General features: G+C 57.6%; 44 protein-coding genes and 1 tRNA gene (1 of these 45 only partly in view). 18 read left to right on the top strand and 27 right to left on the bottom strand.

Translation table 11 applies throughout. The features are described 5' to 3' along the window. Nucleotides 1–379: 379 nt before the first annotated feature. Nucleotides 380–1,513, bottom strand: a complete 1,134-nt coding sequence (locus RDK48_RS11950) for a DUF362 domain-containing protein (RefSeq protein ID WP_298993923.1) — start codon at nucleotides 1,511–1,513, stop codon at nucleotides 380–382. 518 nt (nucleotides 1,514–2,031) lie between these two features. On the opposite strand from RDK48_RS11950, the gene RDK48_RS11945 reads away from it, so the two are divergent. Both RDK48_RS11945 and RDK48_RS11940 read left to right on the top strand, forming a co-directional pair. Then, a complete protein-coding gene (locus tag RDK48_RS11945; protein ID WP_298993924.1) occupies nucleotides 2,032–2,571 on the top strand; it encodes a flavin reductase family protein in 540 nt (179 codons plus the stop codon). Between the two features lie 35 nt (nucleotides 2,572–2,606). Then, complete coding sequence (locus tag RDK48_RS11940) at nucleotides 2,607–3,104, top strand: nitroreductase family protein (protein ID WP_298993926.1); 498 nt, start codon at nucleotides 2,607–2,609, stop codon at nucleotides 3,102–3,104. Between the two features lie 112 nt (nucleotides 3,105–3,216). On the opposite strand, the gene RDK48_RS11935 is transcribed toward RDK48_RS11940, so the two are convergent. From RDK48_RS11935 to RDK48_RS11920, 4 genes are all read right to left on the bottom strand, one after another. After that, nucleotides 3,217–3,882, bottom strand: a complete 666-nt coding sequence (locus RDK48_RS11935; RefSeq protein ID WP_298993927.1) for a type 1 glutamine amidotransferase domain-containing protein — start codon at nucleotides 3,880–3,882, stop codon at nucleotides 3,217–3,219. A 129-nt stretch (nucleotides 3,883–4,011) separates the two neighbouring features. After that, nucleotides 4,012–4,596 (bottom strand): TetR/AcrR family transcriptional regulator, encoded by a 585-nt coding sequence (locus RDK48_RS11930; protein ID WP_298993929.1) that lies wholly within the window; start codon nucleotides 4,594–4,596, stop codon nucleotides 4,012–4,014. A gap of 296 nt (nucleotides 4,597–4,892) precedes the next feature. Then, on the bottom strand, nucleotides 4,893–5,714 hold the full coding sequence (locus RDK48_RS11925) for a phosphodiesterase (RefSeq protein ID WP_298993931.1): 822 nt from the start codon (nucleotides 5,712–5,714) through the stop codon (nucleotides 4,893–4,895). 4 nt (nucleotides 5,715–5,718) lie between these two features. Next, a complete protein-coding gene (locus RDK48_RS11920) occupies nucleotides 5,719–7,062 on the bottom strand; it encodes an MFS transporter (protein ID WP_298993933.1) in 1,344 nt (447 codons plus the stop codon). Between the two features lie 288 nt (nucleotides 7,063–7,350). Between RDK48_RS11920 and RDK48_RS11915 the strand changes: the two genes are divergently transcribed. The 3 genes from RDK48_RS11915 (at nucleotide 7,351) to RDK48_RS11905 (ending at nucleotide 12,965) form a co-directional block, all read left to right on the top strand. Continuing rightward, nucleotides 7,351–8,478: a LacI family DNA-binding transcriptional regulator gene (locus RDK48_RS11915; RefSeq protein WP_298993935.1), complete on the top strand. Its 1,128-nt coding sequence runs from the start codon at nucleotides 7,351–7,353 to the stop codon at nucleotides 8,476–8,478. Nucleotides 8,479–8,691: 213 nt separating this feature from the next. Continuing rightward, nucleotides 8,692–9,051, top strand: coding sequence for a helix-turn-helix transcriptional regulator (locus RDK48_RS11910; RefSeq protein WP_298993937.1), 360 nt, complete (start codon nucleotides 8,692–8,694; stop codon nucleotides 9,049–9,051). After that, entirely contained in the window at nucleotides 9,048–12,965 is a 3,918-nt protein-coding gene (locus RDK48_RS11905) for an MFS transporter (RefSeq protein WP_298993939.1), read from the top strand. Before RDK48_RS11910 ends, RDK48_RS11905 begins: the two co-directional genes overlap by 4 nt. Before the next feature lie 134 nt (nucleotides 12,966–13,099). Here RDK48_RS11905 and RDK48_RS11900 read toward each other — a convergent pair whose 3' ends face one another. The 4 genes from RDK48_RS11900 to RDK48_RS11885 all read right to left on the bottom strand — a co-directional run bounded on the left by RDK48_RS11900 (nucleotide 13,100) and on the right by RDK48_RS11885 (nucleotide 15,902). Further along, the gene (locus RDK48_RS11900) at nucleotides 13,100–13,741 is read right to left on the bottom strand and encodes a LysE family translocator (RefSeq protein ID WP_298993941.1); all 642 of its coding nucleotides are present in this window, start codon (nucleotides 13,739–13,741) and stop codon (nucleotides 13,100–13,102) included. 69 nt (nucleotides 13,742–13,810) lie between these two features. Next, on the bottom strand, nucleotides 13,811–14,296 hold the full coding sequence (locus RDK48_RS11895) for a hypothetical protein (protein ID WP_298993943.1): 486 nt from the start codon (nucleotides 14,294–14,296) through the stop codon (nucleotides 13,811–13,813). 311 nt (nucleotides 14,297–14,607) lie between these two features. Then, the gene (locus tag RDK48_RS11890) at nucleotides 14,608–15,141 is read right to left on the bottom strand and encodes a lysozyme inhibitor LprI family protein (protein ID WP_298993945.1); all 534 of its coding nucleotides are present in this window, start codon (nucleotides 15,139–15,141) and stop codon (nucleotides 14,608–14,610) included. Nucleotides 15,142–15,212: 71 nt separating this feature from the next. Next, nucleotides 15,213–15,902: a helix-turn-helix transcriptional regulator gene (locus RDK48_RS11885; RefSeq protein ID WP_298993947.1), complete on the bottom strand. Its 690-nt coding sequence runs from the start codon at nucleotides 15,900–15,902 to the stop codon at nucleotides 15,213–15,215. A 210-nt stretch (nucleotides 15,903–16,112) separates the two neighbouring features. Here RDK48_RS11885 and RDK48_RS11880 point away from each other — a divergent pair, with 210 nt between their 5' ends. The 5 genes from RDK48_RS11880 (at nucleotide 16,113) to RDK48_RS11860 (ending at nucleotide 21,244) form a co-directional block, all read left to right on the top strand. Next, the gene (locus RDK48_RS11880) at nucleotides 16,113–16,559 is read left to right on the top strand and encodes a LexA family transcriptional regulator (RefSeq protein WP_298993949.1); all 447 of its coding nucleotides are present in this window, start codon (nucleotides 16,113–16,115) and stop codon (nucleotides 16,557–16,559) included. Next, on the top strand, nucleotides 16,540–17,868 hold the full coding sequence (locus tag RDK48_RS11875; protein ID WP_298993950.1) for a Y-family DNA polymerase: 1,329 nt from the start codon (nucleotides 16,540–16,542) through the stop codon (nucleotides 17,866–17,868). The genes RDK48_RS11880 and RDK48_RS11875 overlap by 20 nt, the downstream gene beginning before the upstream one ends. A gap of 458 nt (nucleotides 17,869–18,326) precedes the next feature. Next, nucleotides 18,327–19,535 (top strand): glycine betaine/L-proline ABC transporter ATP-binding protein, encoded by a 1,209-nt coding sequence (locus RDK48_RS11870; protein WP_298993952.1) that lies wholly within the window; start codon nucleotides 18,327–18,329, stop codon nucleotides 19,533–19,535. After that, nucleotides 19,525–20,364, top strand: a complete 840-nt coding sequence (locus RDK48_RS11865; protein ID WP_298993953.1) for a proline/glycine betaine ABC transporter permease — start codon at nucleotides 19,525–19,527, stop codon at nucleotides 20,362–20,364. Before RDK48_RS11870 ends, RDK48_RS11865 begins: the two co-directional genes overlap by 11 nt. A 13-nt stretch (nucleotides 20,365–20,377) precedes the next feature. Then, entirely contained in the window at nucleotides 20,378–21,244 is an 867-nt protein-coding gene (locus tag RDK48_RS11860; RefSeq protein WP_298993955.1) for a glycine betaine ABC transporter substrate-binding protein, read from the top strand. Nucleotides 21,245–21,320: 76 nt separating this feature from the next. Here RDK48_RS11860 and RDK48_RS11855 read toward each other — a convergent pair whose 3' ends face one another. The 12 genes from RDK48_RS11855 to RDK48_RS11800 form a co-directional block, all read right to left on the bottom strand. Continuing rightward, nucleotides 21,321–24,008, bottom strand: a complete 2,688-nt coding sequence (locus RDK48_RS11855) for a ComEC/Rec2 family competence protein (RefSeq protein WP_298993957.1) — start codon at nucleotides 24,006–24,008, stop codon at nucleotides 21,321–21,323. Nucleotides 24,009–24,111: 103 nt separating this feature from the next. Then, nucleotides 24,112–24,567, bottom strand: coding sequence for an SsrA-binding protein SmpB (gene smpB / locus RDK48_RS11850; RefSeq protein WP_298993959.1), 456 nt, complete (start codon nucleotides 24,565–24,567; stop codon nucleotides 24,112–24,114). After that, nucleotides 24,564–26,336 carry a phosphoenolpyruvate--protein phosphotransferase gene (ptsP, locus tag RDK48_RS11845; protein WP_298993961.1) on the bottom strand — a complete coding sequence of 591 codons (1,773 nt, stop codon included), beginning with the start codon at nucleotides 26,334–26,336 and terminating at the stop codon, nucleotides 24,564–24,566. Before ptsP ends, smpB begins: the two co-directional genes overlap by 4 nt. 1 nt (nucleotide 26,337) lies before the next feature. Then, nucleotides 26,338–26,628 (bottom strand): HPr family phosphocarrier protein, encoded by a 291-nt coding sequence (locus tag RDK48_RS11840; RefSeq protein WP_027180722.1) that lies wholly within the window; start codon nucleotides 26,626–26,628, stop codon nucleotides 26,338–26,340. Nucleotides 26,629–26,701: 73 nt separating this feature from the next. Continuing rightward, a complete protein-coding gene (locus RDK48_RS11835; RefSeq protein ID WP_027180723.1) occupies nucleotides 26,702–27,451 on the bottom strand; it encodes a PTS system mannose/fructose/sorbose family transporter subunit IID in 750 nt (249 codons plus the stop codon). Between the two features lie 181 nt (nucleotides 27,452–27,632). Then, a complete protein-coding gene (gene rsmI / locus RDK48_RS11830) occupies nucleotides 27,633–28,484 on the bottom strand; it encodes a 16S rRNA (cytidine(1402)-2'-O)-methyltransferase (RefSeq protein WP_298993964.1) in 852 nt (283 codons plus the stop codon). Further along, the gene (locus tag RDK48_RS11825) at nucleotides 28,426–28,815 is read right to left on the bottom strand and encodes a YraN family protein (protein ID WP_298994078.1); all 390 of its coding nucleotides are present in this window, start codon (nucleotides 28,813–28,815) and stop codon (nucleotides 28,426–28,428) included. The genes rsmI and RDK48_RS11825 overlap by 59 nt, the downstream gene beginning before the upstream one ends. 62 nt (nucleotides 28,816–28,877) lie before the next feature. Then, nucleotides 28,878–29,651, bottom strand: coding sequence for a ribonuclease HII (locus RDK48_RS11820; protein WP_298993966.1), 774 nt, complete (start codon nucleotides 29,649–29,651; stop codon nucleotides 28,878–28,880). Between the two features lie 287 nt (nucleotides 29,652–29,938). Next, nucleotides 29,939–30,286, bottom strand: a complete 348-nt coding sequence (rplS, locus tag RDK48_RS11815; RefSeq protein ID WP_022658201.1) for a 50S ribosomal protein L19 — start codon at nucleotides 30,284–30,286, stop codon at nucleotides 29,939–29,941. 78 nt (nucleotides 30,287–30,364) lie between these two features. Beyond that, on the bottom strand, nucleotides 30,365–31,672 hold the full coding sequence (trmD, locus tag RDK48_RS11810) for a tRNA (guanosine(37)-N1)-methyltransferase TrmD (RefSeq protein ID WP_298993968.1): 1,308 nt from the start codon (nucleotides 31,670–31,672) through the stop codon (nucleotides 30,365–30,367). A gap of 56 nt (nucleotides 31,673–31,728) precedes the next feature. Then, nucleotides 31,729–32,559 (bottom strand): 4'-phosphopantetheinyl transferase superfamily protein, encoded by an 831-nt coding sequence (locus RDK48_RS11805; RefSeq protein WP_298993969.1) that lies wholly within the window; start codon nucleotides 32,557–32,559, stop codon nucleotides 31,729–31,731. Nucleotides 32,560–32,660: 101 nt separating this feature from the next. Continuing rightward, a complete protein-coding gene (locus RDK48_RS11800; RefSeq protein ID WP_298993971.1) occupies nucleotides 32,661–34,724 on the bottom strand; it encodes an elongation factor G in 2,064 nt (687 codons plus the stop codon). A gap of 221 nt (nucleotides 34,725–34,945) precedes the next feature. Between RDK48_RS11800 and RDK48_RS11795 the strand changes: the two genes are divergently transcribed. Then, nucleotides 34,946–35,677 (top strand): hypothetical protein, encoded by a 732-nt coding sequence (locus RDK48_RS11795; protein WP_298993973.1) that lies wholly within the window; start codon nucleotides 34,946–34,948, stop codon nucleotides 35,675–35,677. 114 nt (nucleotides 35,678–35,791) lie between these two features. Here the strand turns inward: RDK48_RS11795 and RDK48_RS11790 are convergent, their stop codons facing one another. Beyond that, nucleotides 35,792–36,178: a thioesterase family protein gene (locus RDK48_RS11790; protein ID WP_298994080.1), complete on the bottom strand. Its 387-nt coding sequence runs from the start codon at nucleotides 36,176–36,178 to the stop codon at nucleotides 35,792–35,794. 99 nt (nucleotides 36,179–36,277) lie between these two features. Here RDK48_RS11790 and RDK48_RS11785 point away from each other — a divergent pair, with 99 nt between their 5' ends. The 3 genes from RDK48_RS11785 to RDK48_RS11775 all read left to right on the top strand — a co-directional run bounded on the left by RDK48_RS11785 (nucleotide 36,278) and on the right by RDK48_RS11775 (nucleotide 39,398). After that, on the top strand, nucleotides 36,278–37,381 hold the full coding sequence (locus tag RDK48_RS11785; RefSeq protein ID WP_298993975.1) for an MltA domain-containing protein: 1,104 nt from the start codon (nucleotides 36,278–36,280) through the stop codon (nucleotides 37,379–37,381). 777 nt (nucleotides 37,382–38,158) lie between these two features. Next, complete coding sequence (locus RDK48_RS11780) at nucleotides 38,159–38,494, top strand: helix-turn-helix domain-containing protein (RefSeq protein ID WP_298993977.1); 336 nt, start codon at nucleotides 38,159–38,161, stop codon at nucleotides 38,492–38,494. Between the two features lie 145 nt (nucleotides 38,495–38,639). Continuing rightward, complete coding sequence (locus tag RDK48_RS11775; RefSeq protein ID WP_298993979.1) at nucleotides 38,640–39,398, top strand: DNA alkylation repair protein; 759 nt, start codon at nucleotides 38,640–38,642, stop codon at nucleotides 39,396–39,398. A gap of 152 nt (nucleotides 39,399–39,550) precedes the next feature. On the opposite strand, the gene RDK48_RS11770 is transcribed toward RDK48_RS11775, so the two are convergent. The 3 genes from RDK48_RS11770 to RDK48_RS11760 all read right to left on the bottom strand — a co-directional run bounded on the left by RDK48_RS11770 (nucleotide 39,551) and on the right by RDK48_RS11760 (nucleotide 43,820). Beyond that, a complete protein-coding gene (locus RDK48_RS11770) occupies nucleotides 39,551–40,936 on the bottom strand; it encodes an aminopeptidase (protein ID WP_298993981.1) in 1,386 nt (461 codons plus the stop codon). A 39-nt stretch (nucleotides 40,937–40,975) separates the two neighbouring features. After that, complete coding sequence (gene selA / locus RDK48_RS11765; protein ID WP_298993983.1) at nucleotides 40,976–42,412, bottom strand: L-seryl-tRNA(Sec) selenium transferase; 1,437 nt, start codon at nucleotides 42,410–42,412, stop codon at nucleotides 40,976–40,978. 115 nt (nucleotides 42,413–42,527) lie between these two features. Next, nucleotides 42,528–43,820, bottom strand: coding sequence for a folylpolyglutamate synthase/dihydrofolate synthase family protein (locus RDK48_RS11760; protein WP_298993984.1), 1,293 nt, complete (start codon nucleotides 43,818–43,820; stop codon nucleotides 42,528–42,530). 213 nt (nucleotides 43,821–44,033) lie between these two features. On the opposite strand from RDK48_RS11760, the gene RDK48_RS11755 reads away from it, so the two are divergent. Continuing rightward, nucleotides 44,034–44,110: transfer RNA gene (locus tag RDK48_RS11755), tRNA-Arg, on the top strand. A gap of 207 nt (nucleotides 44,111–44,317) precedes the next feature. On the opposite strand, the gene RDK48_RS11750 is transcribed toward RDK48_RS11755, so the two are convergent. After that, entirely contained in the window at nucleotides 44,318–44,752 is a 435-nt protein-coding gene (locus RDK48_RS11750; protein WP_298993986.1) for a YqaA family protein, read from the bottom strand. A 480-nt stretch (nucleotides 44,753–45,232) separates the two neighbouring features. Here RDK48_RS11750 and RDK48_RS11745 point away from each other — a divergent pair, with 480 nt between their 5' ends. The 3 genes from RDK48_RS11745 (at nucleotide 45,233) to RDK48_RS11735 (ending at nucleotide 51,286) form a co-directional block, all read left to right on the top strand. Beyond that, nucleotides 45,233–47,248, top strand: coding sequence for a methyl-accepting chemotaxis protein (locus RDK48_RS11745; RefSeq protein WP_298993987.1), 2,016 nt, complete (start codon nucleotides 45,233–45,235; stop codon nucleotides 47,246–47,248). A 600-nt stretch (nucleotides 47,249–47,848) separates the two neighbouring features. Then, the gene (locus RDK48_RS11740; RefSeq protein WP_298993989.1) at nucleotides 47,849–49,588 is read left to right on the top strand and encodes a methyl-accepting chemotaxis protein; all 1,740 of its coding nucleotides are present in this window, start codon (nucleotides 47,849–47,851) and stop codon (nucleotides 49,586–49,588) included. A gap of 270 nt (nucleotides 49,589–49,858) precedes the next feature. After that, nucleotides 49,859–51,286: a sodium:proton antiporter gene (locus tag RDK48_RS11735; RefSeq protein WP_298993991.1), complete on the top strand. Its 1,428-nt coding sequence runs from the start codon at nucleotides 49,859–49,861 to the stop codon at nucleotides 51,284–51,286. A 438-nt stretch (nucleotides 51,287–51,724) separates the two neighbouring features. Here the strand turns inward: RDK48_RS11735 and RDK48_RS11730 are convergent, their stop codons facing one another. After that, nucleotides 51,725–51,734: the final stretch of a DUF169 domain-containing protein gene (locus tag RDK48_RS11730; protein ID WP_298993993.1), read on the bottom strand. The gene runs 770 nt beyond the window's last position; 10 of the gene's 780 nt are visible here — the last part of the coding sequence; its start codon lies beyond the right edge, outside the window — the gene reads right to left on this strand; its stop codon occupies nucleotides 51,725–51,727.

The raw sequence follows: 51,734 nt of genomic DNA, 5'->3' as shown, positions 1-51,734 counted from the left end.
TCGCCCAACACCAGCACATCGCCTCCGCCTACGCTCCGGCGAGTCTAAGGAAGGCGACGCCACAACCATCTCCTGGTCACGACCTGCAAAAGGTAAGGCGGCAGGCTACGTCACAATAATCACACACCACGTCCTGCGAAAGGCGGGGGGAAAGGTAACGCTATAGCTGTCCCTCACCATGACCCTTTAAAGGCCAGGATGTTAGCGACTCGTGGAAAGCAACATCTCGCCCGAATGCGCTGAACGTGACTCCGCTAATGCTGGTTCCCTAGTGTTTGCATGTACTTTGGCGCTTGAGAGTTAGAGTCTTTGCTTCATGCGGCATTACGCAAAAAGGCCGGGTTGCCCCGGCCAGTATTGCGCTTGCAATAATTGCTGCTTACTTTACCACAATCAGATTATATTCGCGCGTACCCAAGCCGATTTTTTCAGCATGCTCCAGACAGGCACGCCACTCGGATTCAGGGCCAGAATTTTTAAAGTGGTCGTGGTGATCCACAAATCCCTTTTTCGCAATATTTTCCGCAAGCTGGCTGCCGGGCAGGGGCTTTGCCTTCATGCAGGCATCCACGCAGGCCTGATCAAGCGCCAGCGGGTCAAACGATGCAAACATGCCGATGTTGGGCAGAATAGGCGCGTCATTTTCGCCATGGCAATCGCAGTTGGGTGAAACATCCACAATCAGCGAAATATGGAAATGCGGGCGACCGTCCAGCACTGCCTTGGTGTATTCCGCCATTTTGTAGTTGAGCATTTCAATGGCGGCATCATGCGCGAAAGAAATGGCGTCAAAATTACACGCACCCAGGCAGCGTCCACAGCCCACGCAGTTATTGTGATCGACCGTGGTTTTCTTGGTTTCAGCAGAGTAGTGCAGGGCGTCATTGGCGCATTGCTTGATGCAGGCCTTACAGCCAACGCACAGTGCTTCGTTGATGTTGGCCTGGCCGTTGCTGTGCTGCTCAGTTTTACCAGCGCGCGATCCGCAACCCATGCCGATGTTCTTGATGGCTCCGCCAAAGCCGGTCATTTCATGCCCCTTGAAGTGGGTGAGGCTGATGAAAATATCGGCGTCCATAACTGCGCGGCCAATCTTGGCTTCCTTGACATATTCGCCGCCCACAACAGGTACCAGTGCTTCGTCCGTGCCCTTGAGTCCGTCGCCAATGATGATAGGGCAATTCACCGTAAGGGGCGTAAAACCGTTCTGCCAGGCGCATTCCAGATGTTCCAGGGCATTTTTGCGGCTACCGGGATACATGGTGTTGCAGTCGGTCAAGAACGGTTTACCGCCAAAATCCTTGACCGTGTCAACAACAGCGCGCGCATAGTTGGGGCGCAGGTAACTTATGTTGCCAAGTTCTCCAAAGTGCAGTTTGATGGCAACAAAGCGACCCTTCATATCAATATGGCCGATGCCTGCTTTTTTGATCATTTTTTTCAGCTTGGTGGGCAAGCCATCGCCAAAAGCCTTGGTGCGAAAATCTGTAAAGTACACCTTTGCTTTTTCCATAAGTATTCACCTTTGCGTTTAGCTGTATGAACCGGAAGGATTGTATTGCATAATTGAGCGTGAGCCAAAAAGTGCAGCAACTTGTGCGCGGTTACAAAATTTTTATTTCTCGCTTTCATGGGCACGGGCTGCCATGAGGAGAATACCGCCTGCGGCAGGGGGCTGCCAAGAGCGGGCAGGCCTTAATCCCGATATTTTCATACTCCTGCCAAGGGGCTGGTCGCTAGCACGATTCTCCTGTTTATTTGCCTTATTCTCCAAAATTATAATATGGGCAGATGGTTATGCTGCCGAGTATGCCCCGCATGCTGCGAACAAATAAATCTGCTTGACTTATTATACGACCGGTCTAATAATCGATTCGCAACACGGGAAACAGGCAATTTTTTTCAAGGGAATGCAAGGCCCTATTCGTGGGAATCATCAATGCCCCACCAAACCCGTTCTGGCTGCACCCACAAATCTGCAGAGTGGCTTTTAAGCCCGCACTATATTACCACCCAAATGAGGATTGAATTATGGAAAGAAAAAAAATTATCGTTGCCGAATATGCCAAGAATATTCTTGAAGCTCTGCCCAAGGGCATATTGCTTACTTCCAAGGCGGATGGCCGGGTAAACAGCATGACCATTGGCTGGGGAACACTCGGCATTGATTGGTCCAGCCCGGTATTTGTGGCCTATGTGCGCGAGCACCGTTTTACACGCGAATTGCTGGATAAAAACCCAGAATTCACCGTTAACGTGCCTTTTGGCGAATACTCCAAAAAAATTATTGGTATTTGCGGCTCAAAATGCGGGCGAAATCTGGATAAAATTTCTGAAGCTGGCCTGACCCTTGTGGATCCAGAACTTATTTCTGTCCCCGCCATCAAGGAACTGCCTCTCACCCTTGAGTGCAAGATCGTGTACAAGCAGAAGCAGGATCTCCCCAGCCTGATCACCGAATACCAGTCAAAGTTTTATCCTCAGGATGTTGACGGTTCAGCAGTTGGAGCAAACCGCGATGCGCACATCGCCTATTATGGCCAAATTGTAAGCGCATATATTCTGCAATAATTTAAACTGGCAGCACACTAGCCAAGGGGGTCCCCATGAAAGAAATTTTCCACAGGGTCAGCGTGCGGAAGTTTGAAGACCGCGCCGTTGAAAGTGACAAGGTCGAGCAGGTGTTGCGCGCCGCCATGGCCGCACCCTCTGCGGGCAATCAGCAACCGTGGGATTTTTATGTGGTGACATCCAGAGAAAAGTTGCATGCGCTCGCCAAGGTCAGCCCATATGCTGGGTGCGCGGCAGACGCCCCTCTGGCCATTGTGGCCGCCTATCGGCAGGAGGGCTGCCGTTTTCCCCAATATGCGCAGATTGATCTTGCCATAGCCATGCAAAACCTCTGGCTGGCGGTGGATTCACTGGGCTTGGGCGGCGTATGGCTTGGTGTGGCCCCTGACGAAGACCGGATGGAAAAGGTGGAAAAAATTCTGCCTGTGACAGCGGGGCAGAGGGCCTTTGCCATTTTCCCACTGGGCTATCCTGCGGAGAAAAAAACGCAGCAGGACAGGTTTAATGCGGAGCGCATCCACTACGTGAAATAACTTTTGGCTGGACTTCCGACCGTGTGCTAACGCCTGGCCAAGGCCAACGGAAAACGCCCGGTTCCCCAGAGTAATGGGGAACCGGGCGTTGCCGCTTTTTATACGAGATAACTTACCGCAGCCGTTCAAGAACCGCCTGGGCAATGGGTTCGCTGGAGGCCGGGTTTTGCCCGGTTATGAGCTTGCCGTCCACTTCCACATGCGGCACCCACATGGGGCCGACCACAAAGTTAGCGCCTTCGCCGCGCAGTGTTGTCTCCAGCATAAAGGGAACGGCCTTTTCCAGCTGCATGGCAATTTCTTCATCATCGGTAAAGGCCGTTATGGTTTTGCCCGCCACAAGGGGGGAGCCGTCAGGCTTTTTGGCACCGACCAGCCCAGCCGGGCCGTGGCACACTGCCGCAATAATCTTGTCTGCTTTGGCAAAATCGTTGAGCAGGCGTTTCAGCTCGGCATCGGTGGCAAAATCCATCATGGTGCCGTGCCCGCCAGGCAGAAAGATGGCGTCAAAGCCTTCAGCCTGAATCTCCTTGAGGGGTGCAGAATTTTTCAGCAGTTCAAGGATGTCGGGCCATTTGGCAACGGACGCATCATCAAGGCTGTGGGGATCAACTGGCACCGCCCCGCCCTTTGGGCTGGCAACGGTTATGGAGAGGCCAGCCTTTGACAAAGCAAGATAGGGAACTGCGATTTCTTCAAGCCACACGCCTGTTTTTCTGCCGTTGGTCAGGGCATCGGCGCTGGTCGTAACCATAAGTATTTTTTTCTGCGCGTTCATAATAATGCTCGCTGTTATATGTGTGGTGTGGGTTGGGATGCCGCAGATTTTGGCTGACAGCGACCCAGGCATGCGCGGGCTTGCCCCGCTCTGCCTCAGGATTGCCGATTTCTTGTTGCGGCATAACAATTACCCTGCTGTTAAAACCCTTGTGAACAGCACGTTCACAAATTGTTTCAGTGGCTCGGGCGAGCGCATGACCTTTGCCCGCAAAATGGCTCCTTCCCAGCCAGAGAGGAGAAAGCCTGCAAGCGGCTGGGGATCAAGCCCCGGGTTCAGCTCGCCAGCCTGTTGCGCTTCGTGCAGGCACTTGGCAAACAGTCCGAGCCAGTCGTGGAAGACTTCTTCCAGGCGGCATCTGAATCGTTCGCTCTGAGCGGCCAACTCCTGCCCCAGATTCCCGATGAGGCAACCCTTGCTGAAGTTGTCCTGCACTGTACGTTCAATGCTTTCTTCCAGATACCTGCGGATGCGCTGGAGCGGGGCCAGCGCTTCGTCATCAAGGTAGCCGTGCAATTTTTTTGTATAGTTTTCAGCAAAGAGGTTGATGACCTCGATGCCGAAGTTTTCCTTGGTGCCAAAATGGTGGTAGAACGAGCCTTTCGGCACGCCCGCCGCCTTGAGTATGGCGTCTATGCCTGTGGCGTTGAAGCCGGAAACAGCGACTATTTCAACACCTACTGCAATGATTTTTTCTCGTGCGCTTTCTTTCATATCTAAAAATTAGACCGGTCTGATAGTGATGTCAATATCTGCTGCGTTCAGTTTTTTATCAACTTGGTGTGGGCAATGTGAAGAGGAGTGTGCACTTGGATTGCAAGTGGCGACTAGAGGCTGGGGCTCGCTCTCAAATGCGAAAAGCTATCTCAAAATGAGTGGATTTGGCACAAGTGGGGCAGAAAAAAAGAGGGGAAGGCAGATAGCGGCGTGATTTCTGGAGGGTGCCGGGGCTGCCGACCCGATGTCGGCAGCCCCGGCCCGCTTGCGCGGGTGTTTCATGTCGGGAAACACTATTGGGTAGGATTCACCGAGCCAGCAAAGGGATACGGCCCGGCAAACGTAGCCTGCACTGCAATCTGGCAAATGTGGGAATTCCACACGCCGTTGTCAAAGTGGTGGAGCAGATAGCCCGGCGTTTCCATGCGGAAGGTGTCGCCGCCCTCGGCGGAGAGATCAAGGTCTATCTGCATGGAAACCGCAGGCGCTGTCATGGCGATCCGTCCATGCCACTCGGTGACGATGGGGCGGTGCATGTGGCCGAAACTCAGCCGCATCTGCGGATTGCGCTCTACAATTGCTGCGAAGCGCTCCACATTTTCAAAAGGTTCGTCCATGGCCCCCATGCCCGTAACAAACGGGGGGTGGTGCATGAAAAACATGGTTGGCGTATCCGGGCGCTTTGCCAGTTCACGTTCCAGCCAGTCGCCGGTTTCGGCGGGGAAGTGACCGGAATGGGAGCCGGGGCTCATGCTGTCCATCATGATCAGCCGCAGGTTTTCCTCTTCCACCGTATAGCAGAGGTAGGGCGCAATATCTTCCTTGGCCGGGCACCAGTGGGACATTACCTCTCGCAGGCGGTCGCGCCTGTCGTGGTTGCCGGGCACGGCGTACACGGGCACCCCAATGGGTGAGAGTTCGTCGTGCAGGATGTGATATGCGTTAAGGTCTCCGCTGTCGGCAAGATCGCCTGTGATGACAATAATATCGGGCTGTTGCGTCAGGTTTTTCACGTGAGCCACGGCTTCGTCCAGGCAACGCCGGGTATCTACCACCCTGAAAGACAGGCTGTGGTCGCCCCGCAGGTGCGTGTCTGAAAGTTGCAATATACGCATGATGCTAACCCTGTGCGGTTCCCGCAGCCTGCGCAGCCAATCTGTTATGTCGCGCCTGGATGGTAAAGGCCGAGAACGCGCTGGTTGCTGCCGCTACGAGTACGAAGATGCAGATGTAGAAGGGATCGCCGTCGTTCCACTGGATCAGGGCGGTGCACACGCCGGGCACTATGCCCGCAACCAGAAAGCCCGGGAACTGGTACACGATGGAAATACCCGTGTAGCGCACTTCAGCAGGGAAGAGGTCAGAGAACAACGCGGCTTCGGGCCCAAAAACACCAGCGTAAAAGATGCTCAGCGGGATGGCGATGGCAAGGCCAACCAGAAACATGTTGCCGCCGCTGTTCTGCATAAGCCAGAACGAGGGGAAGACGGAAATGCCGCAGGCAAGGCTGGCAAGGCCGTAAATGCGGCCCCGGCCAAAGCGGTCGGCCAGGTGGCCGGCGATCAGAATAAAGGGGCACATGAGCAGGGCTGCAAACATGACCGCCGTAAGGGCCTCGGTGCGCGTGGTGTGGATCTGCTGCACAAGGTAGGTGATGGAAAATACGGCCAGCACGTTGAAGAACACGCCGTCAATCCACCGCGCGCCAACACCCAGGGCAATGTTGCCGGGGTAGTTTTTGCACACGGTCACGATGGGCAGGGCCTTTTTGCTGGTATCGCCCTTGGCTTCGGCTTTGCGGAATTCGGGGGTTTCCAAAATATGCGTGCGCACGTAGAGGGCAATGGCGATGAGCACCACGCTCACAAGGAAGGCAAAGCGCCAGCCCCACTCCAGGAACTGCTCGTTGTCCAGCAGCCAGGAGAGCAGGGCGACCATGCCGGAAGAAAGGCACAGGCCAGTGGCAAGGCCCATCTGGGGGATACTGGCGTAAAAGGCCTTTTGGCGATCGCTGGCGTACTCATAGGTCATGAGCACCGCGCCGCCCCACTCGCCGCCAAGGCCAAGGCCCTGACACAGGCGCAGCGTTTGCAGAAGGATGGGTGCGGCAATGCCAATGGAGGCATAGGTGGGCACAAGGCCGATGCCCATTGTGGCAATGCCCATGATGAGCATGGTGAGAATGAGCATGCGCTTGCGGCCCAGCTTGTCGCCGTAATGGCCGAATATAAAGCCGCCAAGGGGGCGTGCCAGATAGCCGATGGCAAAGGTGCTGTAGGCCATGATGGTGCCGATGAAGGGGTCGGCGGTGGGGAAGTAGAGCTTGTTGAACACAATGCCCGCTACCACGCCGTAGAGGAAAAAGTCGTACCATTCAATGGTGGCGCCAAGCAGGCTGGCAATTACGACCTTGCGCATTTCTTTTTTGGAAGGAACGTATTTTTGCTGTGAACTGTCGTCCATACAGACACCCTCCGTGTGGGCTGTCAGCACCGCAATTTTTTTGCGGGTGCAATTAAAATTTTAATTGAATTTTAATCGTGCGGTGAAATAAAATTTTAATATAAAATTTTTTAATTGCCTCCACTTCAAAAATAATGTTGAATATGGCTAAATTTAGGGTTTGATATCACGCTGAAAAAAATTGTGTCAATTGAATATTTATTAAATAAAAAATAATTCTTTTGATACATAAAAATCTGAATAAAGCCTTAGGCCTGGTTGCCATGCGTCTGCCGTGTGGAATCGCCCATGACTGAACAGGAGGCTGCCATGACGGCAGAAGCAAGCAGCAAGAGTCGCGTCAGGCATACCGCCGCAAAAAAAGTTACGCTTGCCCATGTGGCAAAGGCAGCCGGAGTTTCTCAGGCAACGGTTTCGATGGTGCTCAACGGGCGCGAAGGTGTGTCGTTTGCTGACGAAACCATTGCCGCAGTTTTTGCGGCGGCGGAGAGTCTGGGCTATCGGAATGCAAGGAGAGCCGTTGGGTGTGCAAACGTTCCCTCAGTGCTTGTGGTGGCCCCCAACGTCACCAATCCATATTATTCCACAGTTATTCAGGCCATGCAGCAGGCCGCCGCGCTCAAGGGCTATGCCACCAGCATCTATACCACCTACCGCAGCCTTGAGAGCGAGCTGTCGGCCCTGCGCCTTGCGCGCAATATGGGCATGGCAGGTATTATTTTTGCCCTGCTGGCCCATCCGGAAGAAGTGCTTGAAAAGGCTGACCGCAAGTTGCCCATGGTTGTTATTGGCGACAGGCGGCAGAATCTTAATGTGGATACGGTGGAATTGAACAATTACGATGCAGGCAGCCTCATTGCCCGGCATATGCACGATCTGGGGCATCAGCATCTGGCCTACATTTCCACTACGCTGGATCAGGCCAACCCCATCCGCATGCAGCGATTGCAGGGCCTGCGCGACACCTTTGCCCAACTGTGCCCCCAAGGCACGGTGCTGGTAAAAAGCCGGGATATCAGCCCCGAGACAGAGCTGGAGAATTTGCAGATCGAACACATTGTGGGCCTTGAGCTGACGCGCAAATGCCTTGATGACAAAAAAATCACCGCCTTTGTGGCGGTGAACGACATGGTGGCTTACGGCGTGATAGATGCCGTGCGCGGAGCAGGCTTTACCATTCCCGGCGACTACAGTGTTTGCGGCTTTGACAATATATTTCCCTCAGGCTTTGCGGGCGTGGCACTGACCACGGTTGAGCATTATATGCGCGATAAGGGACGCAACGCACTGGAAATTTTGCACAATAAAATCAGCGGAGCGGCCTCTGATCGAAATATCACCCGCGTGGAATACAGTCATAAGCTCATCACGCGTACTTCTACTGCTGCGCCGCGCGCTGGTAGTGCAGTGGCGTAGCGGCCAGCAGGCCACGAGTCCTGAGGATGTTCTGGCGGCGTAGATCGGAGAGCAGGGGCATTTCAATCTGAGGAAGTGTCGCCCTGGCCAGAGGTGGCATGCCGCCAGCCCAGGGTATGATATACAATTCGCTGTTATCCTAAATTATTATCACGAATTATTGATGAAAATTTTTATTTGACTTATTATAACTAAAAAACTAGTTATATAGTTATGAGAACGACGTATCTGAATACCCTCCCTGACCATTGGCAGCCCGTAGCCGCAGTATTCGCAGCCATGGGGGATACCACACGCCAGCGCATCCTGCTTTTGTTTGAGCCTGGCGAGGAGCTTTCCATCAAGGATATTGCCGCAGAATTTGATTTTGGCCGTTCCACCATTGTGCATCACCTTACCGTGCTGGAAAAAGCCGGAATCCTCGCAGTGCGGCGCGAGGGCAGGCAGGCACTGTATTCTGTATGCCACCATATTGTGCTGGATTCTCTGGAAAAACTTCGCCTTTTTATTGAAGAAGATCTGCAAGAAGGGGCCGCAGCGCAGCCCCAAGCAGAAAAGGGAACAAACGCATGAACCAGCCGCCCGAATCACTCCCGGCAGCCAGTGGGAAAAAAATACTGCTGAGCATGGGCACCACCTACGCCATGGGCACATTCAACGACAATTTTTTCAAACAGGCCGCGCTGCTGCTTGCCGCCAGTGCGGGGCTTGAGTCCATTCAGGGCATTGCCTCCGCCATGTTCGCCCTGCCATTTGTGGTTTTTTCTGCCTGGGCGGGCTGGCTGGCCGACCGCATGCCCAAAAATAGAATGGTCATCTGGTCCAAATTCATGGAACTGGCTGCCATGCTCTATGGTGTGTGGGCGCTCGTGAACATGAGCTGGACGGGCATGGTGGCGGTGGTCTCTTTGATGGGCCTGCAATCCACAATCTTCAGCCCGGCCCTTAACGGAGCCATACCGGAAAACTTCCCTCCGCTGGAAGTGCCACGGGTTAATGCACTGCTCAAGCTGGCAACCACGGCAACTATTCTGCTGGGTATCGCCGCTGGGGGCATGGTGCTGGATCTGCCGGAATTTTCAGCCTTTGCCGCATTCATCCCACAGGGAGGGTACGGTTTTGGCCGATTGGCAGTGGGTGCGGTGGCTGTATTTATCGCTGTTATCGGGCTGGCGTCCGCCTTCGGTATTGGCAAGAGCGTTGTTTCTGCGGGGGCAAACGCTCCTTTTCCCCTGTTGGGGCCAATGCATTCCGTACTCCATGCGCTGGAGTGCCGCAGACGCGACCCGCATCTTTTTCTGACGCTAGCGGGAGAGGCATTTTTTTATTGCCTGTCGTCCTTTGCCCTGTTGTGCATCAACAATCTCGGCATCATCCAGCTGGGCTTTTCGCTTACTGTTACGAGCCTGCTTTCCGTAGCCATGATGATTGGCATATGCATAGGCTCTGTTCTGGCCGGGCGGTACGAGGCCACAAGCTGGCGGCGTATTATGGTTCCGGCTGGCGCAGGGCTTGGCCTTGGCCTCGTGCTTTCCGGCCTTGCCCCGTTGCTGCCGGAGGCGTTGCAATTCCCCTGGCTTTTTCTGCTGCTGACGTTTTCCGGCGTTTGCGGCGGCCTGTACCTCATACCGCTTGTGAGCTTTATTCAGGTAAAGCCAGCGTCCACGGAAAAAGGCAAAACCCTGGGGATTTCCAACTTTTCGTGCTTCAGCGGCATCCTTCTTTCCGGGCTGCTGTTCGCATGGCTGGGCAAGGTGCCGCCGGCCTGGCTTCTGGCTGGCAGTGGCCTTGTAACGCTGGTTTTCATCGGCTGGGCCGCCGTGTGCATTACTCGCATGTTTTCTTGCGGCAAGCGCTTCAGCCTCATGGGCCTGTGCCTGCGCCTGCTGCTGGGCCTGCGCTACCGCGTGACCGCGACCGGGCTTGAAGCCATATCCGGCCCCGGCCCTATCCTGTTCATGCCCAACCATCCCGCGCTGATTGACCCTATTATTGTATATTCACTGCTGGCAGATCATGCGCCGCGCCCCCTGGCAGACGAGCGCCAGATGGAAGGCCCGTTTGGGCGGCTGGCAGCAAAGGCCCTGCGCGCAGTGCTTATTCCTGACGCCATGAAGGATGGGGCCAAGGCCCGGCAGGGCGTTGAAGCTGGCATGCAGGCCGTGCTGAATGCCTTGCAGGCCGGGGACAACGTATTGCTGTATCCCGCAGGGAGGATTTATCGCTCAGCCAGGGAGAGCCTTGGCGGCAACTCCGGGGCAGCGCTTGTTCTGCAAAAAATGCCCGGCCTGCGGGTGGTGCTGGTGCGCACAACGGGATTGTGGGGCAGTGCTTTCGGCTATGGGGCCACAGGCAAGGCGCCGCATTTTGGCAAGGTGCTGCTGCGTGGCGCGCTGGCGGTAGTTGCCAATCTGGTGTTCTTCACACCGCGCCGCCCCGTGGCGGTGGAGTTTGTGGAAGCCGCTGATCTGCCCCGCACGGGCGACAAGCGTGTGCTCAACCTCTGGCTGGAGCAGTTTTATAATCAGGCGGAGCGCCCGGCGCAGGGGATTCCCCGCTTTTTATGGCAGGGCAGCGAGGCGCGGATTCTGGATGCCGTGCCGCAAAACCATGTGCCGGAGGAGACGGATATTCCAGCGGGAGTGCGCGCCGCCGTGTATGCGGCCCTGCGTGAGGCGGCTGGCCTGCCGGAAGATCAGCCGCTCTCGGACGATATGACCTTGGGCGGCGATCTGGGGTTGGACAGCCTGGCACTCATGGATCTGGCCCTCAGTCTGGAAGGGGCGCACGGCACCAATATCGCAAATCTGGAACTTCTGGTTACTGTGCGTGATTGCCTGCTGGCGGCGAGTGGGCAGCTTGGCGAGGCCAATGCGGACGCTCCCGCCCCTGCTGGCTGGTTTGCGCCTGCCGCCGACAATAAATTTGCCATACCCGAACACGCCGCAACCATTGCAGATGCCTTTCTGACCCAGGTGCGTTCCGACCCTGTCCAGCCATTGCTGGCTGACCGCGCAAGCCTGCGCAGCCGGAGGGACATCCTCATGGGCGCATTGATTCTGGCTCCCCGTTTACGGACGCTGCCCGGCGAGCGCCTTGGCATCATGCTGCCCGCCACGCCCGCAGTGGTTACGGTGTGGCTTGCCGCACTGCTGGCAGGCAAGACGCCTGTGCTGTTCAACTGGACAGTGGGCGAAGCCAATCTCCGCCACTGCATCAGTATAACCGGGGTCAGCTATATTCTCAGCGCAACGGCCCTGCAGGAGCGGCTGGAGCGTCAGGGGTTGGGCCTTGCATCCCTGCCTGTGCAGTGGGTGCTGTTGGACAAACTGGCCGCGTCGCTGACTATCAGGGAAAAAATTTGCGGCGTACTCAAAGCCCGTTTGCTGCGTAATTTGAAAAAATACGCGGTGCCGGAAACTGCGGCGGTGCTTTTTACATCCGGCTCGGAATCCTTGCCCAAGGCCGTGCCCTTGAGTCACGCCAATCTGCTCGCCAATGCCCGCGATATTGTGGAGGTACTGCACCTTGAGCCGGACGATAGCGTCCTTGCCATGCTGCCGCCGTTCCATTCCTTCGGCCTCATGGTGAATATTGTGTTGCCCCTGTCGCTGGGCATCCGGGCCGCCTTCCACCCCAACCCCACAGAACCCGGCCCGCTGGCGGCTTTGGTGCGCGATTACAGACTCTCGCTTATGGCCGCGCCACCAACCTTTCTTGGGGCAGTGCTTGATCGGGCAGCAGGGACAGAAAATCTGGCAAGCCTGCGCTGTGCCTTCGTGGGGGCGGAGAAATGCCAGGATCACGTCTACCGCGCTTTTGCCGCGCAATGCCCGCAAGCGGCGCTTTGTGAGGGCTATGGCGTTACGGAATGCTCCCCGGTGGTTTCCGTCAACAGGCCGGGCGACATTGTGTGCGGAACCATAGGCCACGCAATGCCCTCGGTAACGCTGGCCCTGGTGCGCGAAGAAGACGGCAATATTTGCGGGCGCGTGGAGGCGGGGCAAACCGGCATGCTTCTGGTGCGCGGCCCCAGCATTTTTGGCGGCTACCTGAGTGATGCACCCTCGCCCTTTGTGGAGTTTGAAGGCCATACCTGGTACCGCACCGGCGACCTTGTGCGAATGGATGAAACTGGCCGCCTGACATTTCAGGGGCGGCTCAAGCGCTTTGTGAAGATTGGCGGAGAAATGATTTCTCTGCCGCAGATCGAATCAGTGTTGCTTGAAATATTCGGCAAGCGGGGCGATGCGCCGGAGCAAGGCCCAGCGCTGGCAGTGGAAGCCGCAGAGGAAGAAAGCGGTTCGGCAATTATGCTCTTCACCCCGCTGGTGCTCTCCTTGCCGGAAGTAAACGCAGCCCTGCGCGGGGCGGGGCTTTCATCCCTGTACGCCATAAAGCGCATTGTGAAGGTGGAGGCGATCCCCCTGCTGGGCAGCGGCAAAACGGACTACAGGGCATTGAAAGGGAGTGTTGCAGCGGGTTAGCTGTAATCAGCATGCTGTTATGCAAAGGGCCGCAGGAATGATACATGTTCCTGCGGCCCTTTTTTTTTGATTTTTCTATCGCCAATGGAGAGGTGAAGCTGTGGAGGAGAAATTTTCAGTTACGAGGCTACATCTCAAGATTGCCAGATTGTCATATAAAGCAGAGACCCGAGCGCATAAAAGCCGAAACCCATGAGGATTATCCCGGACATTCGTGATGCGCAAAGGGAAAATTCTTCGGGCAAGCGCCGCTGAGCCAGAGCAACGCCGCCGCTCAACAAGAACCACCACAATAGCGACCCCAGAAAGACTCCAGCAACAACGGCAACGGCATTGATCGCCCCTGGTGTGTCGGTCAAGCCGAGGCCAGCGAATATTGCTGCAAAGGAGAAGATGGTCACCGGGTTGGTGAGCGTAAGAAGGAAGGTCGCGGCGATAGTTCCGGAGAGTCCCCTGAATTCAGTGGTGGGGGCAGGCGTAGCCGCCCGCCGGGGATTTGGCCGCAGGCTTTTACAGGCAAGCCAAAGCATGAACAAACCGCCTGGAAGTTTGAGCCACGGGGCAAGCACGGCCAGTGTTGCCGTTAAGGTTGAAAAGCCGATCGCCGCAAGGCTCGCGTAGATGGCATCGGCCAGGGCCGTTCCCAGCCCTCCGGCTACTCCAGCCCAAAAGCCGCGTTCAAGCGCGCGGTTTATGCACAATACGCCGATTGGCCCAAGCGGAGCTGCCACCGCTAGGCCGAGAAGCATGCTTTTACAGAATAGCAGGAGTTCCATCAGGCGTTCATTTTGGTGCGTTGACAGTATATTATTGATGATCGGGCGTCTTGATTGCTGAGTCTCGATCTACGGGGTTAGCCAATCGTCCGTGCCGTGGTCCCTGTGGTAGCCGCCGGAATATCTGGCCCACGTGCAGCCATAAATTTTACCGTTTCTGTCCGTGTACAGATTGAAAACAGTCATGCGTTTAACTGTAACAGAGTCCATTCTGCTTGGTGCAGCAGGGGAATCGTAGTAATAGTAATATGCCCAGATTTTGTCCCCATCATCATTATATTTTTTATATATTGATCTTTGGAATGAAGATAGCTCATGAATATACTTCCCCAGATAGTCACCATCTGAACACATTCGCTCCTCGGCTCTGGCGATATATTTCCACGTTTCAACCCGCCGCATTTCTTTTGGAATCCACATGGTAAGGACTTTCCCGGTATTGACATCTATGACAGGCTTGCTGGGAGGTGGGTCAGTCGAAATAGCAGCCAAATCTGGAAGGCACCCGGAAAGAATGATTATAATGGAGGCAAGCATCAGTATGTTGCGCAGCATGTTAGACTTCCCCCATATTTTGCATTGCGGGAGTATACTGGTAACTGATAATAGGCGCAACGATATGTGATTACTAGCTTGTTGGTCTGTTTTGCGTAGCCTGTGAAAGGTAAAATGTGCTAACTTGCTAAACCAATAATGTGAAATTATTGAATTACTTCTGGGTATAAACGTGGCAATGCGCCATTTGCGCATAGAGCGCCGCTGTTTTGCCTGTTACGCGAGAGGCCGGGTACAAGAAAAGCGCACCCCCAAGGATGCGCCTTTACCTGTCATTGATTTGTACCAGCCGTGATGCCGGACCTTGTTCGCTACTGTTCGGCGCTTTCCTGCAAGACGTCAACCCAGCGCGCCATGCGGGCAGTTTGTTCCAGATACCAGAGCGAAGCCATAAGCGGCGAAAGAGTGCCGCCGTTGGGGTCAAACATGGCAAGGGAACCGCTCTTGCGCAGGGCATCCCACGCACTCAGGGCGTCATTAAAAGCCTTGGCGCGTTCCGGGTTAAGGGCGGCTGCAATGCGCGCGCGTTGCGCGTTCAGGCGGGTTTCAAGGCGTTCCTGTTCCGCATTCATGCAGTCCTGCATGCCGGTTGTCACCCCCGCAGCTTCGTCCATGCAGGCCTGATAGGTCTGGCTGAACAGATTCTCCACCGGAAGGGCGGAATCCTGCTGGTCAGGGCTGTCGGCGGTGGTAGCTGCGCTGGCATCCTGCTGAGCTGGCGGCGCAGCCTGCGGCATGGCCTCTGCGGCAAGGGCGGGGTGGGCAACAAGCAGCACGGCACAGAGCGCACTGAATGCCGCAAGATTGGCAAAGAACGTTGCAAAGGATTGACGAGCAGACGACATCCCAGACTCCTTGGCGAAAAAACCTTATATGTTGAAAGTGTACGCGCGCCGGGTGCCGTGCGCAAGCATTCTTACCTGTATTCCCTTCCAGACCACAGCACGCGGCCAATAACCCTGAACTGGTCGGCGCAGTCGCCGCGCAGATCAAGGCTCACAGGCGGATAGGCCGGGTTGACGCTGTTCAGCACAATCTTGCCGGGCAGCTTGTCGATGCGTTTTATATAGATGGCGTCTTCAAAGCCAACGGCATAAAGCCGCCCAGGGCTGATTTCCGTCTGGCCCCGATCCAGCAGCACCAGATCGTTGTCAAAAATTTCCGGCACCATGCTGTCGCCAGAAACACGCATGAGCACCATGCGCCGGGGGTTGCCCTTGCGGCGTAAAAAATCGCCCCTGAAGGCATAGCTGCCCTGGCTGTGATTATTGACCTCAAGGCTGCCCGTTCCGGCAGAGAGCCGCGCTTCTGCAAGCGGCACGCTGATGAGATCCGTTTCGCAATCCGCCTGAATGCTGGGCAGTTCGCCATCCGCCGCTTCCGGCAGCCGCATGGGCCCGCTGCCAAAAAAAAGCCAGTGGGCGTTTACGCCTGTCTGGGCGGCGCAGGTCTGAATCCACGCAGGCGGCACCTCGCCGCGTTTGCGCGCTCCACTCACGGATTGCGGGGTGATGCCCAGCGATCTTGCCAGTTCCGCATCGCTGACCACGCTGAGGGCCTGCATAAGCCTTTGCAATGTTTCTTTGAAGTCTGATTTCTCGGGCATGGCGTTCCTCGCTTCCGCGCGAATGGGTGATTGCCGCACACGCTTTCGGCGGGGTTGTTTCAACTTTTCATTCAGGATATCAACCTCAGGCGTTGCTTGCAAGGATAAAATAAGCTAAAAACTGATGGCCGCGTGGCTTTGCCCCGCATTTTTGCAGATTTTGCCACCCGTACCCATTGGGCTGCGGTGAACCGATCCACAGGAGGCGGTATGGCTTTCATTTCGTCTTCGCTGGAACTGCTGGCTCCGGCAGCGGCCATTTCTGACCACAGGGCGGGGCTGCCCCTGTATCTTACGCCTGTGGAGGCGGGTTTTCCTTCTCCAGCGGAGGATTACCTCGACTGCAAGCTGGATCTGCACCGGCATATGGTGCGCAATGAGGCTGCCACCTTCTTTTTGCGGGCGCATGGGGAATCCATGCTGGGCGCAGGTATCCATGACGGAGACCTGCTGGTGGTTGACCGCTCGGTAGAGGCTGGGCACCGCAAGGTGGTTATCGCCGCGCTGGAAGGGGAACTGACCGTCAAGCGCCTGCTGCGCCGCGATGGGCGCGTCTTGCTTGCCCCCGAGAATCCCCGGTTTGACCCCATCGACATTACAGAAAGCGAATTCGTGCACATTTGGGGCGTTGTCACCTATGTCGTCCACAAGCTCTGATTCGCCAGCGTCCCTGTGGGCGCTCGTGGACTGCAACAATTTTTACGCCTCGTGTGAAAAACTGTTCCGGCCCGATCTTGCCGATCGCCCTGTGGTGGTGCTCTCCAACAACGATGGCTGCATTGTGTCGCGCTCGGCAGAGGCCAAGGCTCTGGGCATCCCCATGGGCGCGCCGGAATTCAAGCTGCGTTCCCAGTTGCGCGCGCTGAACGTGGCGGTATTTTCCTCCAATTACGCGCTGTACGGCGATATCTCCGCACGGGTGGTCGATATTCTGGAGCAATGCTGCTCGCAGGTGGAGCCGTACTCCATTGATGAATCCTTTTTGCGGCTTGAGGCCCCCCAGCGGGCCAATCTGCCTGAATTCTGCCGCGATGTGCGGCAACGCATCCAGCGCTGGACGGGAATCACAGTTTCCGTTGGGGTTGGAGCAACGCGCACCCTTGCCAAGATTGCCACACATGTGGCCAAAAAGCATCCGTCCTACGGGGGCGTGTTTTCCCTGGCACGGCAAAAACGCGACATCGACCGCGTGCTTGCGGGTACGCCCGTTGAGGATGTTTGGGGTGTGGGGCGGCGGCAGGCGCGGCGCTTGTGGGCCGAGGGCATCTGCACGGCCCTGCATATGAAAAACGCTGACGACATCATGCTGCGCCGTCTGCTTACCGTGACGGGCTGGCGCACGGCTCTGGAGTTGCGCGGTGTCCCCTGCCTTGGCAACGAGACCGCTCCTGTGGCGCGTAAAACACTCATGTCCACACGTTCGTTTGCGCAGCGCATCCACGACAAGGCCATGCTGGCGCAGGCGCTCTCAACCTTTGCCGTGCGCGCGGCCACGCGGCTGCGGCGCGAGGGCCTTGTGGCCAGCGGGCTTGGCGTTCATATCCGCACGGCTCGCCCCGGTCAGGCGGCAGCGGGGGAGCGGCTTTACGACCAGACGGCCCAGTGCCCCCTACCCATGCCTACGGCTGACAGCCAGATGTTCATCCGCACGGCGCTGGAGGGGCTGGAGCGTATGTTTTTGCCCGGTTTTGCCTACGCAAAGGCTGGGGTGATGCTCTACGGCCTTGAGCGGGCTGATGCCGTGCAGGGCAGTTTGCTGGCCCTTGCGGCCGGGCTTGAATCCGGCGGTGATGGACGGCGGCAGAGCCTCATGCGCTCGCTGGACAATATCAATAACCGTTTTGGCCGCGATACGGTTATCTTTGGCGCGCAAGGCATGGGCGAGGCTCCCTGGCATATGCGGCAGGAACACCGCTCCCCCCGCCTCACAACCAGCTGGGATGAACTCCCGCTTGCCCGCTGCTGAAAAAGTTTTTCCCCATTTTCTGTTGCCTCCCCACCTTTGAGCTATGTGCTTTACATCGCGAGAGTGCTGTTTTGTGTTTTGCATATATTGCGTAATTTTATGATGCAGCACATTACTTATAATGTATTATAGCGAAGCAAATTTCCATATTTGCACAAAATTTTGTTTTATAGTAATGTGGCAATGTCGGTGCAGAAACTACAAAAATCATATGGACGTAGTATAACCTGCTGCGTGTATAGTTATGATTTTTTTCTGCCTTGGTTGTTTAACGATTTTGTTATAACATTATGGAAGTTCGGTAATAACCGAGGAGGCGTTCAAAAGCTGGTGCTGTCTGCGCTGATGACTCCAGCCCGTTCGTTTTGACGGCCACATTGGGGCCGTGCTTCCATATACTCGTCCCTCCTCAGGGGCTACACCCGCAGCGGTTTTCTGCTGTGGCAGAAGGAGAGTATATGGCGAAGATTTCCGTCAAGAATCTGTTCAAGGTCTTTGGGCCAAACCCGGAGCATGCCCTTCAACTGGCATCCAAGGGGCGTTCCCGCGAAGATATTTTGCGGCAGACACGCTCCACCGTGGCATTGCGTGATGTCTCCCTCAATATTGCAGAGAGCGAGCTGCTCGTGGTCATGGGACTTTCCGGCAGCGGCAAGTCCACACTGCTGCGCTGCCTCAACGGTCTTATCATGCCCACGGCTGGTTCCGTGCTGGTGGATGATCAGGACATCATGCAGATGAAGCCGCGCGAGCTGCGTCGTGTGCGGCAGCGCTGTTTTGGCATGGTTTTTCAGAATTTTGCCCTTTTCCCACACCGCACAGTGCTGCAAAACGCGGCGTTTGGCCTTGAGGCCATGGGCATGGGCGAGGCCCTGCGGCTGAAAAAAAGCGGTGAAATACTCGAACGCGTTGGCCTCTCCCAATGGGCCAATGCCTATCCCCGGCAGCTTTCCGGCGGCATGAAGCAGCGTGTGGGCCTTGCCCGCGCCCTGGCAATGGAGCCGGAAGTGCTGCTGATGGACGAGGCCTTCAGCGCGCTTGATCCGCTTATCCGGCAGGAAATGCAGGAAGAACTCCTGACGCTCCAGCAGGATATCCGCAAGACAATCATCTTTATTACCCATGATCTGAACGAGGCCTTCCGGCTTGGCGACCGCATTGTGCTGCTGCAGGACGGCGCGGTGGTGCAGACCGGCACGCCGGAGCAGATACTGCAATCGCCAGCCAACAGTCACGTGGCCCGCTTTGTGGCCTCTGCCGACGTGACCCATGTGCTCACGGCTGGCGGCATCATGAAACGGTCAGAAGACTGGGCCGTGCTGGGCCTTGACGGGCCGCATTCCGTTTTGCGCAAGATGGCCGCGCATTCCATAAGTTCACTGTTTGTCATTGATGCGCAGCGGCGCTTTGCGGGCATTCTGTATGCCGCCGACGCCGAACGCATGGTGGCCCAAGGCAAGACGGACATTGCCGCCATCACCCAGCGCGACATAACAACAGTTTCGCCCTCGACCCCCATTGCAGAAGTGATGCCCATCATGGCTGAGCTTCCTTATCCGCTGGCCGTTGTTGACGAGCGACAGCGGCTTCAGGGCGTCATCGTGCGCGGCCTGCTGCTGGCGGCAATGGTGGAGGGCATGGAATCGGGAGGTCAAAATGCTGCCTAGAATCCCCTTAGCCCAGAGCATTGACGCCTCCGTAGATTTTCTGGTGGAAACCTGCTCGGATTTTACCCGTGCTGGCTCTGCCGCAATGGGCAAGCTGCTGGACGGATTTGAAAACCTGCTCATGCTGCCCCAACCCTGGCTGTTCATCATCCTGCTGGGTCTTGTGTGCTGGTGGGCCACGCGCAGCATCAAGTTACCCGCCTTCTCCATGCTCGGCTTTGCCCTGCTGTGGAACCTTGGCTTGTGGGAACCGACCATGAGCACGCTTGCCCTGGTGCTTTCCGCAACCTTGCTTTCCGTGCTGCTGGGAGTTCCCTGCGGCATCCTGGCGGCTGTGTCGCGCTGGGGCAGGCAGATCATCATGCCCGTACTGGACGTTATGCAGACCATGCCCGCATTTGTGTATCTTATCCCCGCCATTCCCTTTTTCGGTATCGGCAAGGTAAGCGCAGTGGTGGCAACGGTGGTCTTTTCCGTGCCGCCCGCCATTCGTCTTACCTGCCTGGGCATCCGGCAGATTCCCGCAGACCTTGTGGAATGCGCCGAGGCCTTTGGCCTCACGCGAATGCAGCGCCTGCGCAAGCTGGAGCTGCCCCTCGCCATGCCCACCATTGTGGCGGGCGTGAACCAGACAATCATGCTGGCGCTTTCCATGGCGGTCATTGCTGCCATGATCGGTGCGCGCGGCCTTGGCGGCGAAGTCTGGAAAGCAATCCAGAGATTGCAGATAGGAAATGGCTTTGAAGCCGGGCTTGGAATTGTTATCGTGGCAATCACACTTGATCGCCTCTTTCGTGCGTTGGCGCAAAAATGCGCCGGACAAAACTAGACGGGAGGACGCAATGACACGCAGACTTTTTATAATGGTTCTTGCCATCATGGTTTTGTGGGCGTGGCCTGCTCAGGCCGCTGCCGACAGTAAACAGAACAAAACCCTTAAAATCGTCTATGTCGAGTGGGATTGCGCCACCGCCTCCAGCAATCTTGCCAAGGCCGTGCTGGAAGACAAGCTCGGTTATAAGGTGGAATTGCTGCCTGTTACCCAGCCAATATTATGGACGAGCATTGCTACCGGCGATGCCGATGCCATGGTCACGGCCTGGTTGCCCGATACCCACGCCGCCATGTACGGCAAGGTGAAAAGTCAGGTGGAAATGCTGGGCAAGCTTGTGGGCGGTGCGCGCCTTGGGCTGGCCGTGCCGGACTATGTGCCGCTCAAGTCCATTGATGAACTGGACGCAAACGCGGACAAGTTCCAGGGGCGCATTGTGGGCATTGATCCGGGCTCCGGCCTGATGCAGCTTACGGAAAAAGCCATGAAGGATTATGGCATCAAGAAGTTGCAGCTTGTGGAGGGCAGTGGAACCATCATGACCTCCAGCCTGGCCGAGGCCATCCGCAAGCAGGAATGGATTGTAGTGACGGCCTGGTCGCCGCACTGGATGTTTGGCCGCTGGCAAATGCATTATCTGGATGACCCGCTGGGCAGCCTGGGCAAGGAAGAAGGCATTTTCAAGGTTGGCCGCAAGGGTCTGAAAAAGGACCACCCCGATGCCTGGGCCTTTTTGACCAACTTTCGGTACGAAGATCCAAGCCAGCTCCAGAGGCTCATGAACAGGAATCAGGAAAAGGGCGCAGATCCTCTGGAAAACGCCCGCCGCTTCATGAAGGAAAATCCCCAGATGGTAGAAGCCTGGCTTAAAAAATAGGTAAGACCTGCAAGAGGCGTTATTGTTCCTCCTGATGCACCCCGGTTGCCCGCAAAGGCCGCCGGGGTGTACGCGTTCAGGGCCGCGCGGAATGAATGGCTGGCTGGCCAAGGCTGTCGCCGCGCGCGGGCCAGATAATCCGCACAGCGCCGTCGCGCCCTGTGTAGTGCAGCGGTGCGCCTGTGGCATCACACCACGCCCGCAGCGGTTGAGAAGGGTAGCCGTAGCGGTTTTCAAACCCGCACGAGGCGACCACAATGCCGGGCTGCACCGCCGCATAAAATTCCGGCAGAAACCCTGTGGCAGAGCCATGGTGTGGCGCTACAATCACCTCGGCCCGCAGGTCATCTCCGTTATCCAGCAGGCGGCGCAGCACAGGGCGTTCCGCATCGCCCAAAAACAGGGCCAGCCCACGGCCATGCTGGGTCAGCCGGGCCACCACAGAGGCATCGTTGCCTTGCCATGCGTCCCACTCGTTCATTGGAGGGTGCAGAATTTCCAGGCGCAGACCCAGAGACGGTTTGCCCAGCGTCAGAACATCCCCACGCACAAGGGCGCGGCTGTGGTGGGCCGTGCGCGCCGCCCGCCACTGTTCGCCCCAGCTGCCCTTGCCTTCGCGCCCATTGTCCAGCAGGTGATCCACACGAAAAACGCGCAGTATGTGCAGCAAGCCGCCCATGTGGTCAAGGTCGGGGTGGGTGTTGAGTATGCCGGTCAGGTGCGGCGTGTCATTATAGGTCAGGGCCGGGGCCACCAGCGCCTGCCCCGGATCAAAACGCGGCGAGGCGCTGCCCCCGCCGTCCAGCAGCAGGCGCACATGCCCCGGCAGACGCAGCAGCAGGGCCTGACTCTGCCCCACATCCAGCACATCAAGGCGAATGTGGTCTGACAGGCGCTCAGCGGTGCGCAGGGCCGGGCCAACGCATAACAGCAGCGCCCCGGCCAGCAGCAGACGTTGCGCCGCGCGGGGCAGGTCTGCGCGCCCCGCCTTCAGCGCCAGGGCCCCAAGCAAAGCCGCAAAAGCAGGCAGGGCTGTCCAGTGCGGGCGCAGCAGGGCCGGGGGCTGCAACAGGTTCGCGCCAGCCAGCCACGCAAGGCAGTCTGTAAGCCATTGGCAGGGCAGAGCCGCCGTGTCCAGCACTGCCCGCGCCGCAAGGTCAAGGCCCAGAGCGGACAGGAACAGGCCGAGCACAGAGGCGGGCAACACCAGCATGTCGGCCACGGGCAGCCAGAGCACATTGAGCCAGAACCAGTGCCCCATATTGTTGAACAGCATCATGTTCAGAGGCAGAAGGGCAATCTGGATGCCCAGGGAAACCAGAAATATCCGCGTTAAGGCCCACGTTCCCCGTTTAAGCTGCTGATTCATACGTCTGCCAAAGCCTCCGCTCCGCCGCATCTGCACAGCCGGGTCCGGCTCCGGGGCCAGTATCCGCAGCCAGGGCAGGCTCATGCCGATGACCGCCACGCACAGTACGGAAAGTTGCAGGCCTGTATCCAGCATGCTCAGGGGGGAAGCCACGCTGATGCAGAGCAGGGCGGCGCAGAGCACATCAAGTGTTGTGTGGGGCCGTCCGCGCAAGAAATAGACGGCAAGAAGCAGCAGCATGACAGCAGCCCGCAGCAATGACGCCGGGGCATCGCCCAGCCACAGGTAGGCCAGTGCTGGCGGCAGTGTTGCCAGCAGCGTCCAGACTGCTCGGGGGCGGCGCAGGTAGATGCCGGGGCGAACGCGCGCGGCGGCAAGCACGCAGAGCAGGCCCACAAGGCCCGCCACGGTGAGATGCTGGCCGGAAAGGGCGAGACTGTGCACCAGCGTGGCCGAGGCAAAATTGTTCAGTGTCTGCTGGTTCAGGTATTGCCTGTCGCCAAAGAGCAGCGCCAGCAGGATGGCCTTGCCCTGCGAAAGTTTGTATTGCGTGGGTTTGTTATGGGATGCCGGAGGGGAAGCGCCAGCCGCTGTGGTTTCGTCTGGCTTGTCTGCGTGGGACTGTGCCGCCTCCTGGGCCGGAAACAGCACGCCCACAAAATCCTGCCGTAATGATTCGCGCCAGCGGGCGGAGATGGTTGGCTGGCCGGAAATGCGCGGGTCTCCCTGATTGCCCAGAGTCCACATGCGCCACCGCACGCCTTGAGCCGCCAGCCACAGGCCCCAGTCGGTCTGGCCTTCATTGGCAAAGCCCTGCGCGGGCATGGGCCGCCGCGTCAGGCAGACTGTCTGGCCGGGGAGCGGAGGAGAAAGGGCAATGGCGGCTGTGGGGGCTTCCCATGTCCAGGCCAGTTTGCCGGTCAGGGGGCGAACAGTTGAATTTGTGGCGTCTGGCGGTATTGCGGCAGCATCAGAGGCAGAGGACAAGCCGTCTCTGCCGTCTGCACAGGCGGGGCGCACATCGCCCAGCAGCAGGCGCAGGCGGTTGTCGGGCAGGCCCTGCAGATCGCGCACAATGCCGCACACTCGCGGCGGCTGGGCAGACTCGTGCAGCCATTGGGGCAGCTGGCCCATTTGCCTTGTCTGCTCTTCTGTTGAGAGCAGCGTTTGCCACGGGCAACCATAGAGTTGCCAGTATCCGGTCAGAAATCCCGCCAGCAGGCACAAGGCGGCAAGAGCCGTGCGCGCGGCGCGCCACAGGCGGGCATCCGCAAAAAACAGCAGCAAGGCGCAGCAAAGTGAGGGCAGAGGCCAGGGTGCTGCGGTAATGCCCGCTATCCAGAAGCCCAGATACGTCTGCCAGAGCAGGGGGGCTTGCAATGGAGGGTGCCGCATGACGAACCTTGTAAAAGTGATGTACCGCGCGGTTGTGGCGGGGCAGTGCGCGTAAAAAAAGGAGCGCCCTTGCAGCAAGAGCGCCCCTTTGAACAGCGGGAGGCTAGGACAGCTCCCGGGCCATATCCCGTTCTTCTGCCCTGCGTTTGAGTGTTTCGCGGTGGTCGTGCAGTTTTTTGCCCTTGCCGAGGGCAATTTCTACCTTGATCTTGCCCCGCTTGAAGTAGAGGCGCACGGGCACAACCGTCAGGCCCTGCTGGGCCACCAGCCCTGCGAATTTGGAAATTTCCCGTTCGTGCATCAGCAGTTTGCGCGCGCGGTCTGGCTCCTGCGACACATAGCCCGCGTTGGCGTAGGGCGCGATGTGCAGCGAAACAAGCCAGGCTTCTCCCTGGCGAAAGTCTACGTAGCTGTCGATAAAGTTGACCTTGCCCGCGCGGATGCTTTTGACTTCCGGGCCGGTCAGTACAATGCCCGCCTCGGTGAACTCGGAAAGTTCATAGAGGTGGCGGGCCTTTTTATTCAGGGCCACAGTGGATGGGGATATTTTTTGGTTCATGGGTGACTGTATGTGAAAAGGCTTGTGGTGTGAAAGGCCAGTTCCTGTCCCAGTGACTGTTGCAACGCTTCGCGCACCATGCGTTTGGAAGCGGCCACATCGGTGCTGAGCAGCACGCTGTTGGCCAGATCCATGCAGGTCTGGGCGTTGAACTGGCGTATAAGGTGCTTCATGCCCGGTACAAATCGGGGGGCGGCGGACACAGTGTCCACGCCCATGCCCAGCAGCAGGGCCAGGCCAAAGGGGTCAGAAGCAAGCTCGCCGCAGACGGAAACACCTATGCCCTCGCGGTGGGCGGCGTCAATTATGTGCTTGAGCGAGCGCACGATAGCCGGATGCAGCGGCTCGTTGAGGTAGGCCACATGGCGGTTGTTGCGGTCAATGCCCATTATGTAGTGGATAAGGTCATTGGTGCCGATGCTGAAAAAGTCGCACTCCCGCGCAAGGGCATCGCAAATAAGGGCCGCAGCCGGGGTTTCAACCATGACGCCCAAGGGCAGCAATGGGGCGTGGGGCAGGTTTTGCGCCGCAAGCTCCTGATGCAGTTCCTGCATGATGCGGCGCACCTGCTGCACTTCATCCATGCAGGAAATCATGGGCAGCATGATGGCCACATTGCCCATAGCCCCGGCGCGCATGAGCGCCCGCAGCTGCGTGCGAAAAATGCCCTGATGCCGCAGGCAAAAACGTATGCCGCGCAAACCCAGCGCCGGGTTAGGCTCCTTGAGCACTGCCTGCGCGTGGAGCATCTTGTCTGCGCCCACGTCAAGCGTGCGAAACACCACCCGATCCGGCGCGGCCCGCTGTGCCACTGCCGCGTATTCTGCCAGCAGGTCTTCTTCTGACGGCAGGCGGTCGGTAAAATAGGCAAATTCGGTGCGGTACAGGCCCACGCCGTCGGCACCGCACTGGGCAAGAGCTGACAGTTCATTGGTGCCTTCAAGGTTGGCCTGAACTTCCACTCGTACGCCATCGCACATTTCGGCAGGCCAGCGGGCAGATTTGAGCGTGAGGTCTTCCCACGCCGTATATTCCTCGCGCCGGGCCGTAAAGCGGGCCTCGTCAGCCTCATCGGGGCTGAGCAGTACGCTGCCGCCGAGACCGTCCACCACCAGGGTTTCGTTTTCGCGGGCAATGTCCATGAGCCCGGTAACGCCCGCAAGGCAGGGAATGTGCAGCCCGCGCGACAAAATGGCCGTGTGGGAGGTGGGGCCGCCTTCTGCGGTCAGAATGCCCAGCACCAGGTCAAGGTTGAGTTCCATGACATCGGCGGGGGAGAGGTCTTCCGCCACCAGCACGCCGGGGGTTTCATCCTCTCCCTTGTGGGCCGGGTCTGCCGCCAGATGCTCGCGCAGGCGCAGGCCCACGGCGCGGATATCCTGGGCGCGGTCGCGCAGGTAGGCGTCGTCCATACTTCTGAACAGCGCGCACAGTTCATCCACCGTGAGTTTGAGCGCCCACGAGGCGCACACAAGGTTGCTTTCTATGCGGGCCAGCGCGGCCTTGAGCAGCTTGGGGTCGCGGGCCATTTCCATCTGGGCGGCAATGACGTCGCGGTATTCCGAAAGGTCTTCCGGCACATTTTCCATGGTGGCGGCCAGTGAGGCGCGCACGCTTTCAGCGGCGGCGCGCAGGGTCTCCTGCTCCGCAGCCACTTCGGCGGCAGTGATGCGGCGTTCGTCATCCTGCCGTGTCTTGTGCATGAAGCGCACCCTGCCTATGGCTACGCCAGGCGAAACAGGTGTGCCGAAAAGTACCGCGCGGGCCATGTCAGTCCTGTAGGTTGGTTAAAAATTGGGCCAGGCCGCAAAGAGCTTCGCGGGCATCGTCACCCTGAGCCACCAGGGTCAGTTCCGCATTGGCGGGCGGCGCAAGAGAAAGTATGTCGAGCATGCTTTTGGCGTCTACTTCGCCGGTGTCGCTGACAAGCAGTATATCTGAGGCATAGCGCTGCGCCTCTTGCGCCAGACGGGCCGCCGGGCGGGCGTGCAGGCCGTTGCGCAGGCCAATGCATACCCGTAGCGCCAGTCCTCGCGGCGTTTGTTCAATGGCTTCTTCCATCATCCTACCTTAATGAGCGTTTTATCGGCCAAAGGGGGACAAAGCGTGTCCACTACCGAAAAACACGTATATTCTACATGCCTATGAAGCCCAAGTCCACGAGAATAAGGGCTCCTGTTGTCACAGCCCAAAGCAGCAGTCTTGGCAGGCGCATTCGCCCCACGAGCCATGCGGCGGCAAGCACCGCTGCTGCGCCCATGGCGTAGGCTGTCCAGGGAAAGGGCTTCATGGTGCTGATGGGCAGATGCCAGATAACCAGTGCGGCCAGCGCGGCATTGACCATCTTGAGCCTGTCCACCCAGTTGATGAGGTTGAGCTTGCGCAGGCGGGCGAGCGTGGTCAGCCCGTACCGCAGGCCGGAAACAAAACAGATGGCCCTGAACAGCAGCAGGGAACCGAACAGGATCACCGCCAGCAGCATGGCAATGTTGGTAAAGCCCGCCAGCAGCAGGCTGATGCTGAGCAGCGACCACAGGGGCAGCAATGTGCCGCTGAAAAATGAGTCGCCCAGGGCGGAAAGGGTTGTGGCCAGAGTTTCGCGCACGGAATTCAGCGCGCCTTCCGGCAGCGCCCCCTTGGCGATGGCCTGCTCAAGCGAGAGCAGGATGCCCACGAAAAGGGGAATCATGAAGGGGTGGGTGTTGCTGTGCCCCGCGTAACGGCTCATGGCGCGGGCAAAGGCCTGCGGTTCGGGATACAGTTCGCGCAGGGCCGGCTCCAGCACGTAGGCCAGGCCTATCTGCTGCATCCCCCGGGCGGTCATGGCTGCATTGATGCAGCCTGTGCGCGCCAGGCAGGCAAGTACAACGCGTGTAGGATACATGGCAACCCCGTGGCATGCCGGTTTGGCAGTTGCGGCGAGGGCGCATTCAAAAGGAAAGCGCCGCCTTATGAACACTCAGCCATGATCTGCTGTCGCAAACTGCTTCCGCAACGTGCGCAACTGCTGGCCTGATGCAAAGCCCGTCTTGCAGAGAGCAAAAGAGCCATGGAGTGAACAGACCCTAAGCTTCCGGCTCCGCCTGTTCCGTGCCTGTCAGCAGGGCGTAAATTTCCTTGCCCGACCAGCCGCGCACGGCATCCTGCACCCTGCGGGCAACCTGACGAGGTTTGCCGCCCTGAGCAAGTTCTTCTTGGGCCAGCAGCAGCACATCTTCCCTTGGGGTGCGCTCTGCCTGCTCCGGCGGGCCTACAACAACCGTGATTTCGCCCAGCAGTTCATCGGGCAGCAGGTCGCTGTCTTCCAGACGGCCTACTATAAATTCCTCGTGTTCCTTGGTCAATTCCCGGCACACGGCCACCTCGCGGGGGCCAAGAATGCGCGCGGCCTGAGCGAGGCTTTCCTTGAGACGATCCTTGCGCTCAAAAAAAATGAGCGCGCCCGGCACATGGGTAAAGGCGGCAAAAAGGGCGTCGCGCCCTGCGGCATCGCGCGGCAGAAATCCCAGAAAACTGTGCGGCAGCGGGGGAATGCCAGCGGCGGAAAGGGCCGTTACGGGAGCCGAAGGCCCCGGCAGGGGGGATACGGCAAGGCCCTCCTTGCGGCAGGCCCGCACCAGACGGTAGCCGGGATCAGCCAAGAGCGGCGTTCCGGCATCGGAGACAAGGGCAACGGTCTGGCCTTCACGCAGCATGCGCAATACGCCCTCCTGCCGCTCGGCCTCGTTGTGATCGTAAAAACTCAGCAGGCGGCGGGCTTCAATGCCGCAATCGCGCAACAGGCGGGCAGTGCGGCGGGTATCCTCGGCCAGCACAAGATCGGCGCTCGCCAGCACCTCGCGCGCACGAGGCGAAAGATCACCAGGGTTGCCAAGTGGCGTTGCCACTATCCACAGACGGTTCGCATTCAAAGGCATGGCGGCAGTGCTCCAGGTGCAGGGTATCGCCCTCGCGCACAATGCAGACCACATCAAACCGGCAGGGGCTGCTCCATGCATCGTGGGCCGCAAGCCACGCCCTGGCCGCCCGGCACAGGGTACGCTGCTTGGCAGAGGTCAGTGCGGCGGCGGGGCCGCCGTAGGTTGAACTGCTGCGGGTTTTTACTTCGACAAAAACAATGGTGTCGCCATCGCGGCAGACAATATCGAGTTCAAGCCTGCCGCTGCGCCAGTTGCAGTCCAGCAGTTCCATGCCGCTGCGTTGCAGCAGCTTGCGCGCGGCTTCCTCGCCTTTGCGCCCAAGGTTCAGATGGGCCGGGGCGGCGGCTGGTTCATCCTTGCCGCCAAAAAGCGTTTGCAGCCAGCGTGGCTTCACAACAGGCTGCCCTGCTGCGGGCTTGGCTTTTCGGGTAAAACGCCCCGAAAGGTCAGACGGTGCTGCGGGCAGGGCCCTAGGCGGCGCAGGGCTTCGTAATGATCCTCTGTGCCATAGCCTTTGTGGGCTTCAAAGCCGTAGCCGGGCCAGCGTTTTTCCAGCCGGGTCATGAGCTTATCCCTGTAAGTTTTGGCAAGGATGGACGCGGCGGAGATGGCCGGTTCGCTGGCGTCGCCGCCAATAATGCAGCGCTGCGAGGGCAGGGGGGCTGTATGCCCCTTGCGCCAGTAGAAGGCAAAAACCTCGCCGGGTACGGTCTTGTTGCCGTCGATGAGCAGATGCGCGGGCGCGCAGCGCAGGCAGCGCACGGCCCTGCTCATGGCTTCAAAAGTGGCCTGTAAAATATTGATGGCGTCAATGCGGGCGGGCCACACCACACCCAGACCCCAGGCCACCGCGCACTGGCGTATACGCGGGGCGAGCATGTCGCGGGTTTTGGCGCTGCATGCCTTGGAATCGTTGAGGCCCGGCAGGTCGTAGCACTCCGGCAATATGACCGCAGCGGCTACTACCGGCCCGGCCAGACAACCGCGACCGGCCTCGTCTATGCCAGCGGTAAAAATTTGTGGGCCTGTCTGGCTGCTTGCCTGCAAAAGGGGAGAATCATCCTGGGGCAGCGGGGCGCTCAAGGTGCTCACCAGCTGGACAAGGCTCGCCTGTGCCTGCTGGTTGCGCGGCCTTGCCGGGCGGCTCATTGCTTTTTTGCCCATGATTTCTCCGCTGCGCAGCAAGGGCCGCGACCCTATGGTCAATACGTGATGGTCAGCGCGTCGGTTTAGAGCAGTTTATAAATGAAATGTGTTAACTGCTCTGCAAGAATTTTTTTGAAAATCCTTGCCACAAAAAGCGAGCAGGCAGCTTTGCCTGCCGTAACCGAGTATTTCAAGCGCTAACTGTTCTAAAGACGCGCGAACAGCGCGCCAGGGATTTTGCAGTTGCCTGCATGCCCTGGCGCGCCGTAAAAACGCTCGCTGCGATTCTGATGCCTAAAAAAGGATCAGAAGCGGCCACGCGGCTTGATGCGCGCGGCTTTGCCCTTGAGGGCACGCAGGTAGTACAGGCGGCTGCGGCGCACGCGGCCCTGCGTGATCAGCTCAACGCGGTCGATGAAGGGCGAGTTGAGCGGGAAAATACGTTCCACGCCCACGCCGTCGGAAACCTTGCGCACCGTAAAGGTGGCGCTGGTGGTGCCGCGCTTGATGCGGATAACGTTACCCTGGAAGACCTGGATACGTTCTTTTTCGCCTTCCACAATGCGCAGGTGCACTTTCACCGTGTCGCCGGAGCGAAACGCGGGAAGATCCATGCGCTGGTTTTCCAGTTCAATTTTCCTGATGATGTCCATCGTGAACTCCTTGCAAATCCGGGCGGATTGTTGCGTCGTTGCAAAGCGGCGCCGATGCGCTCAGGCCGCCGTGTTGCGTCAGTAGTAGTCGCCTAATATCCTGTCGGCCAGAATGGCGGCCGCGCTGCGCACCGAAAGATGGTTGTAGCCCAAAAAACGCACCGGCCTCAGAGTGCCTTCGCACTGTTCGAGCACCTCCGGCGCAAGCCCTTGCGCCGTGCCCAGGCAGAGCATAACCGGCCCCTGGTCGCACCAGCGCCGCACGTCACGCGGAGTCATGGGCATGCGTCCCGGTTGGGATGCCTTGCCCTTGGCAGGCCAGACGGCAGAACTAGCCACCAGTCTGGGTCGCGTTCCATGCTGCGCGGTCATATGCGCCACCGCTTCTTCAAGCGAAGTCGCGGGTTGCACCAGGCCGAGGGCCTGAGCGCGGTCGGCGTTTCCGATACCGCCCGGCCCCCGCGTCCAGTGACGCAAAATTTCTTCCAGTACCCGCAACTGGTCGCGAAGAGGGGTCACCGGATAAAAGGAACCCATCGCATAGCTGCGGGAAATTCGGGCTATATCGTGTATGTCCAGATTTGTCAAAGAGGAAGCGCCGATTTTTTTTGGCCCAAGGGAAACCGGGTAGTGAACAAGGCAGAACGAAAGGTTGCGTCCCGGCCTGTCACGTGGGGTTTCAGCCAGCGTTTGCACGTCTTCGCGATAGAGCGGCGCTTCATTCAACATTTCCGGGCGCATGCGCAAGGTGGCGCGCACGGATTCCTGCCTGCGCCACTGGGCGATGCGGGCATGGTCGCCGCTTTGCAGCACCTCGGGAACCGACAGACCTTCCAGGGATTCTGGCCGCGTATAGTGCGGGTATTCCAGCAATCCGTGAGAAAAGCTTTCGTCGTCGCCGGATTCTTCCTTGCCCATAAAACCGGGCATGAGGCGGGCCACGGCCTCCAGCACGGAAAGAGCCGCGCTTTCGCCGCCGTTGAGCACAATATCGCCCACGCTCACAGGTTCAAGCGGAAACAGCTGCAACAGCCGCGCGTCAATGCCCTCGTACCTGCCGCAAACAATGGTCAGGTCTTCCTCGCGCGCAAGATCGCGCACCATGTCCTGCGTCAGCGGGCGTCCGCCGGGGGCCATGAACAGCATGCGGCCGGGCCGCTCAATGGAGCGCAGGGCGCGGGCCAGAGGCTCGCCCTGCATGACCATGCCGGGGCCGCCGCCGTAGGGGCGGTCGTCCACATGACGGTGTTTGTCTGTGCTGAACTGTCGGGGGTCATGAAGGCTGCATTCCACAATGCCAGCCTCCCGTGCACGGCCCATGAGGGCGGTGGACAGGGGCGACTCGAAAAATTCGGGAAAAAGCGTGACAAGGTGAAAACGCGGCATGGGCGGAGAGTGCCGTAAAAACGTTCGCCTTGCAAGGAAATGTCTGCCCAGGCCGATCAGACGCGCGGGCGTAGGGCGGAAAGGGCGCGCAGCAGGGTAGCCGGGGTCTGACGGAGCACCAGTGCCCGTAAAAATTCAGGTTGGAAGTCTGTTCCTGCGTTCATCTGTTGCGCCATGCACAGCCAGTGTCCGGGGTAGGGCAGGCTGCGCCAGTAAAAGATGCCCATCGGCCCGTGCCAGATCCCGGCCCGCTGGCCGAACCTCCCTGTGGGAATCCTGGCGGGATTCATGCCCAGCCCCAGACCGGATGCCTTGAGCAGGGCCTCCTTGATTGTCCAGCGGCGCAGGGCTTCACGGTTGATGCCCTGCTGTGAAAGGCCGGTCTCGTGCCAGGGCAGTTCTGCCGGGGCAAAGGCATTGAGGGCTGGCGGCGATGAAAGCAACGATTCCGCATCCAGCGCATGAGGGGCAACGGCGGCATCTGCTGGCGCAGGGCAAAGGGCGCAAAAGGCCGCCTCGCCGCTGTGGCTGAAGGCCGCGTGCCAACCGGTGAACAGGGGGCGGCCCTGAGTATCCATGCCCAGTTGCGGCAGCGGCCCTGCGATGCTTGAACTTATTGCTCTGGCCTGCTGTGCGGCATGCGTCACCAGTTGGGCGCGCGCGAGCAGCCGCGACAAAGCCGCCCGCAGCACGTCCTGCCGCATCTCCCGAGCCTCGGTCTGACCGTTTGGCGAGCGGCCAAAGCGGCGCACATGGGCAAGCTGCCTGTCGTCCAGCCATGGTTCCAGCGCCGCTTCAAGCGCACAGCGCCAGCCTTCCAGCTCTTTACTGGAGCCAGAGGGCAGGGGGGTGCAGAGTATTGTGAGCGGGCGTTCCATGTTTTCCATATTATGTTGCTTGCGGCAAAGACGCGCAAACCGGCTGTTTTACAGAAAACAGCCGGTTTGTCATCTATAAGAGGGAGAGGTGGTCTGCCTCACCCCAATGGTTATTCGGCAGCCTTGTGTTTCTGATGCTCGGCAATGACCTTTTCCGCCACGGGTTGCGGGGCTTCTTCATAATGGGCAAATTCCATGGTGAAGAATCCCTGCCCACCGGTCATGGAGCGCAGGTCGGGCGCGTAGCGCAGTACTTCGCTCATGGGCACGTGGGCCTTGATTTCCGTGCTGCCGCCCTGCGAATCAGAACCCAGCACCTTGCCCCGGCGGGAGGAAAGGTCGCCGATGACATCGCCCATGCTTTCATCGGGCACGGAAACGGTGAGCAGCACAATGGGTTCGAGCAGCACGGGCTTGAGGCCTTCCATGGCCTTTTTGAAAGCAACGGAGCCAGCCACCTTGAAGGCCATTTCTGACGAGTCTACCGTGTGGTAGCTGCCATCGTAGACCTTGACGCGGAAGTCCACCACCTGGCATCCGGCCAGAAATCCGCGAGCTGCGGCTTCCTGAACGCCCTTGTCGATGGCGGGAACGTACTGGCGGGGGATAACGCCGCCCACGATGGCGTCTTCAAACACATAGCCGGAACCGCGCGGCAGGCCTTCCATCTCGATCCAGCAATCGCCAAACTGACCACGGCCGCCGGACTGCTTTTTGTGACGGCCCTGTACCTGACATTTGCCGCGCACGGTTTCGCGGTAGGGAACCTTGGGCGTTTTGAGGATGATATCCACCTTGAAGCGGCGTTTGGCCTTTTCGACCGAAAGCTCGATATGCAACTGCCCCATGCCGGAAAGCAGAATGTCGCCGGTTTCTTCGTCGCGCCCCAGACGCAGGGTGATGTCTTCATCCAGCAGCCGCTGGATGGCTGCGTAGACCTTGTCTTCCTCCCCTTTTTCCTTGGGGGCGAGGGCATAGGTGATGAGCTGCGGGGGCAGGGCGGGCATGGGCAGGGCAAAGGGGGCTTTTTCATCGTAGAGGGTGTCGCCCGTGCGGGTGTTCTTGAGCTTGGCAACGGCCACGATGGCACCGGGGCCAATGGGCTCCTTGCAGGGGGTCTGCGTTTTGCCCTGAATGTACAGCAGGTTGCTGAGGCGTTCGTTTTCTTCTGTGCGGGAGTTTTTCAGCGTGGCGTCGCCGTTGATGGTGCCGGAAAGAACCCGCAGGAGGGAAAGCTGCCCCGAAAAAGGATCGGCCAAAGTTTTGAAAATAAAGCAGGCCACCGGCCCATCCGGGGCAGCGGCGCGTTCTGCGCCATCGCGACCCGCAAAGGGCGGGCGATCAAGGGGCGAGGGCAGCAGGGTTTCAATGGCGGCCAGTACGGATTCGCCGCCCTTGTTTTCAAGGGCCGAGCAGGCCAGCACCGGCGTAAGCTCGCCTTTGAGCACACCCGAGCGCAGGCCTGTCTTGAGGTCATCTTCTGAAAGAATGCCTTCTTCCAGATATTTTTCCATGAGCTGTTCATCGCTCTCAGCGATGTTTTCTACGGTCACATCGCGCAGCAGGCTGACATCGTCAGCCAGGGCGGCAGGAATTTCAGCCTCTGCGACGGCGCCGTTTTCGCCAAACATGCGGGCCTTGCCCGTCAGCACATCGGCAACACCCACAAAGGATTCGCCCTGGCGAATGGGCAATTGCAGCACAACGGGCTTGACGTTCAGGCCCGAGAGTCCGTCAAGGGCCATCTGAAAATCGGCGCGGTCGCGGTCAACCTTGTTGACCACTATAATGGAGGGCAATCCGGCTGCGCGGACCAGATTCCAGAACTTTTTGGCAAGGGGGCGCACTCCGTCCACGGCGTCCAGCACAAAAACAACGCTGTCCACGCCCTTGAGCAGGCATTCCATGTCGCCTGTAAAGTTGCCGTCACCGGGGATATCCAGAAGGAAATGGCGGTTTTTATTCCAGAGATATGTTGCGCAGGAGGGTTGAACGGAGCCGCGTCGGCGGGTTTCTTCGGGTTCGTAGTCAAGGCATGTGGTGCCGTCTTCTACAGCCCCCAGGCGATTCACCGCCCCGGCCTTGTAGAGAAGCATCTCTGCCAGGGATGTTTTGCCGCAACCGCCGGTTCCGACGATGGCGAACGTGCGTTGCATTTCCAGTGGAGTAGGCATGGTTTTCTCCCTTCGTAAGCGATATGGCGCGCCCTTGGCGGCCTGGTGAACGAAACTAGGGAAAGGAACAAGTCTTCCATCTGCTATTGGTTCCCACGTTACAGGCTTGTCGCAAAAAAGGAAAGAGGCCGCGACTTTTAATGTAAGGCTTAACGCTTGACAGCAGAGGCCGCCACTGTGACAGTTATTCGGATATATTGGAGCAGGCGGAGGGAGCGACCATGGCGCTATGGGAATGGGCTGGCGCTGGTGCGATTTTTTTGGCGGCTGTGGTTTTTTGCGTGCGGCTGATGAAGCGTGGTTTGACCACGCTTGAGGACGAGCGCGCACAATGCCTTGAGCGCATTCGCCAGATGGAAGAAAAAATTCAGGAAGATCAAAAAAATATGGCTTCCAGCGAACACCTGCGCGTAGCCCGCGCCGGGCTGGAAGATCTTTTGCGGCTGGCTGGCAATCCGCCCGGTATGCGGCTTGAGTCTCTCGCCAGGGGGCAGGGCGAAGCGCAGGGCGAGGCCCTTGTGCTGCACTTGCCCGAGGGCGAGGTGCGCATCAGCCTGAGCATGCGCGAGCGGGAGCTTAAAGGGATGCGCAAGGTTGTCCACGGGCATGGGCGGTGGCATCTTAACGGTTTGGGCCTGAACGAGGAATATACAGACCTTGTGCCGCTCATGCGCGCGCTCAGTGCGAGGCTGGCCATGTACCTTGGTGGAGGGGAGAGCGCCAGCGCGCCGTATTGCCCCCTTGGGGACCCTGCAGCCGATGTGCCCCCTGAATTGCCGCATCTTGCGCGCCGTTTCAGTAGTGCGCGGCCTGTGCGGCAGAAGCGGCTGCCTGCGGTGCGACGCGATGAGGAGGAGGGACGCCTTGAAAGGCTGCGACGTCTGGAAGACGCCCGTGCCGCGCGCAAGCAGCTGCGGGCTAACCCCGGCCCCATCGGGAGCAGGCACCGTTAAGGGCTTAGAAAAAATATTTTTCTGCCGCCGCAAGTGATTGCGGCGGCAGATCGAACCGACATTCATGCGGCAGCGTGGCTCGGCATCATCGCAGGCAGGGGAGAAGGCTGGCGGTTACTCCGTAAAGGTGAGATTACGGAACCAGTCCGGCACAGGAACGGGGCGACCTTCGTGATTGACCAGCGCATGCTGGGTCATGCCCGTGGCCAGAAGTCTCGTCTTGTCCTCGTTCCATATCTCATATACAAAGCGCAGGGATGCGCGCGCCCATTCGGCTATGCCAGCGCGCACAAGTACAAGGTCATCATAGCGGGCGGATGAGCGGTAACGGCACTGGGCCTCGCGCACAGGCAGGATAAGGCCTTTCTTTTCAACTTCCGCATAGCTCATGCCGCAACGGCGAATGTATTCGCTGCGCGCCCGCTCGAAGAGATGCAGATATTCCGCATAATAAAGCACGCCCATCGTGTCTGTTTCACCATACGACACGCGGTGCGGCATCCAAATATCAGGGGTGGGAAATTGGTCATGCACGAAACGGCTCCTTGTTACGCGTTTTCCGGGCGTTGTTGCAGCGGATTTGCAAACCGTGCAGGCGGCATGTTGCGCCTGTTGCTTCTGCTGGCGGTTACAATGGCTTTGTTTGCCTGCGCCAAGCAGGCCCCACCGCCAGTGGTGGAAAGAACCCTGCCGCCGGTGGGGTTTGAAAGCCCGGAATTTTTTGTGAGCAATCTTATTCCTGCCAGTCAGGATCTGACAAGCTGGAAGGATATGGCCCCCAGTGTGCGTAAGTCGCTGCGTTACGTCAACAGCAAGCCCAAGGACGCCATCGCTGTGCAGCGCCCCGGCCTGACCGTGACGTGGGGCGACCTGTCGCGTACGCTTGAGCGTTTGCAGGAACTTTTGCCCCGGCTGGACAAAGAACCGGAGCTGCTGCTGGCAAACTTTCGCTGGGCGGAAGTGACGGGCGGCATCAACTATTCCGGTTACTACGAGCCTGCCGTCCCCGCCAGCCGTACCCGCAAACCGGGGTACACCCAGGCCATCTATGGCCTGCCCCCGGATCTGAACAAGGTCATTGCCAAGCGTGGGCAGTACTATGACCGCCGCACCATCGAAGAAAAGCAGGTGCTGGCGGGCAAGGGGCTGGAACTGGCTTGGGCCGCAGACCCTGTTGACGTGTTTTTTCTTGAAATCCAAGGTTCTGGCCGCCTGATTTTTGACGACGGCACTCAAGCCTACGTTAACTACGCGGGCCAGAACGGGCACAAATACAAAAGCTCTGGCCGCATCATGCGCGAAAAAGGCCTGCTCAGGCGCGGCGATATTTTTGAACAGCGCGAGTGGTTCAAAAACAATCCCGGCCGTGTGCGCGAAATTCTCAATGATAACCCGAGCTATGTCTTCTTTAAATACGGCATGCGCGGCCCCACGGGAGCCATGGGCTACCAGGTGGACGACTGGCTGACGCTCGCAACGGATCGCGGCTTTATCCCGCTCGGCTCCATTGTGGCCTACGGCGTCAATATTCCGGATGAAACCAAGGGCAAGATGCCCCTGCGCGGCATTGGCCTTGCCCAGGACGTGGGCGGAGCCATCAAGCGTAACCGCATAGATATTTTCTGCGGCGGCGACCAGCGCGCCAACTACGTGGCAAGCCATCTGGACGCCAAGGGGCCCGCCTGGGTGCTGCTGGCGCGCTAGGGCTGGCTAACAGGCCTTTTGCCGCCAGCAGCGATGCTGACGGACTTGGTTGAAAATTTCAGAAGCATATGGGGCCGAAGCGGTTGAAAGCTGCTTCGGCCTTTCTGGTCTGCACGGTTGTTTTTGAAACCGTGCATTTTTATTGTTCTAATGTCAGATATTTTTCTTTCATATCTCATTAATTTTACACGCAGCCTTGCCTGATTGCGCGGATATTTCAGCCCTATGCGCGGCCAAAAACACGCATACCTGATAATTAAACTCCTTGACTTATCTCATGTTGTGAGTATTTCTTGAGGCGTACACAGTCAGTCTCTCCAGAGTTGCGATAATTTGGTTCCGCTGGGTTGGCTTAATGTGCACGGGAACCGCATGTGGGTTCCCCCTACTCTCCCCTTGGGGCTGAAATTTTATTTCTGCCTCACCAAAACCCGGTTGCGACCTGCAGGGCTACGAAGCGTTGGCGTATTGTCACGGCTTTTTAGGCAACTGTGATGGCTGCACGGAGTCTATGTCAGTTCTCCCGGCTGTTGCACTATTCATTGTGCAACAATCCGTTGGCCTGTTCCACTGTCCAGACCGCTCCCTTTCAGAAAAGCATCCTCGCGTCCGTTTTTATGGGTTTGCCACATCTTGGCCAGCACAATAAACGCGCATCTGAGCATCCGCTCGCCGCACCCGGTTCCTTCGTTTCAAGACGTTGATAATTCCGGGCATTTTGCACGCTAACAGCGTACAGAGGAGGCTCTTCAAATGAGTGGAAAGGTATTTGAGTATATGGCCATTATGGATCGTATCAAGAATGTCACCCAATGCAGAACCCAACAGGAACTTGCGCAGTTTTTTGATGTTTCTCAATCCTGCATTTCTGATTCCAAAAAGCGGCTGGCCATCCCTTCCAAGTGGCTACTCAGCTTGCTGAAGAAAAAGGGCATCAATCCTGAATGGGTTCAGAAAGGTGTTGGCCCCAAGTTTTTGCTTCCCTACGATGAAGACAGGGGAGCCGTGTGTAGCATTTATGCTAGAACGCCCGATAAGTGTCCGCTGCAACATATTGTTTCGGACATTGGCAAGCTGGTTACACGGGCTGAGGGTATGGGGCGCAGCGCGTAGGCTGGTGAGGCTGCCGCGCCCGTTTGGGGTAACAGTGCTGCATCATGCATTTGACTTTTGTGGCAATAATTTTGATTTGCAAAGACCTGCGCCAGTTTGACGCAGGTCTTTGCATACCTTGAGCCTTGATGTCGCCGGGAGTGCCATGACCATTTCTTCCACGCGTCTGGCCCAGCTCAACAGCGGGCAGGATGCTTCAAAAAATCTGGCAGAGGGCTTGGCGGTGGATTTTGCCGCCCTGATGGCTGCGGCTTTGCCGCAGGCTGATGCCGCATTGCTGGGCGAAATGCGCGCTGCCGCATCCCTTGGGATTTCAAAGCGCATGCTGTTGGCTGGCGAGCTGGTACACCGGGCCGTGGGCGCGCAGGGATTGGCAAGGCTTGCCGCGCACAGGTCGGATACTGTTCGGGGCTGGATATGCTATGCTCTAACGCACGAGCATGCCCTGCATTCTCCAGCGGAGCCGCTGGAAAATCTGCTGGAAGCCGTGCGTCCCTTCGCGGATGATGCACATTTTGGCGTGCGCGAATGGGTATGGATGGCTGTGCGGCCTCATCTGGCAAAGCAGCCGGAACACTCCATACGCCACCTTGCAGGCTGGACCGCCGACCCCTCGGAAAGGGTGCGCCGTTTTGCCAGCGAAAGCACCCGCCCGCGCGGCGTGTGGTGCGCCCACCTGACTATCCTCAAGGAGAATCCGGCGCTTGGCTTGCCTGTTCTTGAACCCTTGCGGGCCGACCCCTCCACCTATGTGCAGGACAGCGTGGGTAACTGGCTCAATGATGCCGCCAAATCTCAGCCGCAGTGGGTGAGCGCGCTCTGTGACGCGTGGCTCGCGCAAAATCCGGGCAAGGCGACCGCGCGCATCTGCAAAAGAGCGCTGCGCAGTCTGCATAAAAAATAGAGCGCATCCGCACATGCCATACATAGACTGCCCTTGCGGGCTGGCTGATTTTTTCGCCAGCCCGCAAGGGCAGTCTGTTATCTATGTGGCTTTATGCAGCCGGGGCGGGAAGCGTTTGTTGTTCAGATGTCCGCTGCCCGGGCCTGCCGGGGCTATAGCTGGGCTTCCAGAAATGCGCGGAAGGCCTGCTTGGTGGCGAAGAGGTCAGCGCTGCTTGCCAGTTCAAAGGGGCTGTGCATGGACAGGATGGCAGGGCCAAGGTCAATAACCTGCATGCCATAGGCTGCAAGGAACAGGGCCACGGTGCCGCCGCCGCCAAGGTCGACCTTGCCAAGCTCCGCACTCTGCCATGCGATGCCCTTGCCGTTGAAAAGCCCGCGCAACGCGCCGAAAAATTCGGCGTCGGCCTCGCTTGCACCGTACTTGCCGCGCGAACCGGTGAACTTGGAAAATACCGGGCCGTAGCCCAGCAGGGCGGCGTTCTGTTTTTCGTGCACATCCTGATAATCGGGATCCAGCGCTGCGGAAACATCGGCAGAAAGGGCACGGGTTTCAAGCAGCACATGCGAGGGTTGAACGTCCTTTTCCCACGCGCGGGTGAGGTCTTCCACGCAATACTGCATAAAGCGCGAGGCCGCGCCAGATGCGCCGTCCGAGCCAATTTCCTCTTTGTCCCAGAAAATAACAGCCATGCTGTGGCCTGTGGCTTCGGCCTCAAGCAGGGCCTCTAGCGCGGTAAACACGCAGATGCGGTCGTCCTGCCCGTAGCCGCCGATCATGGCCTTGTCAAAGCCCACAAAGCGGGCCGGGCCAGCGGGCACAGCCTGAAGTTCGGCAGTGATGAGGTCTTCTTCGCAAATGCCGTATTTTTTGTGCAGCAGTTCAAGCAGCTGGGTTTTGATGGGGTCTTTGGGCGCATCGTCCTTGCTGGATTTGCCAGCCTTGGGTGTGCTGTGGGCCAGAATGATATTGAGTTTTTCGGCCTCAAAAGCTTCGCTGACCGGCTGGGTAACCTGCTTCTGGGCAAGATGGGGCAAAAGGTCGGCAATGCAGAACACAGGCTCGCCGGGCTTTTCGCCAATGGTCACCGTGAGGGTTTCGCCGTTTTCACGCACGATAACGCCGTGCAGGGCCAGGGGGCGCGCCAGCCACTGATATTTGCGGATACCGCCATAGTAGTGGGTCTTGGCCTGAGCAACGCCGGGCTGCTCGATGAGCGGGCGCTGCTTGAAATCAAGGCGCGGGGTATCGGCGTGGGCGGCCAGCAGCGAAAGCCCCTTGCTCAGGGGCAGTGCACCCTTGCGGGCCGCAAAAATGGCCTTGCCCCGCAGGGACCGCATAACGCGGTCGCCGCTGAAATCTTCCGCGTAACCATGCTCGGCAAGGCGCTGGCGCACGTATTCCACTGTTTCGCGCTCGGTCTTGCAGTGGGTGATAAAGTCGATATAGCGCTGGGTCAGGGCTTCCATGTCCTTGCGGGTTTTGGCGTCGGCGTTGTCCCAGATGCTTTTGGGCTTGTAGGCAAGATTCTTTTCCATGATGCTGTTCCTTTTATATCACGCTATGTGTTTCGCGTATTATGCCTGTTGAGGGTTTGCAGCGTTCAGCGCCTGACGCAGGACGCGCAGTACCTCGGGGTATTCTTTGACATCAAGTGTGCGCGGGTCAAGGCAGAAGGCGTCGTCTTCCAGCCGCCCTATGAGCGGGGGAACCGTTTCAAGCAGGGCAGCCTTGAGGGCCGTGGGGCTGCATGCCGTGGGCCTGATCCGCACCAGGGTCGTGGGCAGGTCGTACTGCGGAAACGCGCCGCCGCCCACGCGCGACACATCCTCCCGCAAGCCTACCTCGCACAGGGTGCTGTCTGCATTAAGCCCCTTGCGCAGGCGGTTTGCCAGATTGCGGGCAGCCTTGGCCAGTTCATCGGGTGGGCAGGTTATCATGCGCAGGGTTGGCACGCTCTTGCGGGCTTTTTCCGGGTCAAGGTACAGGCGCAGGGTTGCCTCAAGGGCGGAGAGGCACAGCTTGTCGCAGCGTAGCGCCCGCGTGAGCGGATTGCTTTTGAGCTTTTCCACCATGCTCTTGCGCCCGGTGATGATGCCGGCCTGAGGGCCGCCAAGCACTTTGTCGCCCGAAAAAGTTGCGATATCCGCGCCCTGCGAGAGCACTTCCGGCACGGTGGGTTCGTTGGGAAGGCCGCAGGAAGAAAAATCCATAAGACTGCCGCTGCCGAGGTCTTCAATGAGCGGCAGGTTGTGCTCGCGCGCCAGTTCCGCCAGCTCGGGCAGGGCCACGGCGGCATGAAAGCCTACAATCCGGTAGTTGGACGTGTGCACGCGCATGAGAGCGCGGGTGTTTTCGTTGATGGCGGCGCGGTAATCGTGCAGGTGGGTGCGGTTGGTGGCCCCCACCTCGCGCAGGGTGGCCCCGCTTTTTTCCATTACTTCAGGAATGCGGAAGCTGCCGCCTATCTCCACCAGCTCGCCGCGTGAAACAATAACTTCGCCGCCTTTGCAGAAGGTGTCGAGCACCAGCAGCACGGCGGCGGCATTGTTGTTGACCACAAGGGCCGCTTCGGCCCCGGTGACGCGGCAAATGAGTTCTTCCACCAGTGCGTGACGGCTACCCCGGCCACCTGTGGCGAGATTCAGTTCCAGATTGCAGTAGCCGGTAGCTGCCCGCAGCACTGCCTCTCGGGCTTCTTCGGCCAGTACGGAGCGCCCCATGTTGGTATGCACCACAACGCCCGTGGCGTTGAGCGCTGACCGGAAACGGGGGCGCAGCCCGCGCTGCACAAAGGCCAGCAGGCCTGGCAACTGGCGTTCAATGTGCAGGTCTTCGGGGGTGGTGCAGCGTCCGGCGCGGACGTCATCCCGCCGAATATCCCAATATGCGGCCACAAGATCGCGCAGCAAAGCGCGCGGTGTTTGCTGGCTGTCGCCCAGTGCGGCATCCGCGCGGTGCAGCGCGGCAATGCTGGCGTCTACGGCGGGAATGGCGCGAAAAAGATTTTGCATGGGCGTCCTTTATACTGCGTTTACCGCAAAAAATAAAAAATGCGCGAGCACGGCGGCTTGGGCTTTGTCTGCCATGCTGCACCATAAGCCGCGTCAGCGGAGGGTTTGCCTGCGCCTACTGAAGCTGCGGTTGCAGCAGCCATTGGGGTTGCTGCGTAAAAAATTCCGAAAGCAGGTACAGCGAACCCGTCATGAGCACCGGGCGGGCTTCAGTGGCGGCGGGCAGGGCGCGCGCCAGTTCAAGCGCCTTTGCCAAGCCTTGAGGGCCTTCGGGCAAGGCCTGCGCCGTGGCCGGGGGCAGGGCATTGCAGGCGGCGGCTATGTCTTGCGCCGCTGCGGCCCGGTGGTTGCCTAACGTAACCACAAACATGGGGGCTTCGCCCAGATAGTGCTTGAGCATCTGGGCGGCAGGCAGCCAGTCTTTGTCTGCAAGGCAGGAAAACACCGCTCCGGCGGGTTGCAGACCTTCGGCGCGCAGGGCCTTGATCAGCGCGGCCATGCCGTGCGGATTGTGGGCGCCGTCAAGCAGCAGCGGTGGATACTGATCTGTACCCGGCACCCGCTGCAAGCGGCCCGGCATAAAGGCTTGCGCCAGCCCTTGAGCCTGCGCCGGGGTGTCGTCCGCACTTTTGCCCAGCATGGGGGCAAGCTCGCGCCATGCCGTGAGGGCCAGACCTGCGTTGGCGCGCTGGTGAGGGCCGCTGAGCCCAAGGCAGGTATCGGCGGCAACCGGGCAAGCCCTGATGAAGGGTGCGTTATGGCTGCGGGCCGCGCTTTCAAGAATTTTTGCGGCTTCGGGAAACTGCGCAACACTGCATACGGGCGCGGCGCTGCGTATGGCTGCGGCCTTGTCTGACGCAATGTCGGCAAGGGTGGGGCCAAGGATGTCCTTGTGGTCAAGGGCAATGGGCGCATAGCACATGAGGTCGGCGGCAACGGCGGTTGTGGCGTCGTGTTTGCCGCCAAGGCCAGCTTCAAGCACGGCCAGCTCCACGCCCTTGCGGGCAAAACCCAGCAGGGCCAGCACCGTAAGAAATTCAAAATAGGTCAGATCGGGCGCGGCGGCCATGACCTGATTGGCTGGTTCAACCCAATCATCCGCAGACCATGGGGCGCAGGCGGCGTCATTGGGCCCGCCAATGCGGATGCGCTCAGTGGGGCTGACAAAGTGCGGCGAGGTGTAGAGGCCTACCCGGCAGCCGTGAGCAAGAGCAAGGGAAGCAAGAAAGGACGATGTTGATCCCTTGCCGTTGGTGCCGAGCACCTGAGCCACCACAAAGGGTGGGCGAGTCAGGTCAAGGGCGGCCAAAGCCCGGCGCATGCGGCCCAGGCCCATATCCATATGAAAAAGCCCCAGGCTGTCCAGATGGCGCTGGATATCTGCGGGAGTGCTGAACGTGTTGCTCATTTATATATGGTAGCGCAAAGCGCGCTGTCTGTCAGCGGGCGTGCACAGGCAAAAACCACGCAATTCTTGCCCGATGCTTGCGTAAAAAATTGCGCCATCACGCAAACCCCGCCGCAGAAGCGTGTATGCCTGAATGCGCGGGAACGCTTGACGCAGTGGGGCGCTATCACTATATTGGCCGCCACACGGCAGGGCACTGCGCCTTTGTCATGTGCGCCCGTAGCTCAGTTGGATAGAGCAGGAACCTTCTAAGTTCTTGGTCAGGGGTTCGATTCCTCTCGGGCGCGCCATAAATAAATCAGGATGTTACATGTTTTTTCATGTGACATCCTTTTTTGTTTTTGGGGCAAAATATCTGTTTGGTTGCCTGCCAGTCATCCACCTGTCACCCCCCTGCCTGTTTTGCATGATCGCGGGGCGGTTGGCACTGATTGGCGCACGCGTTGGCACAGTAATTCTGTATAGCTCGGCCTGCTTCAAGCCGCTATTCTTCATCCTCAGGTGAATTGCAAGGTGATCAGGGCAACCACGATATAGCGGGCCGTTTTTGCCACAGCGACAATGGCGATGAATGAGGGGAATGGCTCGCGAAGAATCCCCGCTACAAGAGTAATGGGGTCGCCCACAATGGGCATCCAGCTCAGAAGCAGCGACCAGCGCCCGTATTTGCCATACCACGCTTCGGCCCTAGCAAGGCTGCTGCGTTTTATGGGAAACCACGAGCGATCCTGATAATGGATGAAGAACCGCCCGAGCAGCCAGTTGGTGGCAGACCCCAGTGTGTTGCCAATGCTGGCGGCGGCGATCATTGCCCACAGTGGCGCGTAGTCTTTTGCCAGTGCTCCTGCCAGAAAAAGCTCTGACTGCGCCGGAAAGATCGATGCTGCCACAAATGCAGAAATAAATAATCCCCAAAGTACACTCACACTCATTTCCGCATCCTGTCTGCAAGGCTGTATTGATTGCGCTGCGGCATGCTCGCACCGCACCATATAAAAGTGTCGCTCAGTGCACAAGCCGCATGGCTCCGTGTCACGAATAGCTGATGTCTTTTCTCATTCCTCATTATTTCTTCTGCCGTTGATAGCGATTCTGATCCCATGCCTCTTTATTATACGCGGATGCTGAGGGATTGTATTAAATATTTTAATTGTGCATGTGGAAAATGGCTATTTTATGCGGCTTTGATGTGATGATCTGTCGTTGTTTTGTGTTGCATTTTTGCAACGTAATGTTGCAAAATTACAACTTGTGGAGATATTTTTGCTGTATTTTTGCAACAGCATTGACTGAATAAAAAAATTATATAGTGTTTAATGGTTGACTCTAAAGAATTTTAGCGAGCATTCGATACTATTGCAGTGTTTAGTTGAAAATAAGTTGATGCTCAATAAGGAGAACGTGACGTGGCAATGAGTGCAAAAAATAAAATCCTCCTAAGCGTAGTCGCATTCTTTTCGCTGGTCATCATTGCGATGGCCTACAGCTCGTACCGGAGTTTCTGTGGCTCGTCATACGACTCTGAAATGGAGCAGCTGGACACCATGTCCCAGGCGGTGGGCAAGGCTGTTTCGGAAAAGATGGACGTGTATTTCAATGTGCTTGAGCTGAGCTCGCGCATGCTGACGAATCCTGTGGGTGCTTCCCCGGATGAACTTTATGAATATAAACGCAATATTTTGAAACAATTGCTTAAGCAGGTAAACCTTGTTGAAGCCTATTATGCTTTTGACAGCGGCGAAACGCATAATGATAAGGGCGCGATCAAAAATTTCAACGCCAAGAGCCTTGGCCGCGAGTGGTTTGTGCGCATGTTTAATGGCGAAAAGCGGGTTGTAACAACCCCTTATACCTCGTCTATCGGCGCAACGGTTATGGCTGTGGGCGTACCTTTGATAGATAACGGCAAGATGGCGGGCACGCTCTGCATCAACCTTGGCCTGACGGACATAACCAATTTTACCAATCATGTTCTTGAGTTTGACAACATTTTTCTGACGCGGGCCGATGGCTACATCATGGCCAATCGGGATGACAAGCGCATTGGCAAAAGCCTGTGGGAAGTTATCCCGGATATGAAAAAATATAGCGGGTTGCAGCAGAACGGCCGCATCCAGTTCACCAGCCGAGACAGGGTGTTTGAGGGGAGCCTGTATATTATTCCGGGGCTTGGCTGGAAAGTGTGGACGTACAAGCCGCTTGAGGAAATTCAGCGTGACTCCACCGCCAATCTGCACTCCAGTGCCATAACCGCAATTGTTGCCCTGGTGCTGTCTGCCCTGATGGTGCATTTTCTGGTGTCCATGCTGATCTTCAAGCCGCTGGGCAAGGGCGTTGTTTTTGCCGCAGCGGTTGCCGAGGGTAATCTTGATGAAACCCTTGATATCAAGAGCAAGGACGAAGTGGGGACACTTGCCGATGCCCTGCGCAACATGGTTGCGCGTCTGAAAGACATGATCCGTACGACAGAAGAAAAGGAGCGGCACGCCCTCTCCGAAGCCGAGCGCGCGCAAAAAGCGGTTGCCGAGGCGGAGGAAGCCCGCAAAGAAGCGGAACTGGCCACCCAGCGCGGTATTTTGCAGGCTGCCAGCCAGATTGAAGGCGTTGTTGCGCGCATTGCCTCCAGCACGGAAGAGCTGGCGGCTCAGTCTGAGCAGATATCCAATGCTGCGGAAATCCAGCGGCAACGCATGACAGACACCTCTGCCGGCATGGAGCAGATGTCCGCCTCCATTGTTGAGGTGGCGCGCAATTCTGGGCAGGCTGCTTCCAATGCTGTCAAAACGCAGCAGGAGGCAGGGCAGGGCGCCACTCTTGTCCGGCAGGTCATTGATTCGGTTAACCATGTGCATGAGCAGACGCAGACCATGAAGGTTGATCTGACGGCCCTAGGCAAACAGGCTGACAGCATCGGCGCGATCATGGACGTCATTAACGATATCGCTGACCAGACCAACCTGTTGGCGCTCAATGCCGCCATTGAGGCGGCGCGGGCTGGCGAGGCTGGCCGTGGTTTTGCCGTGGTGGCGGATGAAGTGCGCAAGCTGGCTGAAAAGACCATAGGCGCCACCAAGCAGGTGGGCGAAAATATCTCCGGTATGCAAACCGCCGCCAGGCAGAGCATCTCTTCCATGGACAAGGCCAGCTTCGTGGTGGAGGAAACAACATCCCTGTCGCACAAATCCGGCGAAGTTTTGGATGTCATTCTGGTGCTTGCCAAAGAAAATGCCGATCAGGCGCAATCCATAGCAACAGCGGCAGAAGAACAGTCTTCCGCTTCGGAAGAAATCAGCCGCAGCCTTGATGAAGTTTCCCGTCTGACCACAGACACCACACGTGGGCAGGCTGAATCAGCAACAGCTATTCAGCAACTCGCTGAAATGGCTGGCGACCTCAGCAGCATCGTGGATAAGCTGAAAAAATCGTAAACGCCTTTATTTTCAAGAACGGCCGGGGTGGAAGCGCTCCGGCTTTTTTTGTGCCGTTTGCATGCAAAAGCAAAGCCGCATGCGTGCGTGCGCCTTTTTCACGGCTGCCTTAGTTAGTCTCTGGTGGTTAGCGCTTTGATATTTGACAGTGTGTTAATGAATTGCATGCTGTGGGAATTAAAACTTGGGTGCTCACGCGATGTCTGGGCCAATTTCCAGATAAAGGTTGAGGTTGCTGTATGCGCATATTTTTTGTGAACAGATGTTAAAAATGTATATATCGTATGTTGCCATATTGATCTAGAATAACAACAGATAAATTTATTTTTATTTGTGTATTTGTTTAGTGTGTTGCTATTAAAATTGATAATCGATTCTACTGGTTGGTGGTGGTATAAACAGTTGTCTGTCACTGTAACAAAGTTTTAAACTTTATATCTTGCTGAATTTTTATACTTTTATTTTTATTAATAATTATTGAAAAAAATCACAAGCGGGCATAATACGAGCCGTAATATAGCCGATAGGCTATATCGACGTCGGTGTGACGCTCTTGATCTCCATCGTGTGTATTTAAACTTTAGCGCCGAGTAGAATGCAATGAAGCTTGTAACAAAAATTTCTTGCGGGATGGGGATGCTGGGTGTTTTGATGGCTTTATTAGCCGGATATATGCTTTGGCAAATGTCAGAACTCAACAACATCACCTCTGTCCTGGCGCATCGCAATGTGCCTGTGTCGGAGCTTGCTGGCGAAATCAATACTGACACTGCAGAATACAGAATAATGGAATTCCGTTACATCATTGAAAAAGACGCGCAAAAGGCTTCTGCAATCAAAAGAAAACTTGATGAAGTGCGAAAGACATTTGATCGGGAAGTTAAAGAAATTGGTGATCTCTGTATTTCGGGCAATGCCAAGAAATGTGTAATCAATATTGAGCGAGACCTGAAAAAATATTTGGACACCTCCAACGAAGTGTTGCTCCTGCGGCAGAACGGCAGGGTAGATGAAGCCCTGACTCTGCTCACGGGCCAATCGCATGCGGATTACGAAGCCCTTAGCGACTCAATTGACGTTCTGGTGAAGGTTTCACATGACAATGCCAATGCCCGTGGCCTTAAAGGGGACAGCCTGTATGCCACAAGCAATGCCATGGGCATTGGCCTGACCATTTTTGCCATTGTGCTTGCTGCTGCATCCGCCATTCTTATTGCGCGCGAAACAAACCGGCAGCTTGGCAGAGACCCCGGGGAGTTGCTGGGGGTCGCGCAACGCGTGGTGGATGGGGATTTTAATGTTGACGATGGCCATGCCAGGATTGGCGTGTATGGATCAATTATCGCCATGGTAGAGGCCTTGAAAGGTCATATCGAAAAAGCCCGGAGCGAGTCAGAAAACGCCAGGGAGCAATCGCGTCAGGCGCACGAAGCCATGGAAAGCGCCAATGCGGCCAAGGATGAGGCGCAGCAGAAAACGGAAGCAATGGTGCGTGCCTCAGGCAAGCTTGAAAAGGTCGTGCAGATTGTCAGCTCTGCTTCCACGCAGCTTTCTGCCCAGATTGAACAGGCTGGCAAGGGGGCCGGGCATGCTGCGCAAAGACTTGCGGAAGCGGCCACGGCCATGAACCAGATGAACGCCACAGTGCAGGAGGTGGCCCGCAATGCCGGTCAGGCATCTATGGCATCCACCGATACAAAAGACAAAGCTGAAGCCGGGGCCGACATTGTGCAAAAATCGCTTGTCAGCATCGGCCAGGTGCAGACCGTGTCGCAAGAACTCAAGCAGGATATGCTGCAACTGAACACTCACGCCCAGGCCATCAGCCAGATTATGGGTGTCATTTCAGATATTGCGGATCAGACCAATCTTCTGGCGCTCAACGCAGCCATCGAAGCCGCCCGCGCAGGTGATGCCGGGCGTGGATTTGCCGTGGTCGCCGACGAAGTGCGCAAGCTGGCAGAAAAAACCATGGCCTCAACCCATGATGTGGGCAATGCCATAAATGCCATACAGGAGAGCACTTCAAAGAGCATGGCCTCAACGGATAATGCGCTTGAGCAGGTTAATCAGGCAACGGGATACGCCAGTCAGTCCGGGCAGGCTCTTAATGAAATACTGGAAACTGTTCTGGGTATGGCAGATCAGGTCAATGCCATTGCCACTGCCAGCGAGGAGCAGTCTGCCGCCAGTGACGAAATCAACCTGTCGATCGAGCACGTGAACGAAATGGCCAAACAGACCGCAACCGCCATGGCCGAGGCCGCAAGTGCAGTGGCAGAGCTGGCGCGTCAGTCGCAGGATCTTGGGCTGCTGATCACTGAAATGCGTCAGGGATAGGCAAAACTACTACTTCATTCAAAAACATAAACTAAAGGCGGCCTGTTGCTATTATGCGACAAGCCGCCTTTATGCTGTGAATCGGAGTACACAAAAGCAGCGCAAGTTGTTTTTTGAGATTCAATGATGCGGCAAGAAAATTGACGTTGCTGTTATTTCTATCTGTATTTTTCCAAATACATATGGAGCGATTGTCTTTTTAATTTATGCTTGATATAAAGTTTCGCAATACCCTATGGTATAAGATGGTTACCTATTTGAGGAGTGCATATGGCAAGATTTCTAACTGCGTTCGGTGCCCTGTGCGCCGCGCTTCTTGTGCCCGGTGTCGTTCTCGCAGGCGAGGGACATCCCAATATCCCTGGTGCACAGCTTTCAGTCCTTTGGGCAATCCCCTTTGTGTGCATGCTGCTTTCGATTGCCATAATGCCCCTGGCATTGCCCCATTTTTGGGAAAAACACTTTGGTAAAATCGCGGCCTTCTGGGGCTTGGCCTTTTTGACTCCCTGTATTCTGGCTTATGGGTTTAATGTGGCCCTCTACGAGTTTTTACACATTATCCTGCTGGACTACGTTCCTTTTCTGGTGCTGCTGTTCACGCTCTTTACCATCGCAGGCGGTGTGCGGCTTACCGGTTCGCTGGTCGGAACCCCCGCAGTCAATACTGGTCTGCTGGCAGTCGGCACTGTGCTGGCCAGCTGGATGGGTACAACCGGCGCGGCCATGCTGCTTATCCGCCCCTTACTTCGGGCCAACGCGCACCGTAAATACCGTGTTCATTCAGTTGTCTTTTTTATTTTTCTTGTGGCCAATATTGGCGGCTCGCTCACTCCTCTGGGCGATCCGCCGCTGTTTCTGGGCTTTCTGAAGGGTGTGGATTTCTTCTGGACCACAACCAATCTGATGATGAAAACAAGCCTCATTGCCACAATTTTGCTGGGTATCTTCTTTGTTCTTGATACCGTGCTGTTCAAGAAAGAAGGCAGCCCCAAGCCTGAGGTGCAGGCAGGCGCGGTAGAAGAGAAGCTCGGCCTTGACGGCAAGATCAACCTGCTCTTTCTGCTGGGCGTTGTCGTGGCTGTGCTGCTTTCTGGCCTGTATCCCATGGGTGAACTGGTTTCGGTCTTCGGCGTGTCGGTCGAAGGACAGAACCTGCTGCGCGATGTGGTGCTGCTGTGCCTGGCCGGGCTTTCGCTCAAATTTACGAGCAGGCGCTGCCGTGAACTCAATGGCTTTTCCTGGGCCCCCATTGAAGAAGTTGCCAAGCTGTTCTTTGGCATTTTTATCAGCATGGTTCCGGCCATTGCCATTTTGCGCGCAGGTGCCGATGGTGCGCTTGCTCCCCTGATTCACCTTGTTTCGCACGATGGGCAGCCGGTAAATTCCATGTATTTCTGGCTCACGGGCATTCTCTCCAGTTTTCTGGATAATGCGCCGACCTATCTTGTGTTTTTCAACACGGCTGGTGGTGATGCGCAGCACCTTATGCACGACATGCCCGCCACCCTTGCCGCCATATCTGCGGGTGCCGTGTTCATGGGCGCCAACAGCTACATTGGCAACGCGCCCAACTTCATGGTTCGCTCCATTGCAGAAAGCGACGGCGTGCCTATGCCCAGCTTCTTTGGCTACATGGCATGGTCGGTAGGCATTCTGGTGCCTCTGTTCGCACTGTTGACCTGGCTGTTCTTTATCTAGCAGATGCAAAACCCGCGAAGCGGGATTTGTATCCGTATAAAACAAGCCCCTCTGCCTTAAGGTCGAGGGGCTTGTTTGTTGTCTGCCCAAATAAAATATCCCCGCGCAAGCTTATACCTCGCCCAAGGGCATGCCTCCCTCACGGTGGCGTCTGCACAGGCACACCGTGTGTTCAAGCCATGCGGCCTGCGGGCCTCAGCATTGAACAAGGCCTGCGCAAAATGTGCTATCTGGTGCAGGGGGCCTTTGCGCGGCAATTGACTGGAGTGAACCTCAAGGATGACACGCCCGTAACGTCTTTGCCCTTTGGCGGGGATACTACTTGATTGCATAGGATTTATATACTCAGTGAGCGAACTTGCCGAGAGCTCACAGCACAACAGCCGGGCTGCGCAAGGCAGCCCGGCTGTTGTTGTATACCTGTATGCGAGAGCCTTTTTAGGCGTCG

The organism is uncultured Desulfovibrio sp., assembly GCF_902477725.1.
Taxonomy (GTDB): Bacteria; Desulfobacterota; Desulfovibrionia; order Desulfovibrionales; family Desulfovibrionaceae; genus Desulfovibrio.
This window is presented reverse-complemented; position numbering and strand designations above follow the sequence as displayed.

Bases quoted from the DNA above. Each gene is read 5' to 3' on its own strand.
- RDK48_RS11950 (WP_298993923.1), bottom strand. From the start codon at position 1,513: ATGGAAAAAGCAAAGGTGTACTTTACAGATTTTCGCACCAAGGCTTTT.
- RDK48_RS11945 (WP_298993924.1), top strand. From the start codon at position 2,032: ATGGAAAGAAAAAAAATTATCGTTGCCGAATATGCCAAGAATATTCTT.
- RDK48_RS11940 (WP_298993926.1), top strand. From the start codon at position 2,607: ATGAAAGAAATTTTCCACAGGGTCAGCGTGCGGAAGTTTGAAGACCGC.
- RDK48_RS11935 (WP_298993927.1), bottom strand. From the start codon at position 3,882: ATGAACGCGCAGAAAAAAATACTTATGGTTACGACCAGCGCCGATGCC.
- RDK48_RS11930 (WP_298993929.1), bottom strand. From the start codon at position 4,596: ATGAAAGAAAGCGCACGAGAAAAAATCATTGCAGTAGGTGTTGAAATA.
- RDK48_RS11925 (WP_298993931.1), bottom strand. From the start codon at position 5,714: ATGCGTATATTGCAACTTTCAGACACGCACCTGCGGGGCGACCACAGC.
- RDK48_RS11920 (WP_298993933.1), bottom strand. From the start codon at position 7,062: ATGGACGACAGTTCACAGCAAAAATACGTTCCTTCCAAAAAAGAAATG.
- RDK48_RS11915 (WP_298993935.1), top strand. From the start codon at position 7,351: ATGACTGAACAGGAGGCTGCCATGACGGCAGAAGCAAGCAGCAAGAGT.
- RDK48_RS11910 (WP_298993937.1), top strand. From the start codon at position 8,692: ATGAGAACGACGTATCTGAATACCCTCCCTGACCATTGGCAGCCCGTA.
- RDK48_RS11905 (WP_298993939.1), top strand. From the start codon at position 9,048: ATGAACCAGCCGCCCGAATCACTCCCGGCAGCCAGTGGGAAAAAAATA.
- RDK48_RS11900 (WP_298993941.1), bottom strand. From the start codon at position 13,741: ATGGAACTCCTGCTATTCTGTAAAAGCATGCTTCTCGGCCTAGCGGTG.
- RDK48_RS11895 (WP_298993943.1), bottom strand. From the start codon at position 14,296: ATGCTGCGCAACATACTGATGCTTGCCTCCATTATAATCATTCTTTCC.
- RDK48_RS11890 (WP_298993945.1), bottom strand. From the start codon at position 15,141: ATGTCGTCTGCTCGTCAATCCTTTGCAACGTTCTTTGCCAATCTTGCG.
- RDK48_RS11885 (WP_298993947.1), bottom strand. From the start codon at position 15,902: ATGCCCGAGAAATCAGACTTCAAAGAAACATTGCAAAGGCTTATGCAG.
- RDK48_RS11880 (WP_298993949.1), top strand. From the start codon at position 16,113: ATGGCTTTCATTTCGTCTTCGCTGGAACTGCTGGCTCCGGCAGCGGCC.
- RDK48_RS11875 (WP_298993950.1), top strand. From the start codon at position 16,540: ATGTCGTCCACAAGCTCTGATTCGCCAGCGTCCCTGTGGGCGCTCGTG.
- RDK48_RS11870 (WP_298993952.1), top strand. From the start codon at position 18,327: ATGGCGAAGATTTCCGTCAAGAATCTGTTCAAGGTCTTTGGGCCAAAC.
- RDK48_RS11865 (WP_298993953.1), top strand. From the start codon at position 19,525: ATGCTGCCTAGAATCCCCTTAGCCCAGAGCATTGACGCCTCCGTAGAT.
- RDK48_RS11860 (WP_298993955.1), top strand. From the start codon at position 20,378: ATGACACGCAGACTTTTTATAATGGTTCTTGCCATCATGGTTTTGTGG.
- RDK48_RS11855 (WP_298993957.1), bottom strand. From the start codon at position 24,008: ATGCGGCACCCTCCATTGCAAGCCCCCCTGCTCTGGCAGACGTATCTG.
- smpB (WP_298993959.1), bottom strand. From the start codon at position 24,567: ATGAACCAAAAAATATCCCCATCCACTGTGGCCCTGAATAAAAAGGCC.
- ptsP (WP_298993961.1), bottom strand. From the start codon at position 26,336: ATGGCCCGCGCGGTACTTTTCGGCACACCTGTTTCGCCTGGCGTAGCC.
- RDK48_RS11840 (WP_027180722.1), bottom strand. From the start codon at position 26,628: ATGGAAGAAGCCATTGAACAAACGCCGCGAGGACTGGCGCTACGGGTA.
- RDK48_RS11835 (WP_027180723.1), bottom strand. From the start codon at position 27,451: ATGTATCCTACACGCGTTGTACTTGCCTGCCTGGCGCGCACAGGCTGC.
- rsmI (WP_298993964.1), bottom strand. From the start codon at position 28,484: ATGCCTTTGAATGCGAACCGTCTGTGGATAGTGGCAACGCCACTTGGC.
- RDK48_RS11820 (WP_298993966.1), bottom strand. From the start codon at position 29,651: ATGGGCAAAAAAGCAATGAGCCGCCCGGCAAGGCCGCGCAACCAGCAG.
- rplS (WP_022658201.1), bottom strand. From the start codon at position 30,286: ATGGACATCATCAGGAAAATTGAACTGGAAAACCAGCGCATGGATCTT.
- trmD (WP_298993968.1), bottom strand. From the start codon at position 31,672: ATGCCGCGTTTTCACCTTGTCACGCTTTTTCCCGAATTTTTCGAGTCG.
- RDK48_RS11805 (WP_298993969.1), bottom strand. From the start codon at position 32,559: ATGGAAAACATGGAACGCCCGCTCACAATACTCTGCACCCCCCTGCCC.
- RDK48_RS11800 (WP_298993971.1), bottom strand. From the start codon at position 34,724: ATGCCTACTCCACTGGAAATGCAACGCACGTTCGCCATCGTCGGAACC.
- RDK48_RS11795 (WP_298993973.1), top strand. From the start codon at position 34,946: ATGGCGCTATGGGAATGGGCTGGCGCTGGTGCGATTTTTTTGGCGGCT.
- RDK48_RS11790 (WP_298994080.1), bottom strand. From the start codon at position 36,178: ATGCCGCACCGCGTGTCGTATGGTGAAACAGACACGATGGGCGTGCTT.
- RDK48_RS11785 (WP_298993975.1), top strand. From the start codon at position 36,278: ATGTTGCGCCTGTTGCTTCTGCTGGCGGTTACAATGGCTTTGTTTGCC.
- RDK48_RS11780 (WP_298993977.1), top strand. From the start codon at position 38,159: ATGGCCATTATGGATCGTATCAAGAATGTCACCCAATGCAGAACCCAA.
- RDK48_RS11775 (WP_298993979.1), top strand. From the start codon at position 38,640: ATGACCATTTCTTCCACGCGTCTGGCCCAGCTCAACAGCGGGCAGGAT.
- RDK48_RS11770 (WP_298993981.1), bottom strand. From the start codon at position 40,936: ATGGAAAAGAATCTTGCCTACAAGCCCAAAAGCATCTGGGACAACGCC.
- selA (WP_298993983.1), bottom strand. From the start codon at position 42,412: ATGCAAAATCTTTTTCGCGCCATTCCCGCCGTAGACGCCAGCATTGCC.
- RDK48_RS11760 (WP_298993984.1), bottom strand. From the start codon at position 43,820: ATGAGCAACACGTTCAGCACTCCCGCAGATATCCAGCGCCATCTGGAC.
- RDK48_RS11750 (WP_298993986.1), bottom strand. From the start codon at position 44,752: ATGAGTGTGAGTGTACTTTGGGGATTATTTATTTCTGCATTTGTGGCA.
- RDK48_RS11745 (WP_298993987.1), top strand. From the start codon at position 45,233: ATGAGTGCAAAAAATAAAATCCTCCTAAGCGTAGTCGCATTCTTTTCG.
- RDK48_RS11740 (WP_298993989.1), top strand. From the start codon at position 47,849: ATGAAGCTTGTAACAAAAATTTCTTGCGGGATGGGGATGCTGGGTGTT.
- RDK48_RS11735 (WP_298993991.1), top strand. From the start codon at position 49,859: ATGGCAAGATTTCTAACTGCGTTCGGTGCCCTGTGCGCCGCGCTTCTT.